This is a genomic window from Microbacterium sp. HD4P20, from assembly GCF_019449275.2.
GTDB lineage: Bacteria > Actinomycetota > Actinomycetes > Actinomycetales > Microbacteriaceae > Microbacterium.
In genome coordinates this window covers 513615-568634 of record NZ_JAHZQZ020000012.1, presented here as the reverse complement: position 1 = coordinate 568634, position 55020 = coordinate 513615, and the positions used below count along the sequence as shown (strand labels likewise).

Sequence of the window (55020 nt, the reverse complement as noted above, 5' to 3'; positions counted from 1 at the left end):
CTGGATGGCGCCACATGGCACGACGTCGTCGCGGCAGCGATCCGGGATGCCGCGAAGGCTGCCGCGAGCGGGGGCGCCGTGGCCGTCGCCGCCGCCATGAGCCGCGACGACCTGCTCGAGGCCGGGGTGCAGTCCGAGTGGGTCTGTGCGAGCGCGGGGCCTGCCTACGCAGACGACGCCTGGATGTCGCCCCACGATGACCGATGGGTGATGCCCGCGCCCGTGCCGACGCTGCTGCACGGTGCCGAGCCGCTTATCGAGGTGCTGTCACTCCTCGGGCTCGGGCGTCTGGACGACGGCGGGTGGGTCGTGCCGCCGACCCTTCGGGAGTTCGCTCGCTCCGCTCTACAGACCGCGGCCTCGCGCTCATCCAGTCACCACTACTGAGATGGAAGGCCGCCGGTATACTCAGGGTATGACTACCACGATCAAGGTGAGCGATGAGCTCCGTGATCGACTGAAGGCGCAGGCGTCTGGGGCCGGCCGTACACTGGGCGCACACCTCGCGGTACTCGCCGACGCCGAGGACCGCCGACGCCGCCTGGCCGCCCTAAAGGAGGCGATCGACAGATCACCTTCAAACGTGGGCATCAGTCATGCCTCGGAGTCCGCTCTGTGGGAGGCGACCGAGTTGACCGACGCGTCGCGTGGCTGATCAGGACCTCGGACCGGGCGCGGTCGCATGGGCCTCGCTCGAGCCGACACGCGGACGCGAACAGAGCGGCCACAGGCCGGTACTGGTCATCGCGTCGGACGGCTACCTCGACGCCGTCACCACGCTCGTCATCGCCTTACCGATCACCGGCGTCGATCGGGGCTGGCCGAATCATGTGCGTGTGGACGGACCGAGCGGGCTCGACAGGCCCTCCTGGGTGATGACGGAGCAGCCGCGCACGCTGGCTCGCGAGAGACTCACCGGCGTCTCCGGGCGCGTCGATGAGAGCTGTCTGCGCGGAGTGCGCATGTGGCTCCGCGACTTCCTCGACATCTAGCGAACCACCGATCGCCGAACTCAAAGCGCGTTCCCAGGTTCGCGGGACCAAATGGGAAGCGGCATCCGTTCTCTCCCTATGACGCCGCAGCCAGCGTCGTCGCCCGAGGAGGAAACCCCAGTGAAGAGCACCGACTATCGCACGACGCCCGAGGCGCTGAGCCGCCTCACCGACCTGCAGTACACCGTGACCCAGCAGGACGGCACCGAACCGCCCTTCCGCAACGCGTACTGGAACAACCACGAGCCAGGAATCTACGTCGACGTCGTCTCCGGTCAGCCCCTGTTCTCGTCGACCGACAAGTACGAGAGCGGAACCGGCTGGCCCAGCTTCACCAAGCCGATCGACTCCGAGGCCGTGACGACGAGGACCGACTGGGAGCTGCTGATGCCCCGCACCGAGGTGCGCTCGTCGGCAGCCGACAGCCACCTCGGCCACGTCTTCCACGACGGACCACGGGATGCCGGAGGCTTGCGCTACTGCATGAACTCCGCCGCCCTGCGCTTCATCCCCGCGACCGACCTCGTCACCGAGGGATACGGTGAATACCGCGGACTCTTCGAGCCCACCACGAACGACCAGGAGCACGCATCATGACGAGTGGACCCACCGACACCGGAGCCATCACCCAGAACCCCGACACCGAGACGGCCGTCCTCGCCGGTGGCTGTTTCTGGGGCATGGAGGACCTCATCCGACGCCAGCCCGGCGTGCTCGACACGCGCGTGGGCTACACCGGCGGCGAGAACGACCACGCGACGTACCGCAACCACCCCGGCCACGCCGAGGCGGTCGAGATCGTGTTCGACCCGACCGAGACGTCGTACCGCGACATCCTGGCGTTCTTCTTCCAGATCCACGACCCGTCGACCCTGAACCGTCAGGGCAATGACATCGGATCGAGTTACCGTTCAGCGATCTTCCCGCTCTCACCCGAGCAGGAGCGCGTGGCTCGCGACACCATCGCCGACGTCGACGCATCGGGACTGTGGCCGGGCAAGGCGGTCACCACGATCGAGCCCGCCGGCCCATTCTGGGAGGCCGAGCCCGAGCACCAGGACTACCTCATCACCTACCCCAACGGCTACACGTGCCACTTCCCGCGCGCGGGCTGGGTGCTGCCCAAGCGCCAGGGCGCCTCCGCCTCGGCATAGCCACGGACGAGAACGGATGCCGCGACCCCACCGGGTCGCGGCATCCGTTTCGGTTCACGGAGTCAGCTTCTCGGGGTCAACCCCCTACCGTCGCTCTCCGGACGCAGCTGTACTGCTGGCATGACAGACGCGACGCTGCCTCCTCAAGAGCCCGGCCCCGAACCCGATACGACGACGGCGGCCGAGTCGGACCATCCTGACGACGAGATCGAGCCCGAGGACGAGCCTCCGATCATCGAGGGCGACGATGTCGAGGACCTACCGATCTGACACGACCCGAGCCCCCTCGTCCCGTCACCCGTCACCCGTCACCCGTCACCCGTTGATGATCGTGCTGAAGGCGAGCACGATGATGAGGGCGTTCAAGAAGAAGCTGACCGTGGTGTGCCACACGACGGTCCACCGCATGCGGCTCGTCATGACCTGCACGTCTGACACCGAGAACGCCGTGGCGTTCGTGAAAGAGAAGTAGACGAAGTCCACCAACCGCGGGCTGTCGGTTCCTGGGAACACCAGCGGCGGCGGCGCCTCGGCGGCCACCTCCCGGCGGTACCGGCGGTCGTAGATGCGCGCGAACCCCCAGTGGAACAGGGCCCACGACAGCAGCATCGCCCACACCGCGACCGGCTCCACCCAGCCGGCATACGCCGGGTCATCTCTCAGCAGCAGAATCTCGCTGACGGCAACGACTCCCACGAAGCTCGCGATGAAGGTGGCGAGAGTGGTGAGAATCGCCACGGCAGGATGCAGCTCGACCGTTCGCAGCCACCGCGGCGCCCTCTCGGGACCGCGACGCACACCCACGCCGACGACGAAGACGCACGCGACCCAGTACGCGCTGCCGAGCACACACCACCAAGCCAGCAAGCCGATGATCGTGCCATCGTCATCGAACCAGACGAGCATTCCGCCGAGCACGATGAGTCCGAGCTGGACCAGCCCATCGATCACCCGCACCAGCATCGCTGCGATCACGCATGGCCTCCGATCCCCTGAAGCCACACGTTAGCCGGTAGCCCTCGCGATCAGGCTTCGTCGGTCGTCTCGGATTGGCCGTGCGACGACGACTCCGCCTTCTCGCCACCGGCCTCGAGCACGTCACCGGCGGGCAGCTCCTGATGTCCTCCGAACTGCAGACGCATCGCCGACAGGACCTGGTTCGCGAACTGGTCCTCACCGCGGGACGCGAACCGCTCGAAGAGAGACGCCGCGAGGACCGGCGCGGGAACGCCGATGTCGACCGCCGCCTTGACCGTCCACCGGCCCTCACCCGAGTCCGAGACGCGACCCGCGAGGCCGTCCAGCGTCGGATTCTCGTGCAGAGCCGCCGCGGTCAGATCGAGCAGCCACGAGGAGATCACCGAGCCGCGACGCCACAGCTCCGCCACCTTCGAGCTGTCTATCGTGAACTGGTAGAACTCCGGCTCCTCCAGCGGCGCGATCTCAGCCGAGTGCTCGGCCTGCTCGATGCCGGCGTCAGCGTGCTCCAGGATGTTGAAACCCTCGGCGAGTGAGGCCATGATGCCGTACTCGATACCGTTGTGCACCATCTTCACGAAGTGACCCGCACCCGATGACCCGCAGTGAAGATACCCCTGTTCCTCGGGTGCAGGATCGCCCGAGCGACCGGGGGTGCGCGGTGCCTCACCGGCTCCGGGGGCGATGGATCTGAGGATCGGCTCGATGCGCCGGAACGCGTCCTCGGGGCCCCCGACCATGAGGCAGTAGCCGCGTTCGAGCCCGAAGACGCCGCCGCTCGTTCCGATATCGACGTACCGGATTCCGGTGTCCTTCAGCTTGGCCGCGCGGCGGACGTCGTCGCGGTAGTTCGAGTTGCCGCCGTCGATGATGATGTCGCCCGGTTCCAGAAGCGCAGCCACCTCGTCCACCACCTTGCCGGTGAGTCCCGCGGGGATCATGAGCCAGATGGCGCGCGGAGCCTCGAGCTTCGAGGCCATATCGGCCAGACTGGCCGCACCGACGGCACCCTCACCGGCGAGCGTGGTCACGGCTTTCGGATTCACATCGAAAACGACGCAATCGTGCCCATCGCGCATAAGCCGGCGCACGATGTTGGCGCCCATCCGGCCGAGTCCCACCATTCCCAGTTGCATGTCGTCGCTCCTCGTCTCGATCCGCTCGGAGGGTCGCGTCCGTCGTCAGACACGCCCGGTCGCAGTCTAGGGAGCCGGGACGGCCGGGCGGGAGGGGTTGCCGCCGCTGCGTGGGAGGCGACGACTCGCGACCCGGGGCTACAAGCCCCGTCGATCCCCGAAGCCGGCGAACACCGCGTGCAGGAAGGGCACCGCCGACACCACCATGAGCGCCACTCCCCAGACCGGATCCTCCGGGCGGAGCACCGCTCCGCCGATGAAGAGACCCGCGAACAGAACGGCCGAGACGGCGCGACGCGCGAGCCGCTCGAGACGTCTCGCGCGCTGATCCAGCCGCGGCGAATCGATGGAGAGGCGGCCCTCTTCGGCGCGTGTGACGAAGTCGTCGAGGCGGCGAGGCAGCCGGGCCGCGATCGCGGCGATCGAGAGGGCTTCTCGTGCGACGGCCGACACCGCATTGCCCCGTTCGCCGCGGATCAGCTGGTCCGCGTACGGCTCGACGGCGTCCCACATGTTGAACTCGGGCTCGAGCGAGCTGCACAGCCCCGAGGTGAGTGAGACCGCCCGCACGATGAGCAGGAAGTTCTCGGGCAGCTGGAACGGCAGTGACCGGATCACGTCGCCGAACTCCGTCGCGAAGTCCTGGAACTCTCTCGGGTCGACCCGCTGGAGTTCCGCGAAGCCCATGCCGCCAAAACGCGCGAAGAGCGCGGTCATCGCCCGCTCCAGCTCGACGGTGTCGGCGGAGGGAAGGAGGACACCGACATCGCGGATGCTGTCGACCAGCTGCTTGCCGTTGCGGGAGGCGACCGCGATCACCAGCTGCTGCAGATCCCGGCGCAGCCGGTCGGGAACCTCCCCCATCATCCCGAAATCGACGAACGTCAGCCGGAAGGCCCGCTCCTGCTCCGGCGTCGGTGTGACGAAGATGTTGCCCGGATGCGGGTCGGCATGGAAGTAGCCGTCGCGAAAGAGCTGGTCGAACATCACGTTCGCGAACTCGGAGGCAACCTCGGCGGGGTCGATACCCGCCTCCCGCAGACCGGCGACATCGTTGATCTTGATCGCCGAGACATCCGACAGCGTGAGCACTCGCCCCGTCGCGCGCTCCCACGCGACCTCGGGAACGCCCACGCGCGGGTCATTGCGGAAATTGTCGGCGAACCTCGCCGCGTTGGCCGCCTCGTGCAGGTAGTCGATCTCCTCGCGACTGGTCTGCGCGAACTCCTCGATGAGCGCCGGCAGATCGACGTGGTCGGCGACTATCCGCACCCGACTGAGCCATCCGGCGACTTTACGCAGGGCCGCCAGGTCGACCGCGACGATCTCGTCGATGCCGGGTCGCTGGATCTTGACCACGACGTCGGCGAAGCCGGTGTCTGCCGCGCCGGCGTCGGTCAGCCGGGCGCGATGCGCCTGGCCGAGGGATGCCGCAGCCAGGGGCGCCGGGTCGACCCATGCGAAAGCGACCTCGAGCGGCAGCCCCAGCTCGGCTTCGGCGAGCACGCGGATCGACGCGAAATCGACCGGAGGCACTTCGTCCTGCAGCCCCTCGAGCTCCTTCGTGATCTCGGGCGGGAGCACATCGAGCCGGGACGACATGAACTGTCCCACCTTGATCATCAGCCCGCCGAGCGAGACGGCGAGGCCGTGGAAATTTCGCGCGATCGTCTGAAGGCGCGCCGCTCGGCCGCGTGCCGCGAATCGCGCCAGCCCGATCCGGGGCAGGAAGAGCTCGAACCACCACGCCTGCGCGATGTACCGGGCAGCGAAACGAAGGATGCGGCGGTAGCGGGCGCGCGAAGCTGCGGCGTCGGCCATCGAATCTCCCTGATCCCGACGCTCGGCGCCGGCGCTGGCTCAGCCCTCGGTCAGTCCTGCGCGAGGATCGAGAAGAGCTTACGACGGGCCTCGTCGAGCACGTCGACCGCCTGCTGCACCTGTTCGGGTGAACCGCTGCTGGCCACCTGCGCGGCCGCCTGCGCCAGCTTCGCGCCGGCCTTGGGCAGCGCGGTCGCACGAGCGGCCTCTCGTGCGCCCGGCGACTCCCACGGCGCGGAGCGCTCTTCGCTGGCGTCGACGGCCTCGCGTCCCGCGTCGGTCAGCGAGTACGTCTTCCTACCGGCAGACTCCGTCGCACTGATGAGACCCTCGTCGGCGAGCAGCTGGAGCGTCGGATACACCGAGCCGGGGCTCGGCTTCCAGCTTCCGCCACTGCGCTCCTCGATCTCGTGGATGATCTGATACCCGTGCATGGGCTTCTCGGCGAGCAGCGATAGAACCGCCGCGCGCACGTCTCCACGCGCCATCCTGGGCGGGGTGAAGCGCTGCTCGAATGCCTCGCGCAATTGATCCACGGCGTCCCAGATCCCTCCGCCTGCAGGGCTGGAGCCCTGACCGGACGGCCGGGCGCCGAACGCTCCTCCGAAGTCGAAACCGTTCATGATGACCTCCTCGTATCGATGAGCGATACCTTGGCGATACTCAACGATATATCGTTAACGCTCATCTCACCAGGGCCACTCTCCCCGCCCAGCGCGATATCCGTCTCTGCAGTCGGTGTCAACCGGCGGAGCCACCTCGCCGCCCCCGACTAGCGTGAGAGCGAGCCGTCGAGGAGACGACGTGACCCGCACCGCATCACTGACGAGGATTTCGACGGTATCGGTCGTGATCCCGGTGAAGGATGACGACCGCGAGCTCGGGCGATGCCTTCGCGGCCTGTCGCTGCAGACCCTGAAGCCCGACGAGATCGTCGTGGTCGACAACGGATCGTCGGATGCGGCGGCCAGCGATGCCGGCCATGACGCAGCGACCGGGAACTCTTCCTCCGGCTCGACAGGGAGCGCGCCATGACTTTGCCGCTGATCGGGCCGATCGCCCCGCCGGGCCTGCACGTGATGACGTTCAACATCCGCCGCCGCATGGACGGTCTCGCGTGGCGACGCGCCGACCGCTGGCGCCATCGGCTGCCCGCGGTTCGCGCGCTGCTCGCAAGCGAACAGCCGACGCTCCTCGGGGTGCAGGAGGCGATGCCCGATCAGGCCGACGACGTGCTCGCCGCCCTCGGCCGGCGTTATCGTTTCGTCGGTCATGGACGAGGCGCCCGACGAACGGGCGAAGGGTGCCCGCTGTACTTCGACAGCGGGCGTCTCGAACTGCTCGAGTGGGAGCAGATCGCGCTGTCGGACCACCCGCACCATGCGGGGTCGCGCTCGTGGGGCAACCTCATCCCTCGCGTCGCCGTCACCGCCCGCTTCCGCGATCGATCGACCAACTCGCCGTTCCTCGCACTGAATACGCATCTCGATCCGTTCTCTCGACGCTCGCGCCTCCGCGCGGTCGACGCGCTGCGCGCGCTCATCGGGGACGGTCCCGCGATCCTGACGGGCGACCTCAACGCCCGTGAAGGGTCGCGGACCCTGCGGGAACTCCTCTCCGATGGTTCGCTCAAGGACGCCTGGGCTACGGCCGCGCGCCGCGTCGGGGCATCCGTCGGCACGTTCCCGAACTATCGACCGGCGCGCGCCGGCGCACACCGCATCGACTGGATCATCGTGACGCCGGACGTCGGCGTGGAGAGGGCCGGAATCAACGCGCGTCGCTTCGACGGCCGCTGGCCGTCCGACCATCTCCCGGTCCAGGCCGTCGTACGACTTGACGGCGAGGGGCGGTCGGCGTGATCGCGACCTTCCTGCGGCCGCCCTCGGGCATCGGCGAATGGCTCGCCGATGCCGTACGGGCTCTCGGTGTGGCAAGCGTCGTCGCCGCGTTCACGTGGTGGACCGTGACGGATGCCGGCATTCTCGCGCTCACTCTCCCGGCACTCGTCCTGCCCCGCTTCGTCGGCGTGCGACCGGGATTCGATGTCATCTTCGGCGTCACGGTCCTGGTCGCCGCCTGGAGCAACCTCCTCGGCCTCTATCGCACCTGGTCGGGCTGGGATCTCGCCGTCCACTTCGTGTGCACGGGGGTGTTCGCGGCCATGCTCTACCTGCTGCTCGCCCGACTCGATGTCGTTCCCGCGCCGCGCGAGCCCGATTCGAGGCGGCGCACGCCGATCGTCATCGTGGCGGCGCTCGGACTCGCGATCAGCGCCGTCTGGGAGATGGTCGAGTGGGCGGGCAAGACCTTCGTCACCGATGAGATCTTCGTCACGTATCAGGACACGATCGGCGACATGGCCGTCGGCGGGCTGGGCGCGGTCGCAGCGGGCGTCACCGTCGCGATCGTGCGCCTCGAAAAGGGCCGCTGAATCCCGGACCGAGGACAACCCCCCTATCGCTCGGCAGAAGGCAGCGGGTACGGTCAGGACGCGGCATCGGCTACGGGCTGACGCAGGATCGTGCGCAGCTTGGACGGATCGGTGCGCCGGATATCGCTGAGGTAGATCTCATGGTGCTTGCCGGTCATGCGCAGCCCCTGCGAGGGAATGAAGCGGTCGTGCAGGTCGGCGAGCACCGGCCCCTCCTCGTCGAACGGGCCGACATGGAGCGTCTGCACGCAACGCCCTTCGTCGAGCGTGCCCAGTCGGATGCGGTCGATGACCGGCGCCTCCCCCGCCGCCGCGACCGCGCGGGCGAAGAGCTCGTCGGTGATCCAGTCGGGCACCATGTTCAGTGCCGTCCAGTCCCACTTCGACTTGTCGCGATCGGACGTGAACGAGCTCATGTCGTCGGACCACCAGACCGCTTCCAGCGGCATGACGACGTAGTCCCGGTCGAGCTCCCTCTTGCTGAGGAATTTGAGCTTGTACGCGACCGGGAAGATCGTCGAGATGGCGTCGCCGTACGCCTGGGTGTTCGGGTCGCCGTGGCCGTCGATCATCAGGTAGCGAAGCGGTGGAACTTCGATGATGTCGAATACGCCCCGCCGAGCCGAGTACGCGGCGATCTCCTTCTTGAAGTCGATTTTCATGCCCGGAGACTATTGCCTCATGCGGACTGCAGCTGTCCGCGAACGATCGAGTCACCAGAATGCGCGGGATCACCGTCGAGTGGCTCGAACGAGATGTCGACCAGGTCGTACTCCTCGAGGTCGACGCCGTCCGGGATCGGAAAAGTGCCCGACCTCCCCTCCAGAAGACCCAAGCTGATCAGCGCCGCCCCGTCGTTTCGGATCAGCCAGACCTCGCGGTAGGCATCCGCCTCGGAGGCTCCCTCGAGGGTCACGCTGAGGGTGCGGCTGCCGTCGCGACTAAGGTCCACCTCTGCCGTACCCTCGGCTCGGGGGTGAGACGGGAACGCGTCGAGCGAGGCGGCGGCGACGACGGTGGGCGCGAGGCTCGCCGAGATGCCCGCCCACACGCCCACCCCGACGACGGCGATGAGGGCGAGGGATGCCGCGAGCACCCAGATCGACCGCATTCGCGGTTGACGCGCGCGGGCAACAGGATCCGTCGACCCGGCCTCCTCATGCGCGACCGACACGTGTTGGACGGGCGTGCCCGGCGCTCCGGCGGGCTCGTCGGCGCCGACGGGCGCGAGCGGGTCTGCCGCGACGTCGGCGCCAAGGGCGAGGTCTTGGTGGATGCGATCCCACACACGCGCCGAGGGCGATTCGAGCGCCGCCTCGTCGATGGTCGACCGGGCGACGGTCGCGGCGTGCGACATCTCGGCGACCTCCGCCGTGCAGGCGGGGCACGACGCGAGGTGCGAGCGCTCCTCGGCGGAGGCGACGGCCTCACCCATGGCGACCAGCGCGAGCTGCTCGGGGTCAAGGTGTGACACGGGTCACCTCCAATCGGTCGCGCATGCGGATGAGACTTCGCCGGATATGGCTCTTCACGGTACCCAGCGGCATCCCGAGTCGCCTCGATATCTCGTCGTGCGTCAGATCGTCGTAGAAGGCGAGCCGCATGACGGTCCGGGCGTCCGGCTCGAGCTGCTGGAGCTCGTTGGCGACGAGCAGTGTCTCGGAAAGGTCCGGCGCGTCCCGGACGAGATCGTCGGGCCGCGTGAGGCGCTCCATCTCGGCCTGGAGCGCACGCACCTTGGCTCGGGACTCGTGGGTGTCGGCGATCCGATGCCGTGCGATCGCGACGAGCCAGGTCGACAACCGCGCTTTGGCCGGGTCGTACGACGCACGGGACGTCCACGCAGACACGAAGGTGCGCTGGGTGACGTCCTCGGCATCCCCTCGGTCACCGAGCGAGCGGAGTGCCAGCGTGAACACCACGGGCGCCCACCGCCGGTACACCTCCGCGAGCGCGGATTCGTCCCCCGCCTGGAAGCGCGCGTTCAGCTGCGCCTCTGCGTCGGAGTCGGTATCCGTTTCCACGCTGTCCTCGCTTCCGGGCATCATTGCTGTCGTGCGATCGCGACGACGTTATCGCGGTATCGGCCCGTGGTGGGATCGAACGGGCCCCCGCACGTGATGATCACGAGCGTCGGCGCTCCGTCCCGGGCGAACAGCTCTGCGGTCGGCAGCGCGGTCTTGTCGTAGAAGGTGAGCGACTCCACCACGTAGCCACGCGATGACCCGTCGGCGGCCTCGATCGACAAGGTGGCACCGGGGCCCAGTTCACGCAGTCGTGCGAGCGGCCCGATCGGGTAGTCGGGAGCGTCGACGTGGGCGGCGAGCATGAGGTTGCCCGCCTCGCTTCGCGCATCCGGCCCGTACCGGTACCAGCCCGCCACGGCCGGGTCGACCGGCAGTTCCATCTGACCGCTGGGCTCGATCCCGACGTCGGTCACCGGCATGTCGATACCGAGCGCATCGATGCGCAACCGCACGGGAGGCACCGCAGCCGCCGGCGCCGACAGTGCGCTCGACTGAACGGGCACGTCGATCGTCGGCGTCGGCGCGGCGGGTGAGGTGGGAGCGGAAGGAGACGCCGTCGCGATGCGACTGGGGGTGGGCGTCGCGTCTCCCGCCCCCACCGGTGTGCAGGCGACGAGGCACGCCGCGAGAACCGTTCCGGCGAGAGCGCAGACCATCGGCTGCTCCCTCCGGAGGCTTCGCGACGTGCCCCGCGCCATCAGTGCGAAGCCCCCTGCCGAGCCCGCACGAGGGTGACGGCTCCGACGGTCACCGCGATCGCCAGCACCCCGGCGCCCGCGATCATCAGGAACGTGGTCGACGCGTCGCGCTGCGCGAGGTAGCCGGCCGATCCGGACGGCACGCCGTCAGGGCTGGAGTGCAGGCCGGTGACGGTCTGCGCCGCGATCGCGAGGTTGCCGTCCTCGGCGCTTCCCCACGCGTACACGATCGTCAGGACGCCGTCCTGGATCTGCACGTCTGTCGGGCCGAGCACCGGTTCGGTGGTTCCCGCGAGCGCGACGGCGGCCGAGACCGTGCCGGCCGGCAGGTTCAGCGTGGCCTCGTTCGGGTTCGTGAGCCCCTCGACGACCGGCGATCCGCCGGCGAGCACGTCCACCGCGGGAGCGGCGGCGACATGGCGGACCGTGAGCCGGCCCTCACCGGCAGCCGTGGTCGCGGTGTCGTTGGTGAAAAGGTTCAGTCCCGGTTCACCGGCTTCGGTCAGGTGCGCGACGGCCGTGTAGTTCGAGCCCGCCGCGAGCGTGAGCGTGGCGGGCCCGAGCACCGGAGAACTCGCGTCCGCGGCATCCGTCGCCGTCAGAGCGACTTCGTAGTCGCCGGCCGGGAGTTCGAGGGGACCGGCGAGGTCTCCCGGCTGGAAGTCGTCGAGAGTGAGCTCGCCGTTGACATAGACGTCGACGGGTGTGTCGGGGATGCCGTGGAGCACCGAGAGCTGCGCGGATCCGTTCGTGTCGGCCGATGCCGGCATCGCGAACCCGAGAGCCGCGATGATGCCGACGGCGAGACCGGCGGCTGCTGTCTTTCGCACTGTCTTCCTCCTCATGATGGGGGCGGTCCATCACCACCCCATGACAGTGCTTTCCGGTGCGGGACGGGATTCGGATGCAGTTGCATGGAAATCTCTTCGACGGCCCGGTCCGCGGGCGGACCCTGTCAAGGCCCTCCCCGCACCGCCGAGTCGTGCGTAGCCTGCCGGTGTCGATGCAAATGTCGATCACGAGAGGAATGCCATGCTTCGTGCACTCGCCCTCAACTGCACGCTCAAACCGTCCCCCGCCGCCTCCAGCTCGGAACTGATGGCGCAGCAGGTGCTCGACGCCCTGGCCGGCCACGGCGTCGCCGGAGAACAGTTCCGCGTCGTCGACTTCGACGTCAAGCCGGGAATCCAGGCCGACATGGGCGATGGTGATGAGTGGCCGCGCATCAGGGAGGAGGTCATGGCGGCCGACATCCTCGTCCTCGCCACACCCACCTGGATGGGCCACATGTCCAGCGTCGCACAGCGCGTGCTCGAGCGGCTCGACGCGGAACTGTCCGAGACGGATGACGAGGGGCGGGTCGTTCTGGCCGGCAAGGTCGCCGTGACCGTCGTGCTGGGCAACGAGGACGGCGCCCACGCCATCACCGCCGACCTGTATCAGGCTCTCGGCGACGTGGGGTTCACCATCCCGTCGCAGGGTGGCGTGTACTGGAATGGCGAGGCGATGCATACGACCGACTACAAGGACCTCGCCGAGACGCCCGAGAAGGTCGCATCGACGATCGCGACGCTCGCGCGGAACGCGGCGCATCTGGCCACCGTGCTGAGGGAACGACCGTACCCGGCGCCGCCGGAGTGACGAGCTCAGCGCCCCCAGGCCTCGAGCCAGCGCAGCCAGACCTCGCTGAGAGTCGGGTACGACGGCACCGCATGCCACAGGCGGTCGATCGGCACCTCGCCCACGATCGCGATCGTCGCTGCGTGAAGCAGCTCGGCGACATCGGGGCCGACGAACGTCGCACCGATCAGCACGCCGCGCTCCTCGTCGACGATCGCGCGCGCCTGGCCCCGGTAGTGGTCGGCGTGCGTGCTCGCTCCGGCGACCCATGACAGGTCGTAATCGAGGACCCGGATGCCGATGCCGGCAGCGCGTGCGGACGCCTCGGTGTGACCGACCGCCGCCACCTCGGGATCGGTGAACACCACCTGCGGCACCGCGGAGTGATCGGCCGTGGCGACATGCGCCCCCCACGGAGCTTCGTCGATCTCGCGGCCGTGCGCCCGTGCCGCGATGACGTCGCCCGCCGCCCGCGCCTGGTACTTGCCCTGGTGCGTCAGCAGCGCGCGATGGTTGACGTCGCCGACGGCATAGAGCCAGTCGACGCCACGCACGCGCAGCGTGTCGTCGACATCGAGCCATGCCCCCGGCTTGAGCCCGATCGCTTCGATGCCGAGGTCCTGGGTGCGGGGCACGCGCCCCGTCGCCACGAGCAGTTCGGCCGCTCGCACCTCCGACCCGTCTGAGAGAGACAGCACGACTTCGCCGTCGGCGTTGCGCGCGACCCGCTCGACCTCGACGCCCGTGCGGACGTCGGCTCCGGCATCCGTCAACGCCTGCTTCACGGCCTCGCCCGCGAACGCCTCGACACCGCCCAGCAGACCGGAGCGGGCGATCAGCGTCACGGCGGTGCCGAACGATGCGAACAGCGTCGCCATCTCGCTGCCCACGACTCCGCCGCCGAGGATTGCGAGGGATGCCGGCACCTGGCGCACGCCTGTCGCTTCGCGGCTGGTCCAGGGCTGAGCCTCGCGCAGGCCCGGGATGTCGGGAAGCAGCGCCGCCGAACCGGTGCTGACGGCCACGGCGTGCCGCGCGACCAGCACCGTCTCGGCGCCGTCCGCGTCAGTCACGGTGACCTGACGCTCACCCGAGATCCGGCCGTGCCCGCGTACGAGGTCGATCCCGGTGGATTGGAGCCAATCGACCTGCGATGCGTCGTTCCACTCGTGGACGATCGCGTCACGCCTCTTGAGCGCGGCCGAGACGTCGACCGAGCCGGTCACCGCCTGCACCGCACCCTCCACATCGCGTGCGGCGCGGAGTGCGGACCCGGCACGCAGCAGCGCCTTCGAGGGCATGCACGCCCAGTAGGAGCACTCGCCGCCGACGAGTTCACTCTCGACGATCGCGACCGACAGTCCTCCTTGTACCGCCCTGTCGGCGACGTTCTCGCCGACGGGGCCTGCTCCGATGACGACGAGGTCGTACTCGCGAGTGCTCATAGGGGACACGGTACTGCGGGAAAGCCGCGCCGGGGCGACTGAGCAATCCGCTCAGCGGACTGCCACGAAACATCTCAGGAACGTCACGGTGCGTCGATTCCGGCCTGATGTCGGCGACCTGTGGTTTTCTGGAATCCCGCCGAAAGGACAGCATGGCGATCGAATTCCGGGCGGTCTCGAAGCGATTCGGCGATGGAACGCTCGCTGTCGATGACTTCAACCTGGTCATCCCCGCCCATAAGACGACGGTCTTCGTCGGCTCCTCGGGGTGCGGCAAGACGACTCTCCTGCGCATGATCAACAGACTCGTCGAACCCACCGGCGGGCAGATCACGATCGACGACGAGCCCATCGCCGATCGTGACCCGGTCACTCTGCGGCGGGGCATCGGCTACGTGCTGCAGAACGCCGGCCTGCTTCCCCACTTCTCGGTGATCGACAACATCGCCACCGTCCCGGTCCTCTCGGGTGTCCCTCGTCGGCAGGCGCGCGCGCGAGCCCTGGAGCTGATGGATGTCGTCGGCCTCGACCGCGGGCTCGCTGCGCGCTATCCGAGCCAGCTGTCCGGCGGGCAGCAGCAGCGGGTAGGCGTCGCGCGCGCGTTGGCGGTCGACCCCAACATCCTGCTGATGGACGAGCCCTTCGGCGCTGTGGATCCGATCGTGCGCAAGGAGCTGCAGACCGAGACCCTGCGGCTGCAGGAGGACCTCGACAAGACCGTCGTCTTCGTCACCCACGACGTCGACGAGGCGTTCCTGCTGGGCGACCAGGTCGTGATCCTCGAGAAGGGCGCACACATCGCCCAGGTCGGCACGCCGAGCGAGATCATCGAGAACCCGGCGAGCGACTTCGTCGCGGAGTTCATCGGCGCCGAGCGGGGCGCGCGGGCCCTGCATCGCAAGCAGACCCCGCACGGAACCGTGCTGGTGGACGGCGCGGGGCGCACGCAGGGCGTTCTCGTCGAGGACGGCGCGCTCGTGGAGGACACCGCGTGAACTGGGTTCTCGACAACCTCGACCTGATCGGCGGGCTGACGGTGGATCATCTCCGCCAGAGCAGCATTGCGATCGTGCTGGGGTTCGTCGTCTCGCTCCCGATCGGCTGGGCCGCGTTCCGCTATTCGAAGCTGCGGGGACCGGTGCTCACCATGGTGGGGCTGCTGTACACGATCCCTTCGTTCGCCCTGTTCTTCGTCGTTGCGGCTCTGCTCGGCGTACCCGCCCGCTCCGACCTCAACCTGATCGCCGTCCTGGCCATCTACGCCGTCGCCATCATGACGAGATCGGTCGCTGACGGTCTGTCATCGGTGGATGCGACCACCCGCGGCGCCGCGGTCGCCGTCGGCTTCGGGCCGTGGCGCCGCTTCTGGAGAGTCGACTTCCCGCTCGCCGGACCCGTCATCCTCTCCGGGTTGCGGGTCACGGCGGTCTCCACGATCTCACTCGCCACCGTGGGAGTCCTGGTCGGCGTCCAGAACCTCGGGTACCTGTTCACGAACGGCTATCAGCGTCGCATCCTCGCCGAGGTGTTCGCCGGCGTTGCGGCGGTGGTGATCATCGCCCTCGTCATCGACCTGCTGCTGGTGCTGCTCGGTCGAACACTCATGCCGTGGTCGCGTCGCGCCGCGATGCCTCCCCGCCGGCGATCGCGCGTGGTGACCGCATGAATCTCTTCGCCGAGGCGTTGGCGTGGATCTTCTCGCCCGAGCAGCTGACGGGGTCGCTGCCCCTGCCGGAGGCGATCCTCCAGCATCTCGCCTTCACCTTCTTCTCGGTGCTGATCGCCGCGGTGATCGCCGTCCCGATCGGCTGGCTCATCGGGCATACCGGTCGAGGGCGCGAGATCGCTGTGTTCCTCTCCGGCGCCGCGCGGGCACTGCCCGCGCTGGGGCTGGTCACCCTGCTCGTGATGCTCATCGGAGTCACGCTCAAGACGGAGGCCGCGATCGTCGCCTTCGTGCTGCTCGCCATTCCCTCGATCCTCGCCGGCGCGTACGCCGGCATCGAGGCCATAGACCGTTCGGTCATCGACGCCGGAAGAGCCATGGGAATGACCGAGTGGCAGATCCTCTTCAAGATAGAGGTGCCTCTTGGACTCTCTCTTCTCATCGGCGGTTTCCGTTCGGCCACGCTGCAAGTGGTCGCGACGGTGACCATCGCTGCCTACGTGGGCCTGGGCGGCCTGGGGTTCTTCATGATCCAAGGCATCAACACCCGCGACTTCCCGCAGGTGCTGGGCGCCTCGATCATCGTCGTCGTTCTCGCACTCGTACTCGACGGTCTCTTCGCACTCCTGGCGCGCTTCGCCGTTCCGCACACCACCGGACCGCGCCCGCGCCGCTCCACCCGCACTCCCGCCCCCACGCTCGTCACAGAGCCTTCCACCTGACCCCCACCCAACCCCGGAGGATCCGAAATGCCCACCACACGCAAACGACTGTCGCTGGCGCTGAGCGCGACCGCTGTCGCCGCGCTGGCACTCGCCGGCTGCGCATCGAGCAACCCGCTCGAAGGCGGCGACACCGGCGATTCCTCGACCATCGTCATCGGCTCGCAGGCCTATTACTCCAACGAGATCATCGCCGAGATCTACGCGCAGGCGCTCGAAGGCGCCGGGTTCGACGTCGACCGGCAGTTCAACATCGGCCAGCGGGACGCCTACATCCCGTCGCTCGAGGACGGCTCGATCGATCTCTTCCCCGAGTACACCGGCAACCTGCTGCAGTTCTTCGATCCCGAAGCGACCGCGACCACCTCGGAAGACGTCTACGCCGCCCTGCAGGAGGCACTCCCCGAGGGCCTCACGGTGCTCGACCAGTCGTCGGCCACCGACCAGGACTCCTACAACGTCACCGCGGACTTCGCCGCGGAGCACAGCCTCACCTCCATCGGCGACCTCGCCGGCATCGAGGGTCTGGTGCTGGGCGGTGCGCCCGAGCTCGAGGAGCGCCCGTACGGACCGACCGGGCTGCAGGACGTCTACGGCGTGACCGTCGCCTTCGAAGCGACCGCCGACACGACGGTCGACGAGCTCGTCGCCGGCAACATCCAGGTGGCCAACGTCTACAGCGCCGACCCGCGCATCGAGACCGAGAACCTCGTCACCCTCGAGGACCCCGAGGGACTGTTCCTCGCCTCGAACGTGGTGCCGGTCGTGAACGCCGACATCGCCGACGAGATCTCGGATGTCATCAACGCCGTGAGCGCGGCGCTCACCCCCGAGGGGCTTGTCGCGCTGAACGTGCAGTCGACGGTCGACCAGCGCTCCGCCGACGACATCGCGGCCGACTGGCTGGCCGAAAACGGCCTGGACTGATCCGATCTCGCGTGCGACGGTGCCCGAGCCCCCGGCTCGGGCACCGTCGTGCACAGCGAGTGACGTCCGCACCGCAGGGCGTGCTACGCTGGCGATTGCCCAATCGGGTCACCGCGTCGAAAAGCCTCTGCCTCACTGTGGAGAAGCAGACCGCCTGACGCCCGACCGCCGCAGCACAACCGGCTCCCTTCCCCTCGACTTCCGCGCACGAGCATCACGACGCCGGCGCATCTCCCCGAAAGATCTCATAACCTTCGTCACAAGACTTGCCGCGTCGCATCCGTCCGCACGCGTGCTCCCGATGTCCGTTCCGAACAGGTTGGAACGGCACCCCTGGTCGCTTACGCGGCCCGAAAAGTAAAAGGAAAGACACGATGGCCACTGGCACCGTGAAATGGTTCAACTCCGAGAAGGGCTACGGCTTCATCGCTCCCGATGACGGCTCGGCCGATCTCTTCGCACACTTCAGCGCGATCACCGGCGAGGGCTTCAAGGAGCTCCGTGAAGACCAGAAGGTCGAATTCGACGCCGAGCGCGGTCCGAAGGGCATGCAGGCAGCCAACATCCGGCCGCTCTGATCCCCTGATCTCTCGTCAGCCCGGGATGGCATTGCCATCCCGGGCTGTCGTGTGTCTGGGTAACCCGCGGGCCTGATCAGTGGCTGGGAGTCGCGACGTATTCCCGTCGCCCCATGTGAGGGCGCGTAGCCTGGCATAAGCGATCGGCAACCGCCTTTGGCTTCCCGAGGCCAACGCGGTCCCCGATCGAAACCAGGTCCCGTCATCTCCTCCACCACCACCCTCGAGCCCCGGCTCGGACCCGTTCGCCAGACTTATGCCGGAACAGCGGAGTTCCCCCCCATCGCCCGGGCCTATACCGACGTCTCGCAGATCGTACGAGAGACAGGCCTGCTGCGTCGCACCCCCTGGTTCTACGGCATCGTGGGTACGGTGCTGGCTCTCGCCTTCGCCGGCTGCGTCGCGGGATTCATCCTGCTCGGCGACAGCTGGTTCCAGCTGTTCATCGCTGCGGCCCTCGGCATCCTGTTCACGCAGGTCGCGTTCCTCTCGCACGAGGCCGCGCACCGGCAGATCCTGACTTCTGGACCGGCCAACGACCGCCTCGCTCGCATTCTCGGCAACGCCGTCGTCGGCATGAGCTACTCGTGGTGGGCCACCAAGCACACGCGGCACCACGCGAACCCGAACCGGGTCGACAAAGATCCCGACATCGAGATCGACACCATCTCGTTCCTCGAGACGGATGCCGCGAGCGCCCGCGGACTGCGCCGGTTCATCACGAAGCGCCAGGGATGGCTGTTCTTCCCGCTCCTGACGCTCGAGGGACTGAACCTCCACGTCATCGCCTTCAAGCATCTCTTCAGTCGCGAGCCGGTCAAGGGCCGCTGGGTCGAGCTGGCGATGCTGGTCGCGCGCTTCGGCGTGGTCTGGACGCCCGTCTTCCTCTTCCTGCCGCTCGGCATGGCCTTCGCCTTCCTCGGCGTTCAGCTCGCGGTCTTCGGCGTCTACATGGGCGCGTCCTTCGCTCCCAATCACAAGGGCATGCCGATCATCGCCAAGGACGCGAAGCTCGACTTCTTCAGCAAGCAGGTCCGCACCTCCCGCAACGTGTCTGGCGGTTGGTGGGCCACGTGGATGATGGGCGGGCTCAACTACCAGATCGAGCACCACCTGTTCCCGAACATGCCCCGACCGCACCTGGCTCGCGCCCGCGAGATCGTGCGCGACCACTGCGAGACGCTCGACGTGCCCTACGTCGAGACGACGATGTGGAAGTCGTACGGCATCGTGATCGACTACCTGAACCGCGTCGGTCTGGCAGCCCGCGATCCGTTCGACTGCCCGATGGCCGGGACCTACCGCCGGGTCTGAGCTCCCCCGAGCCTGCGACCGGGCAGGAGCAGTCCGGCGATGACGCGGAGGTCGTCCTCGTCCTCGTCGTCCTCGCGCAGCTCGGTCAGGAGCGATCGCACCAGCCCGGCGTAGTCGGGGAACCGATGGCTCGGCCGCGCTTCTTCCACCGACCACATCACGAAGGTGCCGTCAGCGTCTGCGAACGCACTGTCGATGCCGCACGACCACAGCGGCACGAGACCGGGTGACCGCTCGACCAGCGACCATGCTGCCGGATGCACGGACTGCGCACGAAACCGCAGAGCGGGGTGCACCGCCGTGCCTCCCTCGGTCGCGATCGTCGCGATGACGGCGGGCAGCGCCAGCTCACGGATCGTCGCGGCGAGGGGCTCGTCGATGGCGGACATGCGGTCACCATACGGACCACACCTCGCCGCGCGGAGCGCGACCGGCGTGGTGACCCGAAACGTCATCGGATGTTCCGGCTCGCGACATCCGTTATCCCGGACGCCCCTTCCCGGTCAAGGGGGTGGGGTCGGCGGGCGACGCCGACGATGCTGGTGTCATCGTACAAAGCCCATCCGACGCCCGGCGTCCGGGCGAGAGGAGACAGCCATGACTCAGATCATCGAAAGCATCGACGTCGACGTGCCGGTCACGATGGCCTACAACCAGTGGACGCAGTTCGAGAGCTTTCCCAACTTCCTCGACGAGGTCGAGTCCATCACGCAGCTCGACGACACCCACCTGCGATGGAAGGTCCGGGTCGGCATGTTCACGCGCGAATTCGACGCCGAGATCACCGAGCAGCACCCCGATGAGCGTGTCGCGTGGCGCAGCGCCGGCGGCGACACCGCTCACGCCGGAGTTGTGACCTTCCACAAGCTCTCCGACACCAGTTCACGAGTCACCGTGCAAATCGATTGGACCCCGTCCGATGCCCTCGAGCAGCTGGGCTCGCTCGTCGGCGCCGGCACGCACGCGGTCAAGAAGGATCTGCGCAACTTCAAGGAATTCATCGAGAGCGCCGACCGCGAGACCGGCGCGTGGCGCGGAGACGTCGAACGCTGATCAGACCCACGCAGGATGAGATCGAGCGGATGCCTCAGCGGAGGCATCCGCTCGATTCCGTTCATCGGGCTTCCATACCGCGCCATGCGATCTCGAGGGCCTGACGGCATCGCGCCTGGACCTCGGGGTCGGTGATCTCGTCTCCGCGGACGACGATCTGGTAGTACACGACTCCAGCCATGAGGTCGAAGCAGCTCGCAGGATCGAGGTCGGAACGCAGCGTGCCGCGATCGATTCCGGCTTGCAGTGCCTTTTCGAGGCTCACCCGGCGACGAGAGACGTGGGAGCGCCAGTACGCCTTCTGCAGCTCTCGATCGGCCATGGCCAAGCGGATCCGCTGCCGGAAGCGCTCTTCCGTATATCCCGAATCGGTGACGGACTGCCCCCCGAGAAAGGACGAGAGGACAGCGTCGCGCAGGTCGCCCGACAGGTCGATGTCGGGCGGGACCGAGCGCCCGACATCGAGCGCGGCCGCTATGAGCGCGGTCATCGACGGCCAGCGGCGATAGATCGCGGCTCGGCTGACCCCGCTGCGCACCACCAGTCGGCTCACCGTGACCGGCACGCTGTCGTCGATGAGACCGAGGGCGGCCCCGATGATCTGGGCGTCGAGCTCCTCGTCGCGGGGACGACCGGGACCGCGGCGCGCCGATGCCTCGGTTGCTGCCTGCAGGATGGTCATACCGCGAGGGCTCGCTCACGAAGCCGCGCCATGGTGTCGTCGCCGAGGCCTGCCGCCCGCAACGGGCCGAGCGCGTCACCGTGTCGCTCGCGCAGGGTGGCCAGCAGCAGGCGCATCGACACGGCCATCGAGCCCTGCATCAGCGAGGACGACGCGTCGACGGCATCCAGGTCGAACCCGAGCGCCTGCCACATCGCCGCCATCACCGGGCGCGTCCGGCGCATGATCGCCGCCATGTTCTCTCCGGTACGTGCATAGTCGGCGACGATCTCCTCGTCGTCGGCACCGAGTACCAGGAGGAGCATCGCGGCGAGCACGCCGGTGCGATCCCTTCCCGCGGCGCAGTGGAAAGCCGTCGCGCCCGGCGTGTAGGCCATGACGTTCAGCGCGGTGACGAGCTGCGGGGCGGCGCCTTCCGTCATGCGCACGTACATCTCACCCATTCCCTCGTGCGAGAAATCGGGGCGACCTTCCGCCACCGATCGCCCGACATCCGCGATGAGCGGCAGATGGTGATAGGAGATGGGATGCCCCGCCAATGGCCCGCGTCCGGTGACGCTCACCTCGAGCGGTGAGCGCAGGTCGATGATCGCGGTAAGCCCCGCGTCGACGAGTCCCGCGGCCACCTCGTCGGTGACATATGCCAAGTCATCGGTGCGGATCGCGAGCCCTTCGCGCAGCACGCCGCCGTCGACGGGGATGCCGCCGAGATCGCGCAGATTGACCGGTGGGCTGAGCTCGAGTTCGGTGAGCGTGGTCGTCATGTGATTCTCCTTCTGATGAATGCGCTGCCCTGATCGATCGCCGTGACGAGCACGATGATGCAGATGACGATGGCGCACAGGTGTCCGTAGTCGTACATGCGCATGGCGGTGGTCAGCTCCAGACCGATGCCGCCGGCGCCGACCAGCCCGAGGATGGTCGCGCCGCGCACGTTGCCTTCGAAGAGCAGCAGCGTGTACGACACGAGGAGCGGCGACGCCTGTGGCAGCACGCCGTACTGGATGAGTTGCCGCTTCGAGGCGCCCACCGCCTCCATGGCCACGAGCGGCCCGCGATCGACCGACTCCATCGCCTCGGCGAACACCTTGCCGATCGAGCCGATCGAGCCGAGCGTCATCGCCAGGATGCCCGCGAAGGGACCCAGACCCACCGCCGAGACGAACATGAGCGCGAACACCAGGTCGGGGACCGAGCGGATGATGTTCATGAGCCACCGGCACGGGTAGTACACCCACTTCGGCGCGATGTTCGAGGCCGCTCCGAACGCGACGACGAGCGAGAACACCGCGCCCAGCACAGTCCCGACGATCGCCATCTGCAGCGTCTCGATGAGGAGCGCGACGATCGTGCCGAAGTCCGAGAAGTCGGGTGGGAAGAGTCGGCCGAGGAACTCGGTGATGTTCACCGCGCCGTCTGCGAGCTTGGCGAAGTTGAACTCCGCGCCGTGGAACGACCAGACCAGCACGACGATCGCGACCGCGATCCCGAGGAGGAACCTCATCCGTGGGATGCGGAACGCGTGCTCGAGCCGTTCGCGTTCACGCGGATCGAGCTGCGGCGCGGGCCCCTTCTCGCGCTGCGGGCGCTCAGCCGTGGTGCTCATGGTCGCTGCCCTCCTCTGCCGACTCGTCGCCATACACGACCGAAAGGGCGTCCGCGTCGAGCTGCGAGGTCGCCGCCGAGACGACGACCTCGCCATGGCGCAGGCCGATCACGCGGTCGCTGTGCGCGAGCGCGAGCGGCAGCACATGCAGGCTCACCAGCACCGGAATGCCGTCCTCCCGTGCGATGCCGCGCAGCAGGGTGAGCACCGAATCGGCGAGCTTGGGGTCGAGGGACGCGACCGGCTCGTCGGCCAGGATGACGCGGGGCTGCTGCATCAGCGCCCTCGCAATCGCCACGCGCTGCTGCTGGCCGCCGCTGAGGGATCGCGCCGGTTCGGCGGCCTTGTGCGCGATGCCGACGCGATCGAGCAGCTCGAGCGCGCGGGTGCGCTGTTCGCGGGTGAAGCCGCCGAGGAGGTTGATCGGTCCGGCATGATGCAGGCCGCCAGCGAGGACGTTCGTCAGCACGCTCAGCCGAGGGAGCAGGTTGAACTGCTGGAAGACCTGCCCGACATGCGCGCGCAGCCGGCGCAGCTCGGCGTGCCGCATCGACGCCACGTCGCGACCGTCGATCCGCACGCTGCCCGTCGTGATCGGGGCGAAGCCGGTGAGGCTGCGCATCAAAGTCGACTTGCCAGAGCCCGAGGCCCCGAGCAGAGCGACGGTCTCGCCCGGAAGCAGGTCCATGTCGACGCCGGTCAGCACCGGTGTGCGATCGTAGGCGACGACCAGGTCGCGCACCGCGACCACGGGACCACCGGCTCCGACGGCACCGCCGGTGGCCGCGGCATCCGTCGTCAGCGTCATCAGCGCAGGTCCTCGAGCTTCACGCCGGCGACCGCGGCGATGTCGACGAAGCCCTGGAACAGCTCCGGCTCGGGAGAGATCGTCGTCTCGCGCCCGATGAAGCCCTCACCCAGCGCGCCGAGCGCCGCGGCGTTCTCGTCCGAGAACACCACCGGAAGGGACTCTTCCAGGAGGGTGCGGGTCTCATCGTCGAGCGACTGACGGGCAAGGACGGTCCCGGCCACCGGCATCGACGGGCTCTCGCCCACTCCCCGCCACTCGCCGTCGGCGAACGGGAAGTAGGGCTCGCCGAGCTGGGTCAGCATGATCGCGGTGCAGGCGGCATCCACCTGTCCCTGCGCGAGGGCCGCGAAACTGCCTTCGTGGCCTCCGGCGAAGACCGCCTCATAGTCCTCGTTCTGCTCGAGGCCCGCTTCATGCAGCATGTACACCGGCATGAAGTACCCCGAACTCGATGCCTGATCGGCGAACGCGACGGTGGCGCCCTCCAGGTCCTCGATCTCGCGGATCGGCGAGTCGTTGAGCACCACGCAGGTCGAGACCGGGGTGTCGTCACCCTTCCACGCGAGGAGGGCGTCGACCTCGCCGGTGTTGACGGCCAGTGCCGACGGGAAGCCGCTCATGATGCCGATGTCGACATGGTCGGCACGAATGGCCTCGACGACGCTGAGGTAGTCGGGCACGTCGGTCACCTCGACCGTGCGTCCCGTCTCGGCCTCGAGCAGCTCGGCGAACGCCTCGATCGGGTTCTCAGCGCTGGGGTCGTCACCGAGCGGGAGGGTGGCGATGGTGATGGGGGCGTCCGCGGGCGCCGACGAGTCGGAGGCGGATGCGGTGGCCTGGCACCCGGTGAGGGCGAGAGCGCTGAGGCCGACGAGAACGAGGACGGGGGCTGCGACGCGGCGCATGGCGGTACCTTCCGGGATGAGGGGGTTATTGGAAGACACTCAAATCCCGGCAGGTGACCGCGAATTACGAGACCGCCGGACTGCGAATGGAACGGAAAGTGAACAGTGCGGCGCGCAGGCAGCGTCAGCGCATCCAGGATGCGCTCGGGGCACTCTCCTCGTGCGGCAGAGGGCCAGCACCAATCGCGATGTCGGCGACCACCGGATAGTGGTCCGACGGCGGCATCCCGTGCGGCTCGTCACGAACGATCCACGCGCGGGTGGCGACCGCCCCCTGCGAACCCGGAAGGTACAGGATGTGGTCGATGCGCCGGTCGTACTGGTCCCTGGCGTCCACCGGCGCGAATCGGTTGGTCGCACTCAACGTGCGGGGGTCGGCGCCGTCATCGGCGGCGTTCCAAGCGTCCTGCAGATGAAGTCCGGCAAGCGGCGGCTGCGAGGGATCGTAGTTCAGATCAGCGATGAGGATGCTCGGGCCGGGGCGCAGCGAGTGACCGTCGCGTGTAAGGCGCTGAAGCTCTTGAACCTGGAGCGCCGTCTCTTCGATCCGCTCCGGCTCCCAGCTCGTGGCGCCCACGACCACGCGCGTCGTTCCGACAGGGTGGGCGACCGTCGCCACGAGGGCCGCGTTGCGTCGACCGTCGGAGGGAAGGTCGACGCTCTCGGCAGACTCGATCGGCCAGCGGCTCACCAGCCCGAGCCCCATCACAGCCCCCGCCTGCGTCTCTTCCTCGACGGGTTCGGGTGCCGGCGGCAGTCCGACCTCGATGAAAGCGGCGTGGCAGTCGAGGGCCTCGGCGAACACGTCGGCCTGCGTGCGGTCCCCCATGCCCCAGCATTCCTGGATGCCCAGCAGGTCCGGCGCAGTGCCGCGCAGCACTTCGAGCAGTCCCGGCTCGCGCTCCCGCCAATTGCCGCCGAACCGCCACCACACGTTCCATGTCATCGCCCGGATGCCGTCCACAACGCGACGCTAGGCGACCTGCGGCTCCGCTCGACAGGGTGTTGACAATGTGCGGTCGCCCGCCTCACCCGAGCCGGTGTCAGGCGAGCGCGGACCGCGGCGCCAGGTCGGACCCGACGGCTTCGCGCTCGTCGAACACGAAGCAGTCGCCCGTCCAGTGCGCGCCGCCGACCTGCTCGAAATAGCCGAGGATGCCGCCTTCCAGCTGGAACGCCTCGACGCCTTCTTCCCGCAGGTATAGGGCGGCCTTCTCGCACCGGATTCCACCGGTGCAATAGCTCACGACGGTCTTGCCCCGAAGATCCGCGGCCGCGGCGGCAGCGGCATCCGGAAACTGGGTGAACCGCTCGAGGCGCCAGTCCAGCGCACCGGCGAACGAGCCGTAGTCGACTTCGAAGGCGTTCCGGGTGTCGAGCACAACGACCTCGCGGCCATCGTCGTCGCGCCCCTGATCGAGCCAGCGCCGCAGCGTCACGGGGTCCACCGCCGGGGCCCGACCCACGTCAGGGCGGATCATGGGATGGTCCATGCGGATGATCTCGCGCTTTACCTTCACGAGCATCCGTCCGAACGGCTGGCGTGATGACCAGCTCTCCTTCGTCGTCAGCTCAGCGAATCGCCGGTCGCTGCACAGGGCGTCGACGAAGCCGCGCACCGCGCGGGGATCGCCGGCGAGAAAGAGGTTGATCCCCTCCTGCGCGAGGAGGATTGTGCCCTTCAGGCCCGCGGCCACGGCACTCTCGCGCATCACCGGGCGCAAGCTGTGCGGGTCGTCGACCCGCGTGAACAGATACGCCGAGACGTTGAGAACGGATGCCACGGCCACCAGCCTAGGCGCGGGCCCCTGCGGTATGGCTCGGCCGTGCGGTAGCTCAGCGTCCGGGCGGGGTCAAGGGCCTCGCCGCGGCACAGGGCCGAGGGCAGTCTGTCGTTCATGACCGACCCCACTCAGCCCCAGCCCGCCCCCGGCACGACGCCCCCTGGTCCGGGCGCGCCCGGTGCGCCGGGTATGCCCGATACGCCGACGCCCAATCCGGAGCGGCCCGGCGAACCCATCGAGCCTGCCGCCCCGTACCCCGACGAGCCGCTCGCACCTCACCCCGAGGAGCCCACCTTCCCGACCCAGCCCGAGACCCCGATGCGCTGACGCGAGGCAACCCCTCCCGACCATGTGGGTCTTCTCCCGACCATGTGGGTCTTCTCACGACCATGTCGGTTTCCCGCCGACCATGTCGATCTCTCGCCGACCATGTCGGTCCTCTCACGACCATGTCGGTCTCTCGCCGACCATGTCGATCTCTCGCCGACCATGTCGGTCCTCTGCCGACCATGTCGTCCTCCGCCGACTATGCCGGGCACACATGCTCGCGTAGAAACACACATGCTCGGCGAGAAGGGGACATGGTCGGCGAGAAACACACATGCTCGGCGAGGGAGGGACATGCTCGGCGAGGGAGGGACATGCTCGGCGAGAAGGGGACATGCTCGGCGAGAAACACGTGGGGCGGTCCGAAGGGGGTGGCGAGACCCGGGTCAGGGTCACGCCGCAGCGGACGAGGGCATGCGGGGTTGGCGTGCCTCGACGTCACGAGCGGCGGCGAAGACGACATCCTCGCCGTACATCGGGCCTACCAGCTGCACACCGGTGGGCATGCCGTCCGCAGCGACACCGGTGGGCAGCGCCAGCGCCGGCAGGCCGAGGAAGTTCACCGCGACGGTCAGCGTCAGATCGCGCCAGGCGCGGTCCGCAGCATCCGTCCCCCCGAGGTCGTAGTCGGGCTCTCGCATGCGCGACGTCGAGACGGGCCCCAGGATGACCGGGACCTCGACCTGAAGTCGCCGCCACTCAGCCGCGATGACAGCATGCCGGGCCCACGCCGCCGCATAGTCGTGCGCCGACTCGTACGGCCGGGCGGCTGCGGTGCTGTCGCGCAGGAACCTGGCCGCCGAACGCCCCAGCGGCCGGCCCAGCGCTTGCGGGTCAAGCGAGACGAGCATGTCGGTGCACGACAGCCGTCGCCAGATCACCGCTGCCTCCTCGAGCAGGGGCAGTTCGAGCTCCACCGCATCCCACCCGGCAGCGACGAGGGATGCCTCGGCTCGGGCAATCCCGTCTGCCACCTCGGGTGCGACCCCGTGGCCGAGCGGGGCGCGCACCACGCCGACGCGGCGGGGCACATCCTCGGGCCGCACGTGCGGAGCGTCGAGCGAGACCGGATCGTCGGCATCCCAACCCGCCATCACGTCAAGGGCAACGGCGAGGTCGTCGACGCTGCGCGCAAGCGGTCCGTTCACTGAGAACTGCTGCAGCGTGAGGGCGACGGGCAGCTCACGCACGGCCGCACGCGGAACCCTGCCCCGCGACGGTCGCAGACCGAACGCCCCGACCGCGTACGCGGGCAGCCGCAGCGATCCGCCGAAGTCATTGCCCAGCCCGACCGCGCTCATTCCGGTCGCCACGGCGACGGCGTCTCCGCCGCTGGACCCCCCGGCGCTGCGCGCCGGATCCCACGGGTTCTGGGTGCGCCCGAACAAGTCGTTGTCGGTGTCCCACCGCATGCCGAAATCGGGCATGTTGCCGCGGGCGATCGGTACGGCCCCGGCATCGAGCACGCGCCGCACGATGGTGGCGTCCGCGTCCGGAACGGCGTCGGCCATACCCCGCCAGCCGTTCGTCGTCGCGGACCAGGTCAGGTCGATGTTCTCTTTGACCGAGATCGGCACGCCCGCGAGCGGTCCGGGGTCACCACCCGCCGCGATCACGGCATCGAGGCGCTCGGCGGTCTCGCGCGCGCGATCGGCGAAGATCACCGTGAGGGCGTTCACCGTCGGGTTGACCCTCGCGATCCGAGTGAGGTGATCCTCGACGACCTCGCGCGCCGATCGCTCACCAAACCGCACCGCCGTGGCGATCTCGCCGGCAGTGGGCAGCTGGTCGGGACGAGGCGTTCGGTCGACAGACATGACGGTCCCATCCCATCACGATCGCGCCGCCGGGCCGGTGCACGCAGCGGCGACCGCCGGCTAGCACGTCATTCGCCGGAGGGCAATCCCCGGGCCGAACGGCAACCGGATAAGTAACCTCTGGAACACCCCACGAACGGAGCGACAGTGGCCCCCACCACCGCGAAGAAGAGCACGACCGCGAGCAAGACGACGGCGAGCAAGAGCAGCGCCCGCTCATCGGCCGGCACCGGCACGCGCCGCAGCGCACGTGGCGGCGCGGGCGCCGAGTTGACTCGGGAGCAGAATGCGGAGCGCGGATTCACCGCATCCGAAACCCTCGGTGAGAACCTGCAGAAGGTGCTCGTCGATCTCATCGAGCTCTCGCTGCAGGGCAAACAGGCGCACTGGAACGTGGTGGGCCGCAACTTCCGCGACACCCACCTGCAGCTGGACGAGATCATCGAGGCCGCACGCGGGTTCGCCGACGACGTGGCCGAGCGCATGCGCGCCCTGCACGCCCTTCCCGACGGCCGCAGCGATCAGGTCGCTCAGACCACCACGCTGCCCGAGTTCCCTCAGGGCGAGATCGCGACCACCGAGGTCGTGGATCTCATGACCGAGAGGCTGGATGCCGTCGCCGGCACGTGCCGCGATGTGCACGACGCCGTCGACGAAGAAGACCCCACGAGTGCCGATATCCTCCACGCGATCCTCGAACGCGTCGAGCAGCTCTCGTGGATGGTGAGCGCGGAGAACCGCACCCCCAGGCGGTGATCCCAGGCGCCCTGACGCTGCCCGCCCTCCTTCCGGACCGGCGGGCAGCGCCATGCCGGGCCCGCGGGATGTCTGGCCCAACGGCCCGGGCGTGGTCTTCCGAGAGCCGATGGCCCTCCGAACCTCAGGGGCGCAGGCTCGGCTCTCGCACGCGGTCGGCGCGCGCGTAGAGGTTCATCGACGGGCCCCGTACGAAGCCGGCGAGGGTGAGCCCGGATGCTTCGGCCAACTCGACGGCGAGCGATGACGGTGCCGACACCGCCGACAGAATGGGGATGCCGGCCATCACGGCCTTCTGGACGAGTTCGAAGCTCGCTCGCCCCGACACCTGCAGCACCGTTGCACGAAGCGGCAGCCGGTCTTCGAGGACGGCCCACCCGACGACCTTGTCAACGGCGTTGTGACGGCCGACGTCCTCACGCAGCACGAGCATCTCACCGCTGGCGGCGTCGAACAGCGCGGCGGCGTGAAGCCCACCCGTCTTGTCGAACACGGCCTGACCCGCGCGCAGCGCGTCGGGAAGCCCCGCCACCAGCGCAGCATCGACGACCACGTCGTCGGCGCCGACGTCGTACTGCGAGATCTTCTCGATCGCCTCGATCGAGGCGGTGCCGCACACGCCGCACGAGCTCGTCGTGTAGAAGTTGCGGGCGATGTCGGTCAAGGGCGGTTCCACGCCCGGGGCGAGCGTGACGTCGAGGACGTTGTAGGTGTTCTCGGTGGAGGTGATGCCGACCGCGCCGGTGCCCGGGCCGCCGCAGTGGATGGCGGAGCGGAAGTGCCCGCCGGCTGAGATGACGCCCTCCGACACCAGGAACCCGGCCGCGAGCTCGATGTCGTGACCCGGCGTGCGCATCGTGACGGTGAGGGGCTCCCCCGCGAGCCGGATCTCGAGCGGCTCCTCCACCGCGAGCGTGTCGGCGCGGCGCCGGACCGCGGCGCCGTGCTCGCCGAGCGTGATGCGCGTGACGGGGCTGCGCGAGGTGATGCGTCCCATGTCAGCCTCCGATGGCGTTCATGCCGCGTGCCGGCTGGAGGAACGCAGGGTCGTTGATCGCGTGCCCCGGCAGCTTGCCCCGCACGCAGGCGCGCAGCATCCCGTCGATCTCGCGCTCGCGCTCGCCGGCCGTGGCGCGCATGATCGGCAGCAGGTCGTACTCGGTCGTCGAGAACAGGCAGTTTCGCAGCTGGCCATCCGCTGTCAGGCGCAGCCGGTCGCAGTCGCCGCAGAACGGCGCCGTGACCGAGGCGATGACCCCCACGGCGTGGGGGCCGCCGTCGAGCAGCCACTGCGCGGCCGGCGCGCCCCCTCGACCGGCCACAGGTGTCAGCTCCCAGCGCCGGCCGAGCGTGCCCAGGATCTCGTCCTGGGTGACCATGCGCGAGCGGTCCCATGTGTGCCCGGCGTCCAGGGGCATCTGCTCGATGAAGCGCATCTGCGCATCGTGCTCGATCGCGAACTCGACGAGGTCGACCAGCTCGTCGTCGTTGACATCACGCATCGCCACCGCGTTGAGCTTGAGGGGACGAAGATCGGATGCCGCCGCCGCGGCGATCCCGTCGAGTACATCGTCGAGCCGGTCGCGGCGGGTGAGCTCGTGGAACCGATCGCGGCGCAGCGTGTCGATCGAGATGTTCAGGCGCCCGAGGCCCGCGTCGACGAGAACGGGAAGCACCTCGCGCAGCCGGATGCCGTTGGTGGTCATCGCGATCTGCACCGGGCGCCCGTCCGGCCCCTTGATGGCGGCCAGGCGGCGCACGATCTCCACGATGTCGGTGCGCAGCAGCGGTTCGCCGCCGGTGAGGCGGAACGTCGTGATGCCGTCGGCTGCCGCGGTGCGGGCGATGAGCTCGATCTCGTCGAGCGTGAGGATGCTCGTCTTGGCCAGCCACTCGTTGCCCTGCTCGGGCATGCAGTAGGTGCACCGCAGCGAGCACCGATCGGTCAGCGAGATGCGCAGGTCGCGGTGCACGCGTCCGTGCGTGTCGATGAGGGGTGCGCCCGGGTGCGCCTCGAGCGTGGCGGATGCCCGGGCTTCCGGCATCCGTCGCCCGATGCTCACCGGGATCGCGCTCATGTGCGCGGACCCGCCGCCGTCGCCGCTGCGTCGATCGCCATGCTCTCGAGGGTAGTCGTGCCCCGGGCGGCCGGCTCCGCAAGCGTGGCGATCGGGAGATCTCCGACCGCAGTCGGATGTGGTCCGACCACATGCTAGTGTGGTCAGACCACAGCCCTTCAGAGCGATCGGAGAACGCATCGTGGATCTTCTGGACCCTCTGCTGCTCGCCCGCTGGCAGTTCGGACTCACGACGCTGTACCACTTCCTGTTCGTGCCGCTGACCCTCGGCATGGCGCTGACGGTGGCGATCTTCCAGACCGCGTGGTTTCGCACCGGCGCCGTGAAGTGGCTGCACCTCACCCGGTTCTTCGGAAAGATCTTCCTGATCAACTTCGCGATGGGCGTCGTCACCGGCATCGTGCAGGAGTTCCAGTTCGGCATGAACTGGTCGTCGTACTCGCGTTTCGTGGGCGACGTCTTCGGCGCCCCGCTCGCCTTCGAGGGGCTCATGGCCTTCTTCTTCGAGGCCACCTTCATCGGTCTGTGGATCTTCGGGTGGGACAAGCTCCCGCGCGCTCTGCACCTCGCGAGCATCTGGATCGCCACGATCGGCGCGTGGTTCTCGGCTTACTTCATCCTCGCGGCCAACGCGTTCATGCAGAATCCGGTCGGCTTCCGCATGGCCGAAGACGGTTCGCGGGCCGAGATGACCGACTTCTTCGCCGTGCTGTCGAATCCGGTTGCGATCGCCGCGCTCCCCCACACGCTGTTCGCGGCGTTCATGATGACCGCGGGTGTCATCATCTCGATCTCGGCGTGGCACCTGCTGCGCAAGCAGAACATCGAGATGATGCGGTCGTCGCTGAAGTACGGGCTGTGGGGCATGATCGTCGCCTTCGCCGGCGTCGCCCTCTCCGGCGACCAGCTGAGCCTCGTGATGGTCGCCACGCAGCCGATGAAGATGGCGGCGGCCGAGGCCATGTTCGACAGTGCGTGCGGAGCGGATGCGTCGTTCTCGATCTTCACGCTCGGCACGCCCGACGGCACGAGCGAACTCTTCTCCATCCGCGTGCCGTATCTGCTGGCGTTCCTGTCGACCCACAGCCTGGACGGCTGTGTCGAAGGAATCAACGACCTCAACCTGCAGTACACGACCGAGCTGTTCCCGCAGTTCGCCGACCAGGTCGACGGCAACTTCGCCCCGATCGTGTGGGTGACCTACTGGGCGTTCCGCTGGATGATCGGCCTCGGCGGCGTGGCGGCGCTCACCGCTGTGGTGGGACTCTGGCTCACGCGCAAGCGCGCGAAGCGCGACGTGCCGGCGTGGGCCTGGCGACTGGCGGTGTGGGCATGGCCAGCATCGCTGTTCGCGATCCTCGTCGGCTGGGTCTTCACCGAGATGGGCCGTCAGCCCTGGATCGTGTTCAGCCTCATGCTCACCGAGGACGGCGTCTCACCGAGTGTGCCGGGGTGGACGGTGCTCATCTCGCTCGTGGCGTTCACGCTGATCTACGCGGCGCTGGCGGTCGTCGAGTTCGGGCTCATCGTGAAGACCGCCAAGACGGGGCCCGACCCTCTGCCAGGCCCCGACGACCCCGATCCGCGTGACCTCGCGGTCGAGCACACCCCCACGACGGTCTACTAGGAGCTCGCCATGGATCTTGCCTACCTGTGGTTCTGGATCGTCGGATTCCTGTTCGTCGGCTACTTCGTGCTGGACGGCTTCGACTTCGGCGTCGGCATGTCACTGCCGTTCCTGGGCAAAGACGACGTCAGTCGTCGCCAGGTGATCAACACCATCGGTCCCGTCTGGGACCTCAACGAGACGTGGATCATCGTGGCCGGCGCCTGCCTGTTCGCCGCCTTCCCGCACTGGTACGCCACGCTGTTCAGCGGGTTCTACCTCGCTCTGCTGCTGATCCTGCTGGCCCTCATCCTGCGTGGCGTCTCGTTCGAGTACCGCCACCAGCGCGACAGCCTGCGGTGGAAGCGCGCCTTCGATCGCATGATCGTGATCGGCTCGGCCGTGCCCGCGCTGCTGTGGGGCGTGGCTGTCGCCAACATCGTGCAAGGCGTTCCCATCGACGCCAGCATGGAGTTCACGGGGTCGTTCCTGACACTCTTCAACCCGTACGGCCTCCTCGGCGGGGTCACGATGCTGCTGCTCTTCTTCACTCACGGGGTGTACTTCGTCGCGCTGAAGACAGACGGTCAGGTCGCCGCCGACGCCCGCCGGCTCGCCCGCCGGGCAGGCCTGCTCACGATCGTCGTGGGCGCTGCGTTCCTCCTGTGGACCGTCGTCATGGCCTTCTCGCAGGGCAGGGAGCTCGCCATGATCACCGCGGTGCTGGCCGCCGTGGCCGCCCTGCTGCTGGTCGCATCGTGGATCGCGAATGCCCGCGGCCGCGAGGGCTGGGCGTTCGGGTTCGGCGCGTTCACGATCGTGTCTGCGGTGCTGGCGCTGTGGTTCGCGCTGTTCCCGTACGTCATGCCCTCGACAACGGCCGCGGAGTACTCGCTGACGATCGAGAACGCCTCCAGCACGGATTACACCCTCACGATCATGTCGTGGGCGGCGTTGATCTTCCTGCCGCTCGTGCTGGCGTACCAGGGCTGGACATACTGGATCTTCCGCAAGCGCATCACGCGCGCTCGGATCGAGGCCGCGTCGGCCGCGGCGCACCGACCGTGAGCGCACCACCTGCCACCGGCACCCGACCGGTCGACCCTCGGCTGCTGCGGTACGCTCGCGCCTCCCGCGGGTTCTTCGTGGCGATCGGCGCCATCGCGGTCGCGCAGACGGCGGTGATCGTCGCGTTCGCGTGGCTGCTGACACGCGTCATCACGGGAGCGATCGACGGGATGCCGGTGCCCGCCCTCGCGAGCACGCTCGCGGCGCTGGCTGCCGTCGTCGCGCTGCGCGCCGCGCTGGTGTGGGCGCGCGAGGCGGTCGCGATCCGCGCGGCCGCACGCGTGCAGTCGCAGCTGCGCGCGGCGCTCGTCGAAGCCGTCGGCGCGCTCGGCCCGGAGTGGCTGGGCTCCCGCAATTCGGCGCAGCTGGCTGTCACCGCGGGCCGCGGGCTCGACGCGCTCGAGGCCTACTTCGGCCGGTACCTGCCACAGCTCGTGCAGACGGTCGTGGCGACACCGCTCATCCTCGCGGTGATGTGGGGGCAGGACTGGCTCTCTGGTTTGACCGTGCTGCTCACGCTGCCACTCATTCCTGTCTTCATGGTGCTCATCGGCTTGGCGACGCGCACCGTGCAGCAGCGGCAATGGCTGATCCTGCAACGGCTCGCCGCGCGCTTCGCCGACACCGTCCAGGGCCTGTCGACTCTGAAGGTCTTCGGGCGCCATCATCGGGCCGCGGCATCCATCGAACGCGTCACCGACGAATACCGGCGCGAGACCATGCGCGTCCTGCGCGTGTCGTTCCTCTCGGGTTTCGCGTTGGAATTCCTCGCGAGCATCTCGGTCGCGATCGTGGCGGTGTCGATCGGCTTCCGCCTGATCGACGGTGCTCTCACGCTCGCCGTGGGCCTGTTCGTGCTGCTGCTCGCGCCCGAGGCGTACCTGCCGCTGCGTCAGGTGGGCGTGCAGTTCCATGCCGCGGCCGAGGGTGTGGCGGCGACCGACGACGTCTTCGCGGTGCTGGATGCCGCGCGTGAGCGGTCTGGTCCGCTCACCCCGGTCGGCAAGCCGCGTGCAGGACCGGAGGAGGGGAACCTCGTGCTGCACGCGGTGAGGGTCCGGCGCGGAGAGCGGGCGCAGCTGCCTGCCGTGAGCTTCGCTGCGCGCCCGGGGACCGTCACCCTCGTCGAGGGTCTGAGCGGGGCTGGAAAGTCGAGCCTGTTCGCAGCGCTTCGTGGCGCCGCAGCGTTCGAGGGCGACGCCATGCTCGGCGACACCGACGTCCGCGACCTCGCGCCGTCGGACTGGCTCGCGTGGGCCGGTCAGCGGCCCGGGCTTCTCGCCGGCACGATCGCCGACAACGTCGCGCTGGGCGATGCGGCTCCGGACGCCGCGACGGTGCGCCGCGCTTTGGATCTGGCCTGCGGCGAAGGACTGGATCCGGCCCTCAAGCTCGGCGTGCAGGGCGCCGGACTCTCGGGCGGACAGGCTCAGCAGGTCGCGGTGGCGCGGGCGCTGTACCGCCACCTGCGCGGTCGAGCGCCGGTCATCGCGCTGGACGAGCCGAGCTCCGCCCTGGACCCCGGGACCGAGGCGCGACTATGGCGGGCCGTCCGTCGGCTCGCCGACGCCGGCGCGACGGTGCTGCTCATCTCGCACCGGGTGTCGGCCCGCGAGATCGCCGACCAGGTCGTGCGTCTCGAGCCGAGCGAGGTCTTCGCATGACGCACCTCGGGTCGACCTCCCCCTCGCCCGTCACGATCGGCGCTCGACGGCCGATCGTGGCAGCCGAGCGCCCGGCGACGGTCTCGGCGGGCACGGTGCTTCGCGGCGCGATGCCGCCGGCGCGGCGGTTCTGGTGGACCCTCGCGGCGGGCTTCGCTTCTGAGGCATCCGCCGTGGCCCTCCTCGCCGTCAGCGCATGGTTGATCGTGCGCGCGAGCGAGCAGCCCCCGGTGCTCTATCTGTCGGCGGCTGTCGTCGGCGTGCGGTTCTTCGCCATCTCGCGTGCCGTCTTCCGCTACCTCGAGCGCCTCACGGGGCACGACGCCGCGCTGCGCCAGCTCGCCTCGACGCGGGCGGAGCTGGTGCGGCGACTCGTGCCGCTCGCTCCCGACGGACTGGCGCGCACCCGCCGGGGTTCCGTGCTCGGCGCGCTCGTCGACGACGTCGATGATCTGCAGAATCTCCCGCTCCGCGTCGTGCAGCCGCTGGCCGCGTCGGCGCTCGTCGCGGTCGGTGCGGTGGTGCTGGTCGCGTTCGTGTGGTGGCCGGCCGCACTCACACTGCTCGCGTGCCTCGCGATGGCCGCCCTGGTCGCGACGCTGTGGGGCTGGGCAGCCGGCGCCCGCGCCGAACGGTCGATCGCCCCGTTGCGCGCTCGGCTCGCCGACGCGGTGCTCGACCACCTCGGCAGCCTCGACGTGCTGTCAGCGTTCGGCGCCGAGGAGCAGAGCCGTGCCCGCATCGCCGCAGCCGACGCCGCGTTGCGCCGCGCCGTGGTGCGCCGCGCGGGGGCCCAGGCCGGCACCGCCGCACTGGTCTCACTGCTGGCGGGAGCCGCCTCGATCGCCGCCCTCACCGCCGCCGCACCCGGTATCGCGTCGGGCGCCCTGGGTGGCCCGTGGCTCGCGGTGGTCGTGCTCGTGCCTATGGCCGTGTTCGAGGTGTTCGCCGCCGTGCCGCTCGCCGCCGCATCGTGGCGCCAGGTGCGAGCCTCGGCCGAGCGCATCGCCTCCGCCGTGCCCGCCGAGTCGCCGGCCGCGCTCGTCCACGAGCACGTCGCGCCCACCGGCGTCGCCCCAGAATTCGGGGACGGCATCCGGCTGCGCGGCGCGGCGGTCCGGTGGCCGGGCACCTCGGTTTCGGCTGGCAGCGCGGCCGTGCCCTCCCTTCACGACATCGACCTCGACATCCGTCCCGGCCAGCGCGTGCTCGTGATGGGGTCCAGCGGCGCGGGCAAGACGACGCTCGCACACGCCCTGGTGCGCTTCCTCGAGACCGACGGCGATTACACGATCGGCGGGCGCTCGGTACACGACCTCGCCGGCGACGACGTGCGTCTGACGGTGGGCCTCTGCGAGCAGCAGCCCATGCTCTTCGACGAGGACATCCGTCAGAACCTGCTGTTCGCACGCGAGACGGCGACGGATGCCGAGCTCGAGGCGGTCCTGGCGAGAGTCGGCCTCGGCTCGTGGCTGCGCGAGCGCGGCGGGCTCGACGCACGGGTCGGCGAGCGCGGCGCGCTCGTGTCGGGCGGTCAGGCCCAGCGAATCGCACTCGCGCGGGCGCTCCTGCGCGGATTCCCGGTGCTGGTGCTCGACGAGCCGACGGCCGGGGTCGACCCCGCGGCATCCGATCTCCTTCTCGCCGACCTGCTCGGGGCGGTGCGCGGCGACCAGGCCGTGTTGCTGATCTCGCACGTCGCGGTTCCTGAGGCCCTGGTCGACCGGGTCGTGCGGATCGAAGACGGCCGCATCCTCGCCTGACGACGACGGACGCGGCGACGGGCACTCGTCCGCGACCCTCGTCCCGCGCGGCCGGACTCAGGCGGCGGATGCCTCTGCCGTGGCGGTGATGCGGCGGGCCATGCCGGCGAAGATGAAGCCGTGGAACGGCAGCACGGCGAGCCAGTAGAGGCGGCCGGCGAGCCCGCGGGGAAAGAAGACCGCGCGCTGGTCGTACCGCGACGCGCCTTCGGCCTCGTCGTCGGGCGTGGCACGCAGCTCCAGCCACGCGAGGCCGGGGACCTTCATCTCGGCCCGCAATCGCAGCATCCGTCCCGGCTCGAGCGCTTCGACGCGCCAGAAGTCGAGCGCATCGCCGACCGCGAGACGCGCGCGGCTGCGGCGACCGCGCGCCAGCCCGATGCCGCCGACGAGCCGGTCCATCCACCCGCGAATCGCCCACAGCAACGGCGACGAGTACCAGCCGTTCTCACCGCCGATCCCTTCGATCACCCGCCAGAGCGCTTGCGGCGATGCCGTCGTGTGCGCAGTCCGCACATCGGTGAACGCGGTGCGCCCGGCCCACTCCGGATCGCTTGGCAGCGGATCGCTCGGCACCCCGAGCACCTCGGAGTCCTGCCAGCTCGTCTCGATGGTGTCGGCCTCGACACGACTGAGCGCGGCCCGCACAGCGGCCCGGTACGGAGTGAGTCCTTCGGCGGGCGGGGGGATGAGGTCGTCGATGTCGTGGTTCTTCATGACGCACTCGTTCTGCAGCGACTCCACCAGTGGCCGCGCGATCGAGCGTGGAATCGGTGTGACGAGGTTCACCCAGTGCGATGCGAGGCGCGGCGTCAGCACGGGGAGGGCCGCGATCGGGCGCTGGTGCAGCCCCGCCTCGACGGCGTACCCGTTCATCATCTGTCCGTAGCGCAGCACGTCGGGCCCGCCGACGTCGACCGCGCGGTTGACCTCCGGTGCGACGCGCGCCGCGCCCAGCAGGTAGTGCAGCACGTCACGGACGGCGATCGGCTGGATGTGATTGCGCACCCACTTCGGCGCGGGCATGTACGGAAGCACCTCGGTCAGGTGCCGCACCATCTCGAACGAGGCCGATCCCGATCCGATGACGACGCCGGCCTGCAGCACCAGCGTCGGAACACCCGACCGCAGGAACACCTCTCCCACCTCGACGCGGGAGCGCAGGTGCGGCGACAGTGCGACGCCGCCCGGATGCAGTCCTCCGAGATACACGATGCGCGAGACGGATGCCGCGGCCGCGGCCGCGGCAACCGTCTCGGCCGCGCGGCGGTCCGCCGACTCGAAGCCCTTCCCCGCCGACATCGAGTGCACGAGGTAGAAGACGACGTCGATATCGGTCACGGCATCCTTCACCGCCGCGGCATCGGACGCATCCGCCCCCACGACCTCGACCCGGTCGGCCCAGGCGAAGGCGGTCACCCGCCGGGGGTCTCGCGCGAGGACGCGCACGTCGTAGCCGGCGCCGAGAAGCCGCGGCACCAGCCGCCCACCGATGTAGCCGGTGGCGCCGAGCACGAGCGCCCGTGGCGGCGAGCCGTCTGCGCGCGGCACCGCGGTGAGCATCGGCTCGCGGCCGGTGGGCGTGGAGAGCTCGTCCATGACGGCAGACTACGTCGGGGCGGCGGCACGGCGCCGGGACTGGCGCGAACCAACGCCCTGTGCTTCAGGGAGCGGTGGTCTACAGCACTTTGCCGAACGCCTGCGTCCCGTCAGGCGAAGCCAGCGGTGTGAAGCCGACGCGCGGGTAGAACGCGATCGCTCCGGCGTTCTCTGCCGACGCGACCAGATGGAGGCCCCGGACACCGGCGCCTCGCAGCGCCAGCTCCAGCCGCGCGATGAGCTTGCGGCCGAGGCCCTGCCCCTGCGCCTCGGGGAGCAGATCGATGTGCAGGTGTGCCGGGTACTCGGGGCCGAACGGCTGAGTCCCGCCCAGGCGCGCGTACGCGTACCGGAGGATGCCGTCCTGGCGCGACTCCACCACTGTCTCGGGTGCCGCCACTTCGGGACCGGCAGCCGCCTCGGCCGCGTGCGTCGGTGGCAGACCCGCCGGCTGCGGCCACCGCTCGGTGTGTCGTGGCCACCATTTGGCGGCGAACCATTCCTCGAACGCGTCGGTGTCGGGCGCCCCCACGATGTAACCCACGACGCGTTCATCATCGGTCTCGGCGACGAACGCGAAGTCGGGGTGCCGTTCGACATACGGGAGCACGAAGATCTCCGCCCACAGGTCGTCGTCGTCGAGGACGCCGGTCGCGTCTCCACCGGCATCCGCCGTTCTCAAGCAGATGTCGGCGAGCGAAGGTTCGTCGCCGGGGCGAAACGGCCGGATGCGGGTCACCGGGCGAGTCTATGAGACGTACTCGCCCCGTGCGCGGACGAACCGCACGTCGGCAGGATCCACGCGCAAGCTGACCGTCGTGCCCACGGTGAGCCCTGTCGCGCTCCCGGCCGCCACGTCGACGGCGATGTCGGGATCGGCGGTGCGCACGCGTACGCCCGAGGGTGTCTGCTCGAGCCGCACGACCCGCGCCTGCCACGAGCCGTCCGGCTGGTCGCCGGCAGCCGCGCCGGTGTCGATCGCCACCGCGGAAGGCCGGAAGATCGCGGCGATGCCTGTGTCGCGCCCGGATGACGCGTCCGGGTCGATTCCGGGGCTGGGAAGCGTCAGCGCGCCGCTGTGCCACCGTCCGCTCTCGATCCGACCCTCTACGCGATTGAGCCCTGCGACGGCTGCGCTGAACCGGGTCGCGGGCTCGGCGAGGACGTCGCGCACCGGCCCCGACTGCGTCACCCGGCCGCCCTCGAGCACGACCAGCGAGTGCGCGAGCGACGCCGCATCGACGGCGTCGTGCGTCGCCACGATCGCCGTGGTACCGGTGGCGACCAGCTGCTCGTGCAGCAGTGCCCGCACGTCGCCAGCCGTCTCGGCGTCGAGCGAGGTCAGCGGCTCGTCGAGCAGGAGCGCGGCCGGATGCGTCGCGAGAGCCCGCGCGAGGGCGACGCGCTGCTGCTGCCCACCCGACAGCTGCGTAGGCCGCCGGGCGCCCAGACCCGGCAGCCCGACGCGCCGCAGCCATTCCTCTGCCTGGGACGCGGCATCCGCCTTCGACGCCCCGTGGATGCGCAGTCCGAACGCGATGTTGGCGTGGGCGGTGAGGTGCGGGAACAGGCGCGGATCCTGACCGAGCAGCACGATGCCGCGGTGGGAGGGCGCGACGCGAAGAGGCCTCGGCGCTACGGTGTCGAGAGTCCGTCCTGCCAGCCGCACGTACCCGTCGTCGAGAGCAACGAGACCGGCGAGCGCGCCGAGGAGCGTGGACTTGCCCGCCCCGCTCGGCCCCATGAGGGCGACGACCGTTCCCGGGACGACCTGGACAGCAGCATCCAACCGGAATCCGTCGCGATGCACGATCACGCGGGCATCCAACCCGCCCGACGACGTGGCGACGTCTGCAGGAGCGGCGGACGCGCTCATCGCGGCGGCTCCGCACGCCACGCCCGCACGAGCAGCAGCACGCCGACCGCGGTCACGAGCAGCATCAGCGACAGGGCCACCGCGGTGCCCTGCGAGACACCGGCGCCGTTGAACGCGGTGTAGATGGCAAGGGGCATGGTCTGCGTGACGCCCGGGGCGTTGCCGGCGAAGAGCGCGGTCGCACCGAACTCGCCGATGGCCCGCGCGAAGCACAACACGATGCCGGCGATCAGGCCCGGCGCGGCGAGAGGCAGTGTGACCCGGGCGAGGATCGTCCAGCGGCCCGCGCCGAGGCCCGCGGCGGTCTGCTCATATCCGACGCCGGTCGAGCGCAGCGAGCCTTCGAGGGCGAGCACGAGGAACGGGAGTGCGACGAAGGTCTGCGCGAGCACGACGGCGGCGGTCGTGAACGGGATGCGGATGCCCCACTCCGCGAGCATCCCGCCCAGCCAGCTCGTGCGCCCGAAGAGGAACAGCATCGCCACGCCGCCCACCATCGGGGGAAGCACGAGGGGGACGGTCACGATCGCTCGCAGCACTGCCGCAGAGCGGGCGCCGCTGCGCGCGATCAGCAGCGCGAGCGGCACGCCGAGCACGACGCAGACGGCGGTGGCGATGAGGCCCGTCAGCAGCGACAGCCCGAGCGCCGACATCGCCGCCGGCGACGTGACGTCGGTCCACAGCGTCGCCCATTCCACGCGCAGCACGAGCGCTCCGAGCGGCAGCACCAAGAGCGCCAGGCCCAGCAGGGCGGGCACGGCGAGCACCCGGGGAACGAAGCCGATGCGATCGGCGCGCGAGCCCCGGGCGGCGCGTCCACCCGCGCCGCGCGGGACGAGGACCGCGCTCATGCCGCTCCGAATCCGAGCCTCGACAACACAGCCTGGCCCTCGTCCGACAGCACGAAGGCGACGAACGCGGCGGCAGCCTGAGGATTGACCGCCTCGCGCAGCGGTGCGATGGGGTAGCGGTTGACGACGTTCTGGGCACCGGCGGCGGCGACAGCCCGCACGTCGTCATGTGCCGCGGCATCCGTGGCATACACCAGACCGGCATCGGCCTCGCCTGCTGCCACCTTCGTGAGAACCGCGGTGACGTTCTGCTCGAGGCTTGCGGCGGTCACGGTCACGCCGTTGTCGGCGAGGAGGGTCTCGGATGCCACGCCGCACGGCACCTCGGGAGCGCACAGCACGACGGTGGTCCCGGACCGGCCGAGATCCTCGATCGCCTTCACCCCGGCGGGGTTGCCGACCGGCACGGCGATCACCAGGGTGTTGCTTGCGAAGAGCTGTGGCTCGCCGGCGAGTCCAGCGCCCGCCACCGAGGCCATGGTCCGCTCGTCGGCCGCGGCGAACACATCGGCGGGCGCCCCCTCGATGAGCTGCGTCGCGAGCGTGCTGGATCCGTCGTACGAGATGGGCCGCACATCGACGGACGGATGCCGCTGCTCGAACATCTCGGCCAGCTCGTCGAAGGCGCCCGAGAGCGAGGCCGCCGCGAAGATCGTCAGATCCCCCGAGAGCTCACCGCCGGTGGGGCCGGTGAACGGGGAGCCGGACGGAGCCGCTCCCGGCGGTCGGTCCAGAGCACCGCAGCCTCCGAGGACGACCATCAGCACGCCGGTCAGCAGCAGCACGCCGCGGACTATGGAGCGCCGGGTTCTGCCGGGCAGCGAACGCGCGCGGGGTCGAGGCATCCGTCAGCCTTTCGGGGTCTCGACGATGACATGCGTTGCTTTGACCACCGCCGCCGCGAGCGACCCGACCTCGAGACCCAGGTCGTCTGCGGCCTCGGCCGACATGAGCGACACCACGCGGTGCGGTCCTGACTGGATGTCGACCTGCGCCATCAGCCCGTCGCGCTGGATGCGCGTGACGAGTCCGACGAATCGGTTGCGTGCGCTGCTCAGGACGTCGGCGGGGTCAGCAGCGCCCGCCGCGAGCTCGATCGCGCGGGCGGCGAGCGCATCTCCCGGGATCTCGGCCGGCGAAGCACCCGTGGCCGGCAGGGTGCCCGCGTCGACCCAGCGCCTCACGGTGTCGTCGCTGACGCCCAGCAGACGCGCGGCCTCTGCGATCTTGAAACTCGGCATGGTTCAACGTAACACCGCAAATGCGGATAGGAGACACGAATATCTCCGCGCATGCGCCCCGATACCCGTCTGATCGCCCGGCGTGTGCGCAGCGGTCGTAGCCTGATGGCATGCCTCTTCCCCCACTCGTGGAGCCGGCCGATGCGCTGAGCGATGCCGAGCGCACGCGCACCGCGCGCCACCGCGTCCTCGCGGGATTCGGCGACGAGGCGCAACGCCGACTGGCAGGTGCCCACGTCGCGGTCGTCGGCGCCGGCGGACTGGGTTCGCCGGCGGTCCTGGCGCTCGCGGCCGCGGGGATCGGGACCCTGACCGTCATCGATGACGACGTGGTCGAAGCCTCCAACCTGCAGCGGCAGGTCCTGCACCGCGTCGCCGACGTCGGGGCGCGGAAGGTCGACTCCGCGGTGCGTGTCAGCGCCGACCTCTCGCCGGGCACGAAAGTGCACGCGATAGCTCGGCGGATCACCGCCGACACCGCCCGGGAGCTGCTCGCGGGCGCGGATGTGGTGATCGACGGCAGCGACACCTTCGAAACCCGCGCCGCCGTCGCGACGGCGTGCGAGGAACTCGGTGTTCCCCTGGTGTGGGGGGTCGTCCAGGAGTTCCATGCGCAGGTGACGGTGTTCTGGTCGGCGCCGCCGGCGGGCGTGACACCCGTCCTGCTCGGGGATCTGTACCCGCCGGATGCCGTGGGCGTCGTGCCTTCGTGCGCCCAGGTGGGCGTGCTGGGCGCACTGTGCCTGCAGGTCGGCGCCCTGCTCGCGACCGAGGCGATCAAGCTTCTCACCGGGGTCGGCGAGCCGCTTCTCGGCCGCGTCGTCGTGATCGATGCCCTGCGCGGCCGCACCGACGAGGTGCCGCTCCGACCGGCGCGAACGTCACCGGTCGCGCCACCTGCGGACCGGGCCACGGATTCGCTCCTGACGGCACCGGGGGCCCCGGGCGGCGACTCGATCGCACAGCTCTCCCCCGCCGCTGCCCGTGCGGCGCAGAGCACGGGCGCGCTGTTCGTCGACGTGCGTGAGGCGTGGGAGACCGCGCAGGGAGTCATCCCCGCATCGCTGCTCGTGCCGCTGGGCGATCTGCTCGCCGATCCCGCGCGCGTCGGAGCCGGTCCGGTCGTGGTGGTGTGTCAGGTGGGCATGCGCGCGCAGCGCGCCGCTACCGCGCTACGCGCGTCAGGAGTGAGTGCCTCCGTGCTCGCCGGCGGAATCGAGGCATGGACGCGCGCCGGCGAATCCGTGACGGTGCCCGCGTGAGCGGGCTGCGGAGCGTCGAGGAGCACCTCGGCGAGATCCTCGCGGCCAGTTCGCCACTGCCACCCGAGACGGTGCCGCTCGATGCCGGCTACGGTCGCACGCTTCACGAGCCGGTGCGCGCCGCGGTCGATATCCCGGTGTTCGACAACTCCGCCATGGACGGCTTCGCGGTGCGCTTCGCGGACGTGAGGGATGCCTCGCCCACCGATCCCGTGAGGCTGCGCGTCGTCGCGGACCTGCCCGCGGGAACCGCCGACGACCCCACTCTGAACGACGGTGAGACCGCCCGCATCATGACGGGATCGCCCGTGCCTCGTGACGCCGACGCGATCGTGCCCTTCGAAGACACCTCCGGCGGGCTCGACGACTCGCTCGGCGAGATCCGTGTCCTCGCGGCGCCTCGCGGCCCCGGCGCGCACATCCGGCGTACGGGCGAGGACGCCCGACGAGGCGATGACGTGCTGGCGGCCGGCACGCTGCTCGGGCCGCTCCAGGTCGCAGCCGCCGCGGCATGCGGTGTGGCCGAGCTCGTCGTGTCCCGGCAGCCGAGGGTCGTGGTGGTCTCCACCGGCAGTGAGCTGGCCGAGCCGGGGGCCGCGTTGACCCGCGGGCAGATCCCCGAGTCGAACAGCCGCCTGCTGAGCGGACTCGTCGCCCAGGCCGGCGGGCTCGTCATACATCGTGCGAGTGTGAGCGACGAGGGCGACGAGCTGCAGACGCTGGTCGCCGACGTCACCGACGCCGACTCCCCTGATCGCGCCGATGTCGTGGTGTTCTCCGGCGGAGTCAGCGCTGGGGCGTACGAAGTCGTAAAGACGACGCTCGAGGCTGCCATGACCTTCTCGAAGGTCGCGATGCAGCCCGGCAAGCCGCAGGGGTTCGGCAAACTGCCGTCGGGCACGCTGCTGTTCGGCCTGCCCGGCAACCCGGTCAGCGCGGCTGTGTCGTTCGAGGTCTTCGTGCGCCCGGCGCTGCTGAGGATGCTGGGCCGGCCGGATCTTCAGCGCCCGGTGATCGCGCTCCCCGCGGCGGTCGCGTGGCGTACGCCGCCGGGACGGCGCCAGTACCTTCCCGTCACGATCGATCGCTCGGATCCCCGAGAGTGGCGCGCCGTGCCCGCGACCTCGGGAGGATCGCACCTCGCGGGCGGACTCGGCAGGGCGGAGGCGTACGCCGTGGTCCCCGCCGAGGTCGAGACGGTGGCCGAGGGCGACATCGTCGATGTCATGCTGATCTCATGAGCTTCACGCATCTCGACGACGCCGGCCACGCGCGAATGGTCGACGTCACACAGAAGCAGCCGACGGTCCGCTCGGCGACCGCCCGCGGGTTCGTGCGGTGCACGCCCGAGGTCGTCGCAGCGCTGCGCGACGGCTCGGTGCCGAAGGGCGACGTGCTGGCGGTCGCCCGGATCTCGGGCATCCAGGCTGCCAAACGAACCCCCGAGCTGCTTCCGCTCGCCCACGTCATCGGCGTCCATGGCGCCGCGGTCGACCTCGAGATCGACGACGACGGTGTGGCGATCGAAGCCACGGTGCGCACGGCAGACCGCACCGGCGTCGAGATGGAGGCGTTGACGGCTGTGACGGTCGCCGCTCTGGCCGTCGTCGACATGGTGAAAGGCCTCGACAAAGGCACATCGATCGAGAACGTGCGGATCGTCGCGAAGACCGGCGGCAAGAGCGGCGACTGGCACCGTCCCGGCGAGGCCTGATGCCCGGGTCCGCGCCGTCGCATCAGGCACCCGGCCCGGTGCCGGGCGGCCTCGGCGCCATCCTGCTCGCGGGCGGTCGAGCCACCCGCGTGGATGGCGCGACGAAGCCCCTCTTCGAAGTCGGCGGGCGCACCCTGCTGCACACCGCGGTGACGGCGGCGACGGATGCCCGGGCCCGGCCGGTCACGGTGGTGGCGCCGGTGCTGGACGACAGCCTGGACGTCGCGTGGGTGCGCGAACACCCGCCGTTCGGCGGCCCGGCCGCGGGAATCGTCGCGGCGCTGGACTCCTGGGCGGCCGGCGATCAGCCCGAGTGGACCCTCGTGCTGGCCTGCGACCTCCCTCGCGCCGAAGCGGCGGTGCGGCGATTGGTGGACGACATCGCGCTGCTCCCCTCTGACACCGACGGGATGTGTCTCGGCGACGCATCGAGCACGCCGCAATGGCTGACCGGCGTCTACCGCACGCGCGCGCTGCGGGCGGCGGCATCCGCTCTCCCCGATCTCGGGCGGGATGCCGCGGTGCGTGCACTCGTCGACGACCTCGCGATCACGGTGGTCACGGTCGCCGACGACCTGACTCGCGACGTCGACACGTGGGAGGATCTGGAACAGGCGCGATCCGTCGCATCGCCGTCTGACGCAACACCCCCTGGACCGCAGAGCTGAGGAGCCGTCATGAGCGAGCAGTCCCGCACCCTTCCGCCCGAAGCACTCGACGCGTGGGCCGCCGCGCTTCGCGAGCGATTCGGTCTGGCCGAGGCCGACGTCCCGGTCGCCGCTGTGCTCGATCTCACGCGCGACGTCGCGAACGGCGTCGCGCGGCCCGCCGCGCCGCTGGGGGCCTTCGTCGCCGGCCTGGTCGCCGGGCGTGCGGGCACCGATCCTGCCGAGATCCGCGCCGCCTTGGACGCTGTTGCCGCGGCCGCCGCCGGGTGGGATCAGTAGTGGCCGTCGTCCGCTACTTCGCGGCCGCGCAGGACGCCACCGGCCGCGACACCGAACGACGCGCCGAATCGACCCTGGGTGAATTGAGGCGCGCCGTCTCGGACGCGTATCCCGAGCTCGGCGGCATCCTGCCTCGCTGCGCGGTGCTCGTGGGCGGTGCCCGCGTCGACGACGCCACGCCGCTTCACGACGACGACCTCGTCGACGTGCTGCCCCCGTTCGCGGGCGGCTGACCCGAACGGGCGACCGCCGATCGGCAGACCCGCCGGACTCAGCCGCCGAGGCCGAGCCAGGTGGCGGTGCCGTCGGCCTCGACCTGCCGCTTCCACACCGGCAGCTCGGTCTTGATCGTCTCGATGATCGTGCGGCACACGTCGAACGCCTCGGCTCGGTGCGCCGCGGCCACCGCGATCACGACGGCGGCGTCGCCGACCTCGAGCCGCCCCACACGGTGCGACACCGCGACGAGTGCCCCGGACCGACCCACCGCGGCCTCGGCGATCCCTTGCAGCGCGGCCTCCGCATCGGGATGCGCGGAGTACTCCAGCGCGACGACCGCGGCCGCGGCATCCGGATCGTGATCGCGCACCCGGCCCACGAAGGTCGTGACCGCGCCGGCAGTCGTGTCGTCGACCGCGCGCAGGTGCGCGTCCAGATCGAGCGGCTCTGAGCTGATCGCCGCGACGCGGACGGCAGACATCAGTGGTCGCCCCCGCCGAGCTGGTCGAGTACGTGACGTGCCACCGACAGGATCACCGGCATCCCTGAAGCCACTCCCGCAGGCGATCCCGGAAGATTCACGACCAGAGCGCCGTGCGGGTCGACGACGCCTGCCACACCTCGGGTCAGCATGCCCGCAGGCTTCTCGGCGGCACCGCGCCGGCGCAGTTCCTCGGCGATGCCGGGAACCTCACGCGTGACGACACGGACCGTGCCCTCGGGGGTCTGATCACGCAGCGAGACCCCGGTGCCGCCGGTCGTGATGAGGAGCTTCACTCCCGCGACGATCTGGGCGGTGAGCGCGCGTTCGACGTTGTCGGCCCCGTCGGCGACGACCACGGCGTCCGCGCAGTGGAATCCGGCCTCCCGCAGCGCCGCGACGGCGATCGGGCCGCTGGCATCCTCGCGCTCGCCCGAGGCAGAGCGATCCGAGACGGTGATGACGGCGGCGCGGGTGGTCACGGCACCAGCCTAGGACCGCCCGGGCAGACCCGGCACGTGTCAGCCTCGACGCGCGAGCCGCACCATGACGGACTTCGACGTCGGAGTTCCCGAGACGTCGGCGACCGAGTCCAGCGGCACCAGCACGTTCGTCTCGGGATAGTAGGCGGCGGCATTGCCACGCGGCGTCCGGTACGCGACGATGCGGAACTCCTCGGCCCGCCGCTCCTCGATCGTGCCGTCGGCGCGTGTCCACTCCGAGACGAGGTCGACGATCTCGTCTTCGTGGAACCCGAGTGCCGTGATGTCCTTCGCATTCACCAGCACCACCCGACGTCCGCCGTGGATGCCCCTATAGCGGTCGTCCTTGCCGTAGATGGTGGTGTTGTACTGGTCGTGGGAGCGCAGCGTCTGCAGCAGCAGCCGCCCGCGCGGGATGACCGGATACTCGAGCGGGTTCACCGTGAACCGCGCCTTGCCGTCGGCGGTGGCGAACCGCCGCTCGTCGCGCGGCCCGTTCGGCAGGAAGAATGTGCGCCCCTTCTGGATGCGCTCGTCGTAGTCCTCGAATCCCGGGATGACCTGCGCGATGTGCGCACGGATCAGCGCATAGTCGGCTTCCAGCCGCGCCCAGTCGGCGTGAGGGATGTTGTCGGGATGCCGCGATCCCGCCGATGCCAGCGGGTCGGAGGTCTCTGCGGCTCCGTGCTCTGGGAGTCCGCGGTCGGAGCTCATCGGCTCCGAGGGCGTCACGCCCACCTCTACCAGATCAGGTGATTTCACCGAGGGAGGACGATTCCCACCCGAAACGTCCTGCGTAGGTGAGATCACCTGATCTCGCGACGGGGCCCGGTCGCCGAACAGCAGTCCGCACAGCCGGGCGATGATCGCAACCTCGCTGAGCAGGTCCTCCGCGGGCGGAGCGAGGCGTCCACGCGAGGCGTGCACCGCGCCCATCGAGTCCTCGACGGTGACGCGCTGCTCGCGACCACCGCGGCGGTCTCGATCGGTGCGACCCAGTGTCGGCAGGATCAGGGCCCGCCGTCCGGTCACCGCGTGCGATCGGTTGAGCTTGGTCGAGACCTGCACGGTAAGCCCGACGCGGGCCATGCCGGCCTCGACGACGGCGGTGTCGGGCGTCGCCGAGACGAAGTTGCCGCCCATCCCCATGAAGAACCGCACCCGCCCGTCGCGCATGGCGCGGATGGCCTCAACGGTGTCGAAGCCGTGCTCGCGCGGCGCCGCGAAAGCGAACTCCTGGTCGAGCGCGTCGAGGAACGCCGCCGATGGCTTCTCGTAGATGCCGACTGTGCGGTCGCCCTGCACGTTCGAGTGACCCCGCACCGGGCACACCCCGGCGCCGGATCGGCCGATGTTGCCCTGCAGCAGGAGCACGTTGACGACGTCGCGCAGGGTCGCCACCGAGTGCTTGTGCTGGGTCAGCCCCATCGCCCAGCACACGATCGTCGCCTTCGATGTGCGCACCGCCTCGCCGACGCGGCGCAACGCCTTCTCGGGCAGACCAGTGGCCACGACGAGCTCCCGCCACGAGACATCCGCCATCGCCTGACCGTAGGCCTCGAACCCACTGGTGTGCTCTGCGATGAAGTCGTGATCGAGCACACCGCCGTCGGCGGCCTCGGCCTCGAGCAGGTGCTTGCCGATCGCCTGGAACAGCGCCTGATCGCCGCCGAGCCTGATCTGCACGAACCCGTCGGCGAGCTTGGTGCCGCCGAACGCGACACCGCGGATGGTCTGCGGATTCTCGAACCGCATCAGCCCCGCTTCGGGCAGCGGGTTGACGGCGATGATCGTGGCGCCGCGCTGCTTGGCCTTCTCGAGCGCCGACAGCATGCGCGGGTGGTTCGTGCCGGGGTTCTGTCCGGCGACGATGAGCAGGTCGGCATCGTGGACGTCCTCGATCGAGACGGTTCCCTTGCCGATGCCGATGGTCTCGGTGAGAGCCGATCCGCTGGACTCGTGGCACATGTTCGAGCAGTCCGGCAGGTTGTTGGTTCCGAGACCACGCACGAGCAGCTGGTACAGGAACGCGGCTTCGTTCGAGGTGCGGCCCGACGTGTAGAAAACCGCCTCGTTCGGGTCATCCAGCGTCTTCAGTTCGTCGGCGATGGTGCGCAGCGCGTCGTCCCACGAGATGGGCCGGTAGTGCGTGGCGCCCTCGTCGAGGATCATCGGATGCGTCAGGCGGCCCTGCTGCCCCAGCCACCAGTCGTCGTGCCCGCGCAGGTCGTCGAGGGAATGCGCGGCGAAGAACTCGGGCCCGACGCGGCGCAGCGTCGCCTCTTCGGCAACGGCCTTGGCGCCGTTCTCGCAGAACTCGGCGATGTGCCGCTTGTCTTCCTCGGGCCACGCGCAGCCGGGGCAGTCGAAGCCGTCCTTCTGGTTCACCCGCATCAGCGTCTGCACCGAGCGGGCGATGCCCATCTGCTCCTGTGAGATCTGCAGCGCGTGCAGCACAGCGGGCACGCCCACTGCGACCTTCTTCGGTCTCGTGGAGCGCACACGGCTCTCGTCGATATCGGCTTTCGGGGGCTTCGTCGCCATGATCCCAGGCTAAGCCTTCATCGCGAGGGCGGGCTCCGCGATTCTCAGTGGGTGGAAGTCCGGCGGCGGTGAACGGATGCCGCAGGCTCCGGCGCGACCCCGGGGGCGGGTGTGTTCAGCGCCGTCCAGTGCCGAACATCCCGCGGATGACTCCGCCCAGTATGGTCTGCGTCGCCTTGGACCCCAGAATCTGCTCGATCGGCGACTTCTCCGCTGCCCGCGAGCGGCTCGACGTGCGCGTGGCGCCCGAGGTCTTCTTGAGCAGCCGCTCGTACTCCTGCTGTGCCTTCTTCTCGGCGGCGGCGCTGGCCTTGTCGATCGCGGCCTGCTGCTTGGCCAGCTCGGCGTCGACCTTGGCCTTCTCGAGCGCCGCTTTCTCGGCTGCGGCCACGTCGTCGGCGGCCTTCATCTTCGCCGTCAGGATCTCGCGGGCCGACTCGCGGTCGATCGCGGTGCCGTACTTCGCCAGCAGCGGGGATGCCTTCACGGCGGCGTCGATCGCGGGGTCGGGCGTCGGCGACATGAGGCCCAGCGGCGCGCGCAGTCGCGTCCACGCGACCGGCGTCGGCGCGCCCTTCTCGCTCATCACCGTGACGATCGCCTCACCGGTGCCCAGCTCCTGCAGCACCCTCTCCAGCTCGTAGCCCGAGGTCGGGTACGTGCCCACCGTGGCCTTCAGCGCCTTCGCATCGTCGGGGGTGAAGGCGCGCAGCGCGTGCTGCACGCGCGAGCCGAGCTGGGCCAGCACATCGGACGGCACGTCCTTCGGCGTCTGCGTCACGAAGAACACGCCGACGCCCTTCGAACGGATGAGCCGCACCGTCTGCACGATCGCGGCGAGGAAGTCCTTCGAGGCGTCCTTGAACAGCAGGTGCGCCTCGTCGAAGAAGAAGACCAGCTTCGGCTTGTCGGGATCGCCCACCTCGGGCAGCAGCTCGAACAGTTCGGCGAGCAGGTACATCAGGAACGTCGAGAACAGCGCGGGCTTGTCGATCACGCCCGGCACCTCGAGAAGGCTGATGATCCCGCGCCCGTCCGGCGCGGTGCGCAGGAAATCGGCGACCTCGAACTCGGGCTCACCGAAGAAGACGTCCGCACCCTGGTCGGCGAACGTGATGAGCTCGCGCAGGATCACGCCCGCGGTCGCCGCCGACAGTCCGCCCAGCTCCTTCAGCTCGGACTTGCCTTCGTCGCCCGTGAGGTACGTCAGCACCGCACGCAGATCGGCCAGGTCCACGAGGGCAAGGCCGTTCTTGTCGGCGTAGTGGAAGACCAGGCCCAGGCTCGACTCCTGTGTGTCGTTGAGGCCCAGGACCTTGCTCAGCAGCAGCGGCCCGAACCCCGAGACTGTGGCCCGCACCGGCACCCCTTTGCCGACGCCGCCGAGCGCGAAGTACTCGGTGGCCGAGGCCTCAGGCTTCCAGTCCTGCCCGATCGACCGGGTGCGCGCGAGCAGCTTGTCGCTCGGCTCGCCGGGAGTCGCTACACCCGACAGGTCGCCCTTGATGTCGGCCGCGAACACCGGCACACCCTTGGCCGCCAGCTGCTCGGCCAGACCCTGCAGCGTACGGGTCTTGCCTGTGCCCGTCGCGCCGGCGACGAGCCCGTGCCGGTTCATCATGCCGAGAGGAATGCGGATCTGCGCGGACGGAACCGGGTCGCCGTTGACGAGGGCGCCGAGATCCAGGGTCTCGGAGGTGAACGTGTAGCCGTTGGTGATCTTCTGGATTTCTTCGGAAGACAGTGGGCCTGCTTCTTCTGTTTCCGGGATGGTCGGTTGGGGAGATTGTTCCTGCGTGGATGCGGGCCCGACGGGCGCTCCCGCGGGCCCTGACGTTGCAGCGGCCGAGGTCTGCCCCTGGGCCTGCGCATCCGCGGGATGTGCGGGCTCCGGGGTTGTGGCGGCCGAGGTTGGCGGGGCGGGCTGCGCGGGCTGAGCGGGCTCCGGGTTGGTTGCTGCCGGGGCGGGTGGGGCGGTCGCGGCACGGGCCTTCGCGGCCTCGGCTTCGGCGGCGGCGAGGGCGGCCTTGGCCTGTGCAGCCTTGAGTTGAGCTTCGGCCGCTTCGGCCTCTGCCCGCAGCCGCGCCAACTCGGCCTCGGCGACGGCGGTGTCGGGCGCGGCGGCGGGATCGGACGGTGCGGGCGACTCGGGCGCTGGGCCCACGCGCCCGGAGGCTCCGGGCGACGCGCCAGCGGCGGCTGGAGGGGGCGTGGGGATCATGCGCTCAGCCTAGCCACGGGCCTTTCGCCGGGGCATCCGTTCTCTCCCGCGCCATCGGCACGGCGAAGGCGGCCGCCACCAGCAGCGCCGCGCCCGCGCCGATCAGGGCTCCCCCAACGGTGTCACTGAGCCAGTGGGCGTGCAGATACGTACGACTGAATGCCATCAGCACCACCCACGCCGCTCCGACTACGGCGACCCAGATCCGCGGGAAGATCACCACCGCCGCGGCCGCGAGCGTTGCGGCGTTGGCGACGTGGCCCGAGGGATACGACCCGTAGTCCGACACGACCAGGATCTCTTCGGGGCGCACCCGGCCGAACAGTTGCTTGAGAACCTGCACACCGCCGGCAGACACCGCCTCGGCGGCGAGGAAGTAGGCCGCCGCCCACGGCCTTCGCAACAGGACGAGCCCGATCGCGCCACCGATCGGCACCACGAGCACACCGAACCAGCCGGCGCCCACCCAGTTCATGACGCGAGAGAAGCCCAGGAGCACCGGGTTGAACCACGCCGTCACCTGCGCGTTCCACGACACGTCGATGCCGAACGGCTGATCGCCACGCGTGAAGACCCACCAACCGAGCAGGCACGCGAGCGCGGTCAGCACGCCCCCGACCGCCAGGAACGCCGTGACGCTCCCCACGCCCCCTCCACGCGGTGCCGGCGCGCCGCCCGGAGGCTCGGGGCGCGTGGGCCCGGCCCCACCCCGGTGCTGGCCTTCGCTCATCGCCCCATTCTGCCTGTCCCGTCCCGCTCCCCGCCCGACCCGGATGCGAAAACACCAGTCCGTCACGGCGACACGCCGTGACCGAGCCCGCCCCACCGGCGCGCCGCGTCACTGCCCCGTGCTTTCGCACCACCGCCGACCGGGATGGGGCCTGGCTTTCGCGCCACCGCTGACCGGGATGGGCCCTGTCTGTGATGATGAGTGCCATGACCCGAGTCGTCGATGTGGTGCGCGCGACCATCGCTCCGCTCACGCGCACCCGCCTGTTCCGCCGCGTGCTCGGACCCGCGCTGCTCCCCCCGCTCGAGCGATTCGTCACGTGGGTCTCGCGGGGACGCGTGCAGGTGAGCGCGCTGCTGGTGCCCTCGCTCGTGCTCCACACCGTCGGCGCCCGGTCGGGTGAGCCGCGAGACGCTCCGCTCATGTACACGCCCGACGGGAAGGGCCGCGCGATCGTGGCGGGCACGAACTTCGCCGGCGCCCGCCACCCCGCGTGGACGTCGAACCTCATCGCGCATCCGGATGCCGCGATCACCGTGCGCGGACGCCGCATGGCCGTGCGGGCGAGCCTTGTACCCGACGACGAACGCGACGCGGTGTGGGCGCGCATCGAGCTGCAGTGGCCGGGCTACCGCAACTACGAGCGGTCGTCGGGGCGGCAGGTGCGCCTGTTCCGGCTGCAGCCGGTGCGGGACCCGCAGCGCTGAGTCAGGGAGTGAGCCGCTCGACCGTGCGCGGCCGCACCACGAGCCACAGCGAGAGCACACCGACGACAGCGCAACCGACCATCACCGTGGCCATCGTGGTGGCCGTGATGCCGGCGTCCTTCGCGATCCAGCCCACGAGCGGCGAGATGATGCCAGCCACGCCGAAGTTCGTCGCGCCGACGACCGATTGCGCGGTGCCGGCCGCCTTTCCGTGCCTGTCGAGCGCGAGCACCTGCACGCACGGGAACGAGAATCCGCACGCCGTCATGAAGACGAACAGCGGCACGACCGTTCCCCACAGGCCGAGGCCCAGCTGGTCGGCGAGGATGATGACGGATGCCGCGACCAGCAGCACCGCGGTCGACCATGCGAGCACCCATTGCGGCCCGAACCGCGCCGCGAGGCGCGCCGCCGCCTGGACGCCGAGCACAACACCCAGCGAATTGACCGCGAACAGCATGCCGTACTGCTGCGGGTCGAAGGCGTAGGTCACCTGGAACAGGAACGGCGAGGCCGAGAGGTACGAGAACAATCCAGAGAAGGTCATCCCGCCGATGATCAGCACGCCGATGAAGACACGGTCGCTGAAGACGCTGCGATAGCGCTGCCAGATGGTGGTCGCGCCCCTCTCGTGCCGCCGTGCCTTCGGCAGCGTTTCGGGCAGGAAGACGATCGCCGAGACGAGCATCACCGCCCCGTAGATCGCGAGGACGA

Annotated in this window: 63 protein-coding genes (2 of these 63 running past the window's edge); 30 read left to right on the top strand and 33 right to left on the bottom strand. The window is 69.7% G+C overall.

What is annotated here, in order from left to right:
- From K0817_RS07710 to K0817_RS07685, 6 genes are all read left to right on the top strand, one after another.
- On the top strand, positions 1-387 hold the final stretch of the coding sequence (locus tag K0817_RS07710) for a plasmid pRiA4b ORF-3 family protein (RefSeq protein ID WP_219980776.1). 1251 nt of this gene lie to the left of the window's left edge; the window shows 387 of its 1638 coding nt (coding positions 1252-1638); its start codon lies beyond the left edge, outside the window; it ends in the stop codon at positions 385-387.
- A 28-nt stretch (positions 388-415) separates the two neighbouring features.
- Complete coding sequence (locus tag K0817_RS07705) at positions 416-655, top strand: hypothetical protein (RefSeq protein WP_219980775.1); 240 nt, start codon at positions 416-418, stop codon at positions 653-655.
- The gene (locus K0817_RS07700) at positions 648-992 is read left to right on the top strand and encodes a type II toxin-antitoxin system PemK/MazF family toxin (RefSeq protein WP_219980774.1); all 345 of its coding nucleotides are present in this window, start codon (positions 648-650) and stop codon (positions 990-992) included. The genes K0817_RS07705 and K0817_RS07700 overlap by 8 nt, the downstream gene beginning before the upstream one ends.
- A gap of 78 nt (positions 993-1070) precedes the next feature.
- Positions 1071-1589, top strand: a complete 519-nt coding sequence (gene msrB / locus K0817_RS07695) for a peptide-methionine (R)-S-oxide reductase MsrB (protein WP_219980773.1) — start codon at positions 1071-1073, stop codon at positions 1587-1589.
- The gene (msrA, locus tag K0817_RS07690; RefSeq protein WP_219980772.1) at positions 1586-2146 is read left to right on the top strand and encodes a peptide-methionine (S)-S-oxide reductase MsrA; all 561 of its coding nucleotides are present in this window, start codon (positions 1586-1588) and stop codon (positions 2144-2146) included. The genes msrB and msrA overlap by 4 nt, the downstream gene beginning before the upstream one ends.
- Before the next feature lie 120 nt (positions 2147-2266).
- Entirely contained in the window at positions 2267-2416 is a 150-nt protein-coding gene (locus K0817_RS07685; RefSeq protein WP_219980771.1) for a hypothetical protein, read from the top strand.
- A gap of 45 nt (positions 2417-2461) precedes the next feature.
- On the opposite strand, the gene K0817_RS07680 is transcribed toward K0817_RS07685, so the two are convergent.
- From K0817_RS07680 to K0817_RS07665, 4 genes are all read right to left on the bottom strand, one after another.
- Positions 2462-3121 carry a DUF1345 domain-containing protein gene (locus K0817_RS07680; RefSeq protein WP_219980770.1) on the bottom strand — a complete coding sequence of 220 codons (660 nt, stop codon included), beginning with the start codon at positions 3119-3121 and terminating at the stop codon, positions 2462-2464.
- A 50-nt stretch (positions 3122-3171) separates the two neighbouring features.
- A complete protein-coding gene (gnd, locus tag K0817_RS07675; RefSeq protein WP_219980769.1) occupies positions 3172-4260 on the bottom strand; it encodes a phosphogluconate dehydrogenase (NAD(+)-dependent, decarboxylating) in 1089 nt (362 codons plus the stop codon).
- Between the two features lie 138 nt (positions 4261-4398).
- Complete coding sequence (locus K0817_RS07670) at positions 4399-6081, bottom strand: AarF/ABC1/UbiB kinase family protein (protein WP_219980768.1); 1683 nt, start codon at positions 6079-6081, stop codon at positions 4399-4401.
- A 50-nt stretch (positions 6082-6131) separates the two neighbouring features.
- On the bottom strand, positions 6132-6704 hold the full coding sequence (locus K0817_RS07665; protein ID WP_219980767.1) for a PadR family transcriptional regulator: 573 nt from the start codon (positions 6702-6704) through the stop codon (positions 6132-6134).
- A gap of 181 nt (positions 6705-6885) precedes the next feature.
- Between K0817_RS07665 and K0817_RS07660 the strand changes: the two genes are divergently transcribed.
- From K0817_RS07660 to K0817_RS07650, 3 genes are read left to right on the top strand one after another with little or no spacing between them, the layout of a single operon-like run.
- Positions 6886-7116, top strand: coding sequence for a glycosyltransferase (locus tag K0817_RS07660; protein ID WP_219980766.1), 231 nt, complete (start codon positions 6886-6888; stop codon positions 7114-7116).
- Positions 7113-7943 carry an endonuclease/exonuclease/phosphatase family protein gene (locus tag K0817_RS07655; RefSeq protein WP_219980765.1) on the top strand — a complete coding sequence of 277 codons (831 nt, stop codon included), beginning with the start codon at positions 7113-7115 and terminating at the stop codon, positions 7941-7943. The genes K0817_RS07660 and K0817_RS07655 overlap by 4 nt, the downstream gene beginning before the upstream one ends.
- The gene (locus K0817_RS07650; protein WP_219980764.1) at positions 7940-8515 is read left to right on the top strand and encodes a hypothetical protein; all 576 of its coding nucleotides are present in this window, start codon (positions 7940-7942) and stop codon (positions 8513-8515) included. The genes K0817_RS07655 and K0817_RS07650 overlap by 4 nt, the downstream gene beginning before the upstream one ends.
- Before the next feature lie 53 nt (positions 8516-8568).
- Here the strand turns inward: K0817_RS07650 and K0817_RS07645 are convergent, their stop codons facing one another.
- From K0817_RS07645 to K0817_RS07625, 5 genes are read right to left on the bottom strand one after another with little or no spacing between them, the layout of a single operon-like run.
- The gene (locus K0817_RS07645; protein ID WP_219980763.1) at positions 8569-9177 is read right to left on the bottom strand and encodes a GyrI-like domain-containing protein; all 609 of its coding nucleotides are present in this window, start codon (positions 9175-9177) and stop codon (positions 8569-8571) included.
- A 17-nt stretch (positions 9178-9194) separates the two neighbouring features.
- Positions 9195-9989, bottom strand: coding sequence for an anti-sigma factor (locus tag K0817_RS07640; RefSeq protein ID WP_219980762.1), 795 nt, complete (start codon positions 9987-9989; stop codon positions 9195-9197).
- Positions 9976-10563 carry an RNA polymerase sigma factor gene (locus K0817_RS07635; RefSeq protein ID WP_219980761.1) on the bottom strand — a complete coding sequence of 196 codons (588 nt, stop codon included), beginning with the start codon at positions 10561-10563 and terminating at the stop codon, positions 9976-9978. Before K0817_RS07635 ends, K0817_RS07640 begins: the two co-directional genes overlap by 14 nt.
- On the bottom strand, positions 10560-11198 hold the full coding sequence (locus K0817_RS07630) for a class F sortase (RefSeq protein ID WP_219980760.1): 639 nt from the start codon (positions 11196-11198) through the stop codon (positions 10560-10562). Before K0817_RS07630 ends, K0817_RS07635 begins: the two co-directional genes overlap by 4 nt.
- 41 nt (positions 11199-11239) lie before the next feature.
- Positions 11240-12070, bottom strand: coding sequence for a DUF4397 domain-containing protein (locus tag K0817_RS07625; RefSeq protein ID WP_219980759.1), 831 nt, complete (start codon positions 12068-12070; stop codon positions 11240-11242).
- A 202-nt stretch (positions 12071-12272) separates the two neighbouring features.
- Here K0817_RS07625 and K0817_RS07620 point away from each other — a divergent pair, with 202 nt between their 5' ends.
- A complete protein-coding gene (locus tag K0817_RS07620; RefSeq protein WP_219980758.1) occupies positions 12273-12881 on the top strand; it encodes a flavodoxin family protein in 609 nt (202 codons plus the stop codon).
- Between the two features lie 5 nt (positions 12882-12886).
- Here the strand turns inward: K0817_RS07620 and K0817_RS07615 are convergent, their stop codons facing one another.
- Positions 12887-14305 carry an NAD(P)/FAD-dependent oxidoreductase gene (locus tag K0817_RS07615; RefSeq protein WP_219980757.1) on the bottom strand — a complete coding sequence of 473 codons (1419 nt, stop codon included), beginning with the start codon at positions 14303-14305 and terminating at the stop codon, positions 12887-12889.
- A 152-nt stretch (positions 14306-14457) separates the two neighbouring features.
- Between K0817_RS07615 and K0817_RS07610 the strand changes: the two genes are divergently transcribed.
- The 6 genes from K0817_RS07610 to K0817_RS07585 all read left to right on the top strand — a co-directional run bounded on the left by K0817_RS07610 (position 14458) and on the right by K0817_RS07585 (position 19512).
- Positions 14458-15300 carry an ABC transporter ATP-binding protein gene (locus K0817_RS07610; RefSeq protein ID WP_219980756.1) on the top strand — a complete coding sequence of 281 codons (843 nt, stop codon included), beginning with the start codon at positions 14458-14460 and terminating at the stop codon, positions 15298-15300.
- The gene (locus tag K0817_RS07605) at positions 15297-15971 is read left to right on the top strand and encodes an ABC transporter permease subunit (RefSeq protein WP_219980755.1); all 675 of its coding nucleotides are present in this window, start codon (positions 15297-15299) and stop codon (positions 15969-15971) included. The genes K0817_RS07610 and K0817_RS07605 overlap by 4 nt, the downstream gene beginning before the upstream one ends.
- Entirely contained in the window at positions 15968-16693 is a 726-nt protein-coding gene (locus tag K0817_RS07600; protein WP_219980938.1) for an ABC transporter permease, read from the top strand. Before K0817_RS07605 ends, K0817_RS07600 begins: the two co-directional genes overlap by 4 nt.
- Before the next feature lie 27 nt (positions 16694-16720).
- Positions 16721-17620: an ABC transporter substrate-binding protein gene (locus K0817_RS07595; protein WP_219980754.1), complete on the top strand. Its 900-nt coding sequence runs from the start codon at positions 16721-16723 to the stop codon at positions 17618-17620.
- A 374-nt stretch (positions 17621-17994) separates the two neighbouring features.
- Complete coding sequence (locus tag K0817_RS07590) at positions 17995-18198, top strand: cold-shock protein (RefSeq protein ID WP_026059428.1); 204 nt, start codon at positions 17995-17997, stop codon at positions 18196-18198.
- 204 nt (positions 18199-18402) lie between these two features.
- Positions 18403-19512: an acyl-CoA desaturase gene (locus tag K0817_RS07585; RefSeq protein ID WP_219980937.1), complete on the top strand. Its 1110-nt coding sequence runs from the start codon at positions 18403-18405 to the stop codon at positions 19510-19512.
- Here K0817_RS07585 and K0817_RS07580 read toward each other — a convergent pair.
- Positions 19497-19901, bottom strand: coding sequence for a hypothetical protein (locus K0817_RS07580; protein ID WP_219980753.1), 405 nt, complete (start codon positions 19899-19901; stop codon positions 19497-19499). The two genes, K0817_RS07585 and K0817_RS07580, sit on opposite strands and share 16 nt — an antisense overlap.
- 208 nt (positions 19902-20109) lie before the next feature.
- On the opposite strand from K0817_RS07580, the gene K0817_RS07575 reads away from it, so the two are divergent.
- On the top strand, positions 20110-20565 hold the full coding sequence (locus K0817_RS07575) for an SRPBCC family protein (RefSeq protein WP_219980752.1): 456 nt from the start codon (positions 20110-20112) through the stop codon (positions 20563-20565).
- A 61-nt stretch (positions 20566-20626) separates the two neighbouring features.
- Here the strand turns inward: K0817_RS07575 and K0817_RS07570 are convergent, their stop codons facing one another.
- The 7 genes from K0817_RS07570 to K0817_RS07540 form a co-directional block, all read right to left on the bottom strand.
- On the bottom strand, positions 20627-21247 hold the full coding sequence (locus K0817_RS07570; RefSeq protein WP_219980751.1) for a TetR/AcrR family transcriptional regulator: 621 nt from the start codon (positions 21245-21247) through the stop codon (positions 20627-20629).
- On the bottom strand, positions 21244-22011 hold the full coding sequence (locus K0817_RS07565) for a tyrosine-protein phosphatase (RefSeq protein ID WP_219980750.1): 768 nt from the start codon (positions 22009-22011) through the stop codon (positions 21244-21246). Before K0817_RS07565 ends, K0817_RS07570 begins: the two co-directional genes overlap by 4 nt.
- Positions 22008-22853 (bottom strand): phosphonate ABC transporter, permease protein PhnE, encoded by an 846-nt coding sequence (phnE, locus tag K0817_RS07560; RefSeq protein WP_219980749.1) that lies wholly within the window; start codon positions 22851-22853, stop codon positions 22008-22010. The genes K0817_RS07565 and phnE overlap by 4 nt, the downstream gene beginning before the upstream one ends.
- A complete protein-coding gene (locus K0817_RS07555) occupies positions 22837-23661 on the bottom strand; it encodes a phosphonate ABC transporter ATP-binding protein (protein ID WP_219980748.1) in 825 nt (274 codons plus the stop codon). The genes phnE and K0817_RS07555 overlap by 17 nt, the downstream gene beginning before the upstream one ends.
- The gene (gene phnD / locus K0817_RS07550; protein WP_219980747.1) at positions 23661-24569 is read right to left on the bottom strand and encodes a phosphate/phosphite/phosphonate ABC transporter substrate-binding protein; all 909 of its coding nucleotides are present in this window, start codon (positions 24567-24569) and stop codon (positions 23661-23663) included. The genes K0817_RS07555 and phnD overlap by 1 nt, the downstream gene beginning before the upstream one ends.
- Before the next feature lie 124 nt (positions 24570-24693).
- The gene (locus tag K0817_RS07545) at positions 24694-25533 is read right to left on the bottom strand and encodes an endonuclease/exonuclease/phosphatase family protein (RefSeq protein WP_219980746.1); all 840 of its coding nucleotides are present in this window, start codon (positions 25531-25533) and stop codon (positions 24694-24696) included.
- A 79-nt stretch (positions 25534-25612) separates the two neighbouring features.
- Positions 25613-26353 (bottom strand): sulfurtransferase, encoded by a 741-nt coding sequence (locus tag K0817_RS07540; protein WP_219980745.1) that lies wholly within the window; start codon positions 26351-26353, stop codon positions 25613-25615.
- Between the two features lie 114 nt (positions 26354-26467).
- Between K0817_RS07540 and K0817_RS07535 the strand changes: the two genes are divergently transcribed.
- On the top strand, positions 26468-26680 hold the full coding sequence (locus K0817_RS07535) for a hypothetical protein (RefSeq protein WP_219980744.1): 213 nt from the start codon (positions 26468-26470) through the stop codon (positions 26678-26680).
- Between the two features lie 392 nt (positions 26681-27072).
- Here the strand turns inward: K0817_RS07535 and K0817_RS07530 are convergent, their stop codons facing one another.
- Complete coding sequence (locus K0817_RS07530; protein ID WP_219980743.1) at positions 27073-28497, bottom strand: amidase; 1425 nt, start codon at positions 28495-28497, stop codon at positions 27073-27075.
- Positions 28498-28767: 270 nt separating this feature from the next.
- On the opposite strand from K0817_RS07530, the gene K0817_RS07525 reads away from it, so the two are divergent.
- Entirely contained in the window at positions 28768-29253 is a 486-nt protein-coding gene (locus K0817_RS07525) for a Dps family protein (RefSeq protein WP_253735249.1), read from the top strand.
- Between the two features lie 124 nt (positions 29254-29377).
- Here K0817_RS07525 and fdhD read toward each other — a convergent pair whose 3' ends face one another.
- Positions 29378-30250 carry a formate dehydrogenase accessory sulfurtransferase FdhD gene (fdhD, locus tag K0817_RS07520; protein ID WP_219980741.1) on the bottom strand — a complete coding sequence of 291 codons (873 nt, stop codon included), beginning with the start codon at positions 30248-30250 and terminating at the stop codon, positions 29378-29380.
- A 1-nt stretch (position 30251) separates the two neighbouring features.
- Complete coding sequence (moaA, locus tag K0817_RS07515) at positions 30252-31331, bottom strand: GTP 3',8-cyclase MoaA (protein ID WP_219980740.1); 1080 nt, start codon at positions 31329-31331, stop codon at positions 30252-30254.
- Positions 31332-31512: 181 nt separating this feature from the next.
- Between moaA and K0817_RS07510 the strand changes: the two genes are divergently transcribed.
- From K0817_RS07510 to cydC, 4 genes are read left to right on the top strand one after another with little or no spacing between them, the layout of a single operon-like run.
- The gene (locus tag K0817_RS07510) at positions 31513-32958 is read left to right on the top strand and encodes a cytochrome ubiquinol oxidase subunit I (RefSeq protein WP_219980739.1); all 1446 of its coding nucleotides are present in this window, start codon (positions 31513-31515) and stop codon (positions 32956-32958) included.
- Positions 32959-32967: 9 nt separating this feature from the next.
- Positions 32968-34005, top strand: a complete 1038-nt coding sequence (gene cydB / locus K0817_RS07505; protein WP_219980738.1) for a cytochrome d ubiquinol oxidase subunit II — start codon at positions 32968-32970, stop codon at positions 34003-34005.
- Positions 34002-35669: a thiol reductant ABC exporter subunit CydD gene (cydD, locus tag K0817_RS07500; RefSeq protein WP_219980737.1), complete on the top strand. Its 1668-nt coding sequence runs from the start codon at positions 34002-34004 to the stop codon at positions 35667-35669. Before cydB ends, cydD begins: the two co-directional genes overlap by 4 nt.
- On the top strand, positions 35666-37432 hold the full coding sequence (gene cydC / locus K0817_RS07495) for a thiol reductant ABC exporter subunit CydC (RefSeq protein WP_301339725.1): 1767 nt from the start codon (positions 35666-35668) through the stop codon (positions 37430-37432). The genes cydD and cydC overlap by 4 nt, the downstream gene beginning before the upstream one ends.
- Positions 37433-37489: 57 nt before the next feature.
- On the opposite strand, the gene K0817_RS07490 is transcribed toward cydC, so the two are convergent.
- The 6 genes from K0817_RS07490 to K0817_RS07465 form a co-directional block, all read right to left on the bottom strand.
- Entirely contained in the window at positions 37490-39031 is a 1542-nt protein-coding gene (locus K0817_RS07490; RefSeq protein ID WP_219980736.1) for an SDR family oxidoreductase, read from the bottom strand.
- 79 nt (positions 39032-39110) lie between these two features.
- Entirely contained in the window at positions 39111-39770 is a 660-nt protein-coding gene (locus K0817_RS07485; RefSeq protein ID WP_219980735.1) for a GNAT family N-acetyltransferase, read from the bottom strand.
- A gap of 9 nt (positions 39771-39779) precedes the next feature.
- Entirely contained in the window at positions 39780-40907 is a 1128-nt protein-coding gene (locus tag K0817_RS07480) for a sulfate/molybdate ABC transporter ATP-binding protein (protein WP_219980734.1), read from the bottom strand.
- The gene (locus tag K0817_RS07475) at positions 40904-41758 is read right to left on the bottom strand and encodes an ABC transporter permease (protein ID WP_253735239.1); all 855 of its coding nucleotides are present in this window, start codon (positions 41756-41758) and stop codon (positions 40904-40906) included. Before K0817_RS07475 ends, K0817_RS07480 begins: the two co-directional genes overlap by 4 nt.
- Positions 41755-42519 carry a molybdate ABC transporter substrate-binding protein gene (modA, locus tag K0817_RS07470; RefSeq protein ID WP_219980934.1) on the bottom strand — a complete coding sequence of 255 codons (765 nt, stop codon included), beginning with the start codon at positions 42517-42519 and terminating at the stop codon, positions 41755-41757. The genes K0817_RS07475 and modA overlap by 4 nt, the downstream gene beginning before the upstream one ends.
- An 87-nt stretch (positions 42520-42606) precedes the next feature.
- On the bottom strand, positions 42607-42999 hold the full coding sequence (locus K0817_RS07465; protein WP_219980733.1) for a molybdopterin-binding protein: 393 nt from the start codon (positions 42997-42999) through the stop codon (positions 42607-42609).
- 110 nt (positions 43000-43109) lie between these two features.
- Between K0817_RS07465 and K0817_RS07460 the strand changes: the two genes are divergently transcribed.
- The 6 genes from K0817_RS07460 to K0817_RS07435 are packed head-to-tail and all read left to right on the top strand — an operon-like array spanning position 43110 to position 47155.
- Positions 43110-44261 carry a ThiF family adenylyltransferase gene (locus K0817_RS07460; protein ID WP_219980732.1) on the top strand — a complete coding sequence of 384 codons (1152 nt, stop codon included), beginning with the start codon at positions 43110-43112 and terminating at the stop codon, positions 44259-44261.
- On the top strand, positions 44258-45502 hold the full coding sequence (glp, locus tag K0817_RS07455; protein ID WP_253735237.1) for a gephyrin-like molybdotransferase Glp: 1245 nt from the start codon (positions 44258-44260) through the stop codon (positions 45500-45502). The genes K0817_RS07460 and glp overlap by 4 nt, the downstream gene beginning before the upstream one ends.
- The gene (moaC, locus tag K0817_RS07450) at positions 45499-45975 is read left to right on the top strand and encodes a cyclic pyranopterin monophosphate synthase MoaC (protein WP_219980730.1); all 477 of its coding nucleotides are present in this window, start codon (positions 45499-45501) and stop codon (positions 45973-45975) included. Before glp ends, moaC begins: the two co-directional genes overlap by 4 nt.
- The gene (locus K0817_RS07445; RefSeq protein ID WP_219980729.1) at positions 45975-46643 is read left to right on the top strand and encodes a molybdenum cofactor guanylyltransferase; all 669 of its coding nucleotides are present in this window, start codon (positions 45975-45977) and stop codon (positions 46641-46643) included. Before moaC ends, K0817_RS07445 begins: the two co-directional genes overlap by 1 nt.
- Positions 46644-46652: 9 nt before the next feature.
- Complete coding sequence (locus K0817_RS07440) at positions 46653-46922, top strand: DUF6457 domain-containing protein (RefSeq protein ID WP_219980728.1); 270 nt, start codon at positions 46653-46655, stop codon at positions 46920-46922.
- Positions 46922-47155, top strand: coding sequence for a MoaD/ThiS family protein (locus K0817_RS07435; RefSeq protein WP_219980727.1), 234 nt, complete (start codon positions 46922-46924; stop codon positions 47153-47155). The genes K0817_RS07440 and K0817_RS07435 overlap by 1 nt, the downstream gene beginning before the upstream one ends.
- Positions 47156-47193: 38 nt before the next feature.
- On the opposite strand, the gene K0817_RS07430 is transcribed toward K0817_RS07435, so the two are convergent.
- The 5 genes from K0817_RS07430 to K0817_RS07410 form a co-directional block, all read right to left on the bottom strand.
- Positions 47194-47622 (bottom strand): molybdenum cofactor biosynthesis protein MoaE, encoded by a 429-nt coding sequence (locus K0817_RS07430; RefSeq protein WP_219980726.1) that lies wholly within the window; start codon positions 47620-47622, stop codon positions 47194-47196.
- Positions 47622-48104 carry a MogA/MoaB family molybdenum cofactor biosynthesis protein gene (locus K0817_RS07425; protein WP_219980725.1) on the bottom strand — a complete coding sequence of 161 codons (483 nt, stop codon included), beginning with the start codon at positions 48102-48104 and terminating at the stop codon, positions 47622-47624. Before K0817_RS07425 ends, K0817_RS07430 begins: the two co-directional genes overlap by 1 nt.
- Positions 48105-48143: 39 nt before the next feature.
- Positions 48144-50648, bottom strand: a complete 2505-nt coding sequence (locus tag K0817_RS07420; protein WP_219980724.1) for an FdhF/YdeP family oxidoreductase — start codon at positions 50646-50648, stop codon at positions 48144-48146.
- 115 nt (positions 50649-50763) lie between these two features.
- Positions 50764-52869 (bottom strand): helicase HerA-like domain-containing protein, encoded by a 2106-nt coding sequence (locus tag K0817_RS07415; protein ID WP_219980723.1) that lies wholly within the window; start codon positions 52867-52869, stop codon positions 50764-50766.
- Positions 52870-52873: 4 nt separating this feature from the next.
- Entirely contained in the window at positions 52874-53599 is a 726-nt protein-coding gene (locus K0817_RS07410) for a phosphatase PAP2 family protein (RefSeq protein WP_219980722.1), read from the bottom strand.
- Between the two features lie 206 nt (positions 53600-53805).
- On the opposite strand from K0817_RS07410, the gene K0817_RS07405 reads away from it, so the two are divergent.
- Positions 53806-54306, top strand: a complete 501-nt coding sequence (locus tag K0817_RS07405; RefSeq protein WP_219980721.1) for a nitroreductase family deazaflavin-dependent oxidoreductase — start codon at positions 53806-53808, stop codon at positions 54304-54306.
- A 1-nt stretch (position 54307) separates the two neighbouring features.
- Here K0817_RS07405 and K0817_RS07400 read toward each other — a convergent pair whose 3' ends face one another.
- Positions 54308-55020: the 3' portion of a multidrug effflux MFS transporter gene (locus K0817_RS07400; RefSeq protein WP_219980720.1), read on the bottom strand. 640 nt of this gene lie beyond the right edge of the window; the window shows 713 of its 1353 coding nt (coding positions 641-1353); the start codon falls outside the window, past its right edge — the gene reads right to left on this strand; the stop codon is at positions 54308-54310.

Excerpts from the sequence above, each read along its gene's own strand:
- K0817_RS07705 (WP_219980775.1), top strand. The coding sequence starts at position 416 with ATGACTACCACGATCAAGGTGAGCGATGAGCTCCGTGATCGACTGAAG.
- msrB (WP_219980773.1), top strand. The coding sequence starts at position 1,071 with ATGACGCCGCAGCCAGCGTCGTCGCCCGAGGAGGAAACCCCAGTGAAG.
- msrA (WP_219980772.1), top strand. The coding sequence starts at position 1,586 with ATGACGAGTGGACCCACCGACACCGGAGCCATCACCCAGAACCCCGAC.
- K0817_RS07685 (WP_219980771.1), top strand. The coding sequence starts at position 2,267 with ATGACAGACGCGACGCTGCCTCCTCAAGAGCCCGGCCCCGAACCCGAT.
- gnd (WP_219980769.1), bottom strand. The coding sequence starts at position 4,260 with ATGCAACTGGGAATGGTGGGACTCGGCCGGATGGGCGCCAACATCGTG.
- K0817_RS07670 (WP_219980768.1), bottom strand. The coding sequence starts at position 6,081 with ATGGCCGACGCCGCAGCTTCGCGCGCCCGCTACCGCCGCATCCTTCGT.
- K0817_RS07665 (WP_219980767.1), bottom strand. The coding sequence starts at position 6,704 with ATGAACGGTTTCGACTTCGGAGGAGCGTTCGGCGCCCGGCCGTCCGGT.
- K0817_RS07655 (WP_219980765.1), top strand. The coding sequence starts at position 7,113 with ATGACTTTGCCGCTGATCGGGCCGATCGCCCCGCCGGGCCTGCACGTG.
- K0817_RS07645 (WP_219980763.1), bottom strand. The coding sequence starts at position 9,177 with ATGAAAATCGACTTCAAGAAGGAGATCGCCGCGTACTCGGCTCGGCGG.
- K0817_RS07635 (WP_219980761.1), bottom strand. The coding sequence starts at position 10,563 with ATGATGCCCGGAAGCGAGGACAGCGTGGAAACGGATACCGACTCCGAC.
- K0817_RS07630 (WP_219980760.1), bottom strand. The coding sequence starts at position 11,198 with ATGGTCTGCGCTCTCGCCGGAACGGTTCTCGCGGCGTGCCTCGTCGCC.
- K0817_RS07620 (WP_219980758.1), top strand. The coding sequence starts at position 12,273 with ATGCTTCGTGCACTCGCCCTCAACTGCACGCTCAAACCGTCCCCCGCC.
- K0817_RS07615 (WP_219980757.1), bottom strand. The coding sequence starts at position 14,305 with ATGAGCACTCGCGAGTACGACCTCGTCGTCATCGGAGCAGGCCCCGTC.
- K0817_RS07610 (WP_219980756.1), top strand. The coding sequence starts at position 14,458 with ATGGCGATCGAATTCCGGGCGGTCTCGAAGCGATTCGGCGATGGAACG.
- K0817_RS07600 (WP_219980938.1), top strand. The coding sequence starts at position 15,968 with ATGAATCTCTTCGCCGAGGCGTTGGCGTGGATCTTCTCGCCCGAGCAG.
- K0817_RS07595 (WP_219980754.1), top strand. The coding sequence starts at position 16,721 with ATGCCCACCACACGCAAACGACTGTCGCTGGCGCTGAGCGCGACCGCT.
- K0817_RS07590 (WP_026059428.1), top strand. The coding sequence starts at position 17,995 with ATGGCCACTGGCACCGTGAAATGGTTCAACTCCGAGAAGGGCTACGGC.
- K0817_RS07580 (WP_219980753.1), bottom strand. The coding sequence starts at position 19,901 with ATGTCCGCCATCGACGAGCCCCTCGCCGCGACGATCCGTGAGCTGGCG.
- K0817_RS07575 (WP_219980752.1), top strand. The coding sequence starts at position 20,110 with ATGACTCAGATCATCGAAAGCATCGACGTCGACGTGCCGGTCACGATG.
- K0817_RS07570 (WP_219980751.1), bottom strand. The coding sequence starts at position 21,247 with ATGACCATCCTGCAGGCAGCAACCGAGGCATCGGCGCGCCGCGGTCCC.
- K0817_RS07565 (WP_219980750.1), bottom strand. The coding sequence starts at position 22,011 with ATGACGACCACGCTCACCGAACTCGAGCTCAGCCCACCGGTCAATCTG.
- phnE (WP_219980749.1), bottom strand. The coding sequence starts at position 22,853 with ATGAGCACCACGGCTGAGCGCCCGCAGCGCGAGAAGGGGCCCGCGCCG.
- K0817_RS07555 (WP_219980748.1), bottom strand. The coding sequence starts at position 23,661 with ATGACGCTGACGACGGATGCCGCGGCCACCGGCGGTGCCGTCGGAGCC.
- phnD (WP_219980747.1), bottom strand. The coding sequence starts at position 24,569 with ATGCGCCGCGTCGCAGCCCCCGTCCTCGTTCTCGTCGGCCTCAGCGCT.
- K0817_RS07535 (WP_219980744.1), top strand. The coding sequence starts at position 26,468 with ATGACCGACCCCACTCAGCCCCAGCCCGCCCCCGGCACGACGCCCCCT.
- K0817_RS07530 (WP_219980743.1), bottom strand. The coding sequence starts at position 28,497 with ATGTCTGTCGACCGAACGCCTCGTCCCGACCAGCTGCCCACTGCCGGC.
- fdhD (WP_219980741.1), bottom strand. The coding sequence starts at position 30,250 with ATGGGACGCATCACCTCGCGCAGCCCCGTCACGCGCATCACGCTCGGC.
- moaA (WP_219980740.1), bottom strand. The coding sequence starts at position 31,331 with ATGAGCGCGATCCCGGTGAGCATCGGGCGACGGATGCCGGAAGCCCGG.
- cydB (WP_219980738.1), top strand. The coding sequence starts at position 32,968 with ATGGATCTTGCCTACCTGTGGTTCTGGATCGTCGGATTCCTGTTCGTC.
- cydC (WP_301339725.1), top strand. The coding sequence starts at position 35,666 with ATGACGCACCTCGGGTCGACCTCCCCCTCGCCCGTCACGATCGGCGCT.
- K0817_RS07490 (WP_219980736.1), bottom strand. The coding sequence starts at position 39,031 with ATGGACGAGCTCTCCACGCCCACCGGCCGCGAGCCGATGCTCACCGCG.
- K0817_RS07480 (WP_219980734.1), bottom strand. The coding sequence starts at position 40,907 with ATGAGCGCGTCCGCCGCTCCTGCAGACGTCGCCACGTCGTCGGGCGGG.
- K0817_RS07475 (WP_253735239.1), bottom strand. The coding sequence starts at position 41,758 with ATGAGCGCGGTCCTCGTCCCGCGCGGCGCGGGTGGACGCGCCGCCCGG.
- modA (WP_219980934.1), bottom strand. The coding sequence starts at position 42,519 with ATGGTCGTCCTCGGAGGCTGCGGTGCTCTGGACCGACCGCCGGGAGCG.
- K0817_RS07465 (WP_219980733.1), bottom strand. The coding sequence starts at position 42,999 with ATGCCGAGTTTCAAGATCGCAGAGGCCGCGCGTCTGCTGGGCGTCAGC.
- K0817_RS07460 (WP_219980732.1), top strand. The coding sequence starts at position 43,110 with ATGCCTCTTCCCCCACTCGTGGAGCCGGCCGATGCGCTGAGCGATGCC.
- moaC (WP_219980730.1), top strand. The coding sequence starts at position 45,499 with ATGAGCTTCACGCATCTCGACGACGCCGGCCACGCGCGAATGGTCGAC.
- K0817_RS07445 (WP_219980729.1), top strand. The coding sequence starts at position 45,975 with ATGCCCGGGTCCGCGCCGTCGCATCAGGCACCCGGCCCGGTGCCGGGC.
- K0817_RS07440 (WP_219980728.1), top strand. The coding sequence starts at position 46,653 with ATGAGCGAGCAGTCCCGCACCCTTCCGCCCGAAGCACTCGACGCGTGG.
- K0817_RS07430 (WP_219980726.1), bottom strand. The coding sequence starts at position 47,622 with ATGTCTGCCGTCCGCGTCGCGGCGATCAGCTCAGAGCCGCTCGATCTG.
- K0817_RS07420 (WP_219980724.1), bottom strand. The coding sequence starts at position 50,648 with ATGGCGACGAAGCCCCCGAAAGCCGATATCGACGAGAGCCGTGTGCGC.
- K0817_RS07415 (WP_219980723.1), bottom strand. The coding sequence starts at position 52,869 with ATGATCCCCACGCCCCCTCCAGCCGCCGCTGGCGCGTCGCCCGGAGCC.
- K0817_RS07410 (WP_219980722.1), bottom strand. The coding sequence starts at position 53,599 with ATGAGCGAAGGCCAGCACCGGGGTGGGGCCGGGCCCACGCGCCCCGAG.
- K0817_RS07405 (WP_219980721.1), top strand. The coding sequence starts at position 53,806 with ATGACCCGAGTCGTCGATGTGGTGCGCGCGACCATCGCTCCGCTCACG.